Consider the following 56856-nt stretch of genomic DNA (forward strand, 5'->3'; position numbering starts at 1 on the left):
ATCCGCGCGCGCTTTCGGTCAGCGCGCGCATGATGTCCTCGCGCGCGATGATCCCGACCAGCCGCCGCTCGGCATCCAGCACGGGGAGGCTCTTCATCCGGTGGTCCACTATCAGCTGCAGGACCCGGGTCAGTTTCGTTGCCGGATCGACATAGATGAATTCCGGCGTCATCACATCCACCACCATCCGCGACAACAAATCGTCATAGGCCGGAACCATGCGGCCGGGGTTGAACGCAAAGCATTTTAGGAAATCGAAGTTGCTCACGACGCCGACGATGTCATCGCCTTCGCGCACCGGATAGCAGTTGAAATCATCGGCCTCGAACATCTTGTGCAGCTCGCGCATGGTGGTGTCGCGGGCGACCGTCTTCACCGTGCGCGTCATGTATTGCCCCGCGGTCGCTTCAAGAAATCTATGCACGGGGGTTCCTCGCCAGTGTAAATCGTCAAGCGGACAAGAACGCGCAGCGGCGTGATTCAGTTGCAAGGTGGCCGTGAGGTCCGCCACGCGTCAAGAATCCCGCCCGACTCCTCCAGTATCTGGAATCGAGCATTCCGCAGAAATCCGAGCCGACAAGCCGGAAAATTCTCATTTTTATCAATTAGATATTCGCTGTTTGTAATTTCGTTTCGCCGGCATTTCGCACGCTCGTTTAGTGCGGCATCTGATAAGCGGGGGCAGCCTGGAAGGCGAAGCATGATCGATCCCGACCGCCCCTTTCGACATCAAGATCCGCTCGACCAGAACGCGCGCAGCGGCGCCGAGGGTCGTCCATAACCTCTGGCTATGACCGCAAGCGACCTCCGGCACGCCGAAGACCACATGTCGCTTCTGCGGCGCAAGACCGCGATGGAAAGTGGCGACTTTCCTGCTGGAAATGGACCGTTGGCTCGCCAAGACCGGTATGACGGCCCTGCCGATGTGTCGCCGCGACATCGGCGACTATCTCGGCTTGACGCTGGAAACCCTTTCGCGGGCGCTTTCACAGCTCAGCGATCAGGGTATTCTGGTGTTTTCGAACGCTCGTCAAATTGTGTTGCGTAACCGCCAACGGCTGGCAGACATGGACGCTTGAGAGTAAGCTAAGCGACAAGGGTGCCGCAAGGACGGGAGGGCAAGATGAACAATTATCGCGTCTCCTTCTACAAGGATCTCTGTAACTCCGACGGCCACAGCTTCAAGTGCCTGCAGCGCCAGATCGAGGTCCAATCGGTCGGACCCTCCCAGGCGCTGGTGTTGGCGGAGCGATTGGTCGACAACGAACGCCTGAATGCCGATTGCGTCGAAGTCACGCATTTGGCGGGCCATGACGAGTTCGAACATCCAGTGTGCTATACACCCGCCCCCGGCAAGCACGCATGGAACCGCATCGCGTGATGAACTGACCGCGACCTGAATCGAATCCTCGCGGACCGCGCGCCCGCGCGGTCGGCTGTTTCGCTGCGCGCGTTTTCAGGACAGGCGTGACGGTAGCTTGATCCAGGTCAAATGCGAACATCACCGAGAGAGTGGAATTTCGATCCACATGATGCCCGACGATGATGTCCGCATCATTTGGCGATCTCGCTGTTTTCTCCCAAGACTGCCCCGCCATCGCTGGTCGTGAAGACCGCGTTGCGGGGCATTTTTATGGATGCCCGCAAGTACCAAACCGGCTCCCGGTCCCCCCGCGCCTTATCGATTGGATCTCGCTTCCAGCTTGAGGACGGTCTTGAAGCCATGCGAAGCCGCCTGCAACGCTTCGTCGATATCGGCTGGGCTATGCGCCAAGGAAAGGAACATATTGTGCTGTGGATGAAAGAACGCGCCGTGGCGTAGCGCGGCCGAGCAGAACGCCCGGCCCTTTCTTACATCGGCGTCATCGTCGAACAGCATCAGCGGCATCTGCGGCGGGCCGCTCTGGCGGATCGCGATGCCATGTTGTTTCGCCAGCGACGCCAGTCCCTCGCGCAACCGCAGGCCCATCGCGCAGATATGCCCGGCCACGTCGGTCTCGCGCGCGATCTGCAACGTCGCCCGCGCCGCCGCCATCGCCACCGTGCCGCACCAGAACGACCCCGTGACGAAGACCCTGGTGGCGGCTTCGCGAAAGCGATCGTTGCCAGTGACGGCAGCCAGCGCATAGCCGTTGGCGATCGCTTTGCTCCAGGCGCACAGGTCCGGACGCACGCCAAGCACTTCCCAGCTCCCCCTGATATCGAGGCGCAGGCCGGCCCGCACTTCATCGATAATCAAGGCAGCATCGGCCGCGTCGCATGCCGCACGCGCGGCTGCCGCGAATTCCTTCGTTGGCAATTCGAGATCGCGTCCCATGTCGTGGCGGAAAGCTGTCACCAGAATCGCGGCGAGATCCTTGCCCGCCTCTTCGACAGCCGCCCGCAGGCTCTGCACGTCGTTGTACTCGAAGTGCAGGAGATGCGCGCGGTCCTCGGCCGTCACCCCGGCAACACTTGGCGAACACCACGGCAGCGCGCCGTGATAGCTGCCACGTGCGACCAGCACCTTGCGGCGACCAGTGCCGGCGCGCGCGATTGTCACGCAGCACGTGGTCGCGTCACCGCCGTTCTTTTGAAACATCGCCCAGTCGGCATGCGGCAGCATGGCGACGAGATCTTCGGCGAGTTCCACCATGACCTCCCCCGGGCCGTTGAAGCAATCTCCTTTGGCAGCCTGCGCCTCAGCTGCCGCCTGAACCTCGGGATGCCGATGGCCAAGCAGGATCGGTCCCCAACTGCACATGAAATCTATGTATTCGCGCCCATCGACGTCGCGGACGCGGCAGCCCTCCGCGGAGGCGAAGAATTGCGGATAGCCTTCCGGGAGCCGCGCAGCGTTGAGATGGCCCCACATGCCGCCTGGAACCACCAGCCGCGCCCTTGCTCGTAACATGGCATCCGCTGTCTGCGTTTCGCTCAACAGCGCCGTGTGCTGGGTCATGACGTTCTCTTGTCTGGTTGCAGAGTTTGCCTGGCGCTTTCTGTCGCCGCCTATGATTGGATCGCCAACAATTCACGGTCAACTCCGATCGCAGCCGGGTCAGGTGGCTTTTGGTTCGCAAAACCGGTAGAATTGTCGACATGCTGCGGCCTTGTCGGCTCGCCCTCGCCAGTTCGTTTCGGAGTAACCGTTGAACGTTCGTTACCGCATCGCCTTCGCCGTCCTCCTCGCTTTCGCATCGCCGGCTTTTTCAGGCGGAGCCATCGCAAAAGCGCGATTGCCGCAGCGGTCGCCAAACCGGTATCGCTGCCGGACATTGCAATCGGATCTGCGAACGCACCAATCACCATCACCGAATATTCCTCGATGAGTTGTCCGCATTGCGCAGCCTTCGGCCAGAATGTGTTCCCGATGTTGCGGTCGAAATATATCGATACCGGCAAGGTACGTTTCGTGTTCCGGGAATTTCCACTCGACATAAAAGCCGCCGCAGCTTCGATACTGGCGCGCTGCATCGCCAACGGCGATTCCGAAAAATATCTCAGAGCAGTCGAGATGTTATTCAAGCTGCAGGACCGCCTGATGGCCCAGACCAAGGAGACGCTGATCTATGTCGGGGGGCAGCACGGCATGAGCGAGCAGGACGTCAAGACCTGCGAGGAAGACCAGGCGCAGTTCGACAAGCTGAACGCAGATCAGCAATACGCGCATCGGGAAGTGAAAGTCACGTCGACGCCGACTTTCTTTCTCAACGGTGTACGACTGCAGGGCTCGATGTCGTTCGAGGAGCTGGAAGAACGGATCAAGCCGCTGCTCAAGAAATAGCGCCCGCCCGCCGTCGCAGTAGCCCCTTGCCCCGCGGGGCCGGCTCGCCGATGATGGCCCCAACAAACATATTGGGGAGAGCGCCATGGTCGCGGCTTTGCGCGTAGCGTTGGCAGCGACGTGGCTGCTGTCCGGGGTCGTGGCGTCATCGGCGCAAGGCTATCCGAGCAAGCCGGTGCGCGTCGTGGTCGGCTTTCCCGCCGGCGGACCGACCGATGCCATCGCCCGCATCGTGGCCCAGAAGCTTACTGACAATCTCGGTCATCAATTCTTCGTCGAGAACGTCGGCGGTGCGGGCGGCAACATTGCGGCCGGCCAGGTCGCGCGCGTGACGCCGGACGGCTACACCATCATGGTCATCAGCACCGGCTTCGTCGTGAATCCCAGCCTCTACGCCAAGGTGCCGTATGATCCGGTCAAGGATTTCGTCCCCGTGACGCTGGTCGCGGTCTCGCCGAATGTCGTGGTGGTCAACCCGCAAGTGCCCGCCAAGACGCTCCCGGAGCTGGTGCAGCTCATTCGGGACAACCCCGGCAAGTACGGCTTTGCCGGTCCCGGTATCGGTTCGACGCCGCATCTGGGCGGCGAGCTTTTCCGGCTGGCCTTCAAACTCGACCTGGTGCACGTGCCTTTCACAGGTGCCGGGCCGGCGATCCAGGCAACGGTCGGCGGGCACACGCCGATTGCCTTCACCGCGCTGCCGCCTGCCCTGTCGGCGGTGCAGAGCGGACAACTGCGCGCGCTGGGCGTGGCGTCAACCGAACGTGCCGCCGGGATGCCCGACGTGCCGACCTTCGCCGAACAGGGCGTGAAGGATCAGGACGCCGACACGCTCACGGGCATCGTCGCGCCTGCGGGAACACCGAAAGAGATCGTCGATCTGCTTTATCGTGAGATCGCCAAAATCGTCGCCCAGCCGGACGTCAAGGAGCGTCTCACGGTGCTCGGCTTCAAGCCGGTCGCCAATACGCCGGATCAGTTCGGCGCGCGTATCAGGCTGGAGATGGACAAGTGGGGCAAGGTGGTGCGCGATGCAAAGCTGCGGATCGAGTAACGGGCTCAGCGCCCGCGCTACGTTGGCGGCGGTTCCGCGGCCGCATCCGCGATCTTCATGAAGGTCAGGCCGATACGGTTCTTCTGGATCCAGGTGACCCGGCACTCGTGCACGATCGAGGGGTCCTTTGCCATCACCAGGCGAAAGTGCTGCGGGACGAAGGCCGGGTTGTCGACATCGATCGCCGCTCCCTCGCGCGAGATATTCCGCACCACGCAGGGCATGACGGAACCGCCCGACGAAACATAGGCAGGCTCGTCAATCTCCGTTCGCGGATATTTTCGCTTCTCTTCCATGCCGTCCGTCCCGTCCCGATCGATTCCAACCAAACCGCAAGGCTAGCGCAAAACCCTAAACAAGTCGGCGCGTGCGCCCGGAAAACCCGGAATAGGCGCGGCCCCCGCCGATGCGATTGCCGTCGGGCTTCATTGTGCAGAGCGGCACGAAATCCCAATCGCTTATTCGCAGATGTGCTCCGCATCACCATGGACTTGCCGATCGCGGCGATGGCACGATAGCTTTTCCACCAATGACTGGCGCACCGACGCGATGGAATGGCAGGCATGGTCTTGAATACACCGATCGCAAACTCTGCCGATCTTGCCGGCGACCAGGCGGTGATCGCCCGGGCCGAGGCCATACGCCTTGATGTCGCGACAGCTTCCGACGACATCGAGACCGCGCGCCGGCTGCCGCCCGCGCTGCTCGACAAGCTGCACGACGCGCAATTGTTCCGGCTGTTGCTGCCCCGCTCGACCAACGGGATCGAAACCGATCCCGTAACTTTTTTCCACGTCATCGAAACCATCGCCAAAGCCGATGCTTCCACCGCCTGGTGCCTCAGCCAGGCCGGCGGTTGCGCGATGTCGGCGGCCTATCTCGACCTGCCGGTGGCCCAGGCAATCTTCGGCGATCCGCGCGCGGTGCTGGCGTGGGGGCCCGGCCCCAGGGTTCGCGCGGTCGAATGTGAAGGCGGCTACAGGGTGACCGGCGTGTGGTCCTTTGCATCCGGCGGCCGGCATGCGACCTGGCTCGGGGCGCACTGCCCGATTCATGCAGCCGATGGTTCGCCCAAATACGACGCCAACGGCGTGCCGCTCGAGCGGACCATGCTGGTACGCTCCGAGGACGTCGAGTGGACGGATATCTGGAACACCGTTGGCTTGCGCGGCACTGCCAGCGACCAGTTCGCGCTCAACGATTTTTTCGTGCGCGCGGATCATTCGATTACCCGCGAGTTCGACCGGGAATGCCGCGAGAACGGCCCGCTCTACCGCATGAGCAACCACACCTGTTATCAGGTCGGCTTTGCCGGCGTCGCCTGCGGGATCGCCCGCACCGCGCTCGACAATTTCGTCGAGACGATGCGCAACAAGGTGCCGCGTGGCGCGAGGGCGTCGTTGCGGGACAATGCCGTGGTTCAGTGCAACCTCGCCCAGGCGGAAGTCAACCTCCGCGCCGCGCGCGGCTACGTGTTGCAGTCGATGGCCGATACCTGGAAAGATCTTGCCGCGGGCGCGACCATCACGCTGGCGCAGCGCATGAACATCCGCATGGCCTCTACGAACGCCATTCACAAGGCACGCGAGGCGGTCGACTTTGCCTACAACGCCGCAGGCGCCACCGCGATCTTCGAGAACCATCCGCTGGAGCGCCGCTTCCGCGACATCCATACCGTGACCCAGCAGCTGCAAGGCCAGCTCAGGCATTTTGAAACCGTCGGCGCCTGGATGATGGGCGTCGATACCGACCTCAGCTTTGTTTAGGGAGACCAATCATGGGACTTGGCGGATTGCAGCACTACACCATCGAACCATCTGACCTTGAGCGGACCAAGGATTTCTACTGCGACGTGCTGGGCCTGGAGAACGGCGACCGCCCTCCGCTCGACTTCCCCGGCTACTGGCTCTATTCCGGCGGCGCCGCCACGGTGCATCTGATGGGTACGCGCAAGCCGCGCGAGGGCATCGTGGTGCGCGGCACCGAGAAGAAGTACGACGATACCGGACGGCTTGACCACATCGCCTTTGCGGCGACCGATGTCGATGGCATGCGCAAGCGCCTGCAGTCGAAAGGCGTCAAATTCCGCGAGAGCATTGTGCCGCGGACCGGCGATACGCAGTTCTTCCTCTACGATCCCGACGGCGTCGGCGTCGAACTGAACTTTCCGAAAACCTGAGCCCGCCGCAGACCGAGCCCATTCGTCCGCATCTATGAAGCCCGAATTGGTTTTCGGCGCGCTGTGGGTGCCACGCACCTGATGTTGAGGTGCAACACTACCCGTCAAACAATGAAGTTCCCGACAACGCCGCAAGTCAGCCATGATCAAGGCGCGAGTCCGTCAGGGTTTCTTCATCATTGCAATGAGATTGGAGAAGCCGCGCCGCTGCGGCAGAGTAGCCGGGTGCCGCGCCTTTTTCACCCTACCCCAGGGCATGCGTACCCGGCTATTCGTCCCAGTGGAGCCAGCTAATCGAGCCCGCGCTCGTGGCTCAGATTGACCATTTCCCGAATGAAGACCGCCTTTTGCTTGTCGTTCAGACTCGCAAATAGAGGCTCGGCCGCATCGGCCACATTGCGCTGATCGACGGCACGGTCGTTGAGGAACTGAGCCTCGTTGCGCATCTGCTCGATAATGTCATCGGGGGGATCGCGCTTGGCGCGCGCCACACGCAGATTGAGGCGATCGGCACCATTATGGCCGAGATAGTGCATCGCACTGTTGAACCCGGCCCAATGCTTCTCCTGTTCGGGCGTGAGGTCTAGCTCCTTCTTGATCCGCTCGATATTGGCGTCGCTGCTGGCGACGATCTGTTCGGCCGTCAGTTGCGGCGCGGCGGCCTGGGTAGCGGCTACCTGCTGTTTGGCCGCTTCCTTCTTGCCACCCTTGGCTCCCTTCGCCGGCTTCGCGGCGTCGCCCTGTTTACTTTCTCCCTGTTTGCTTTCTTTTGCCGCCGGCGCTGGACCAGACTTGCTACCGGTTGCGCCGGTCAGCACACCGGTGACTCCGGTGACGACGCCAACGACGCCGCCGATCGCCCCGCCAAGCACGCCGCCGACCGGTCCGGCCGCCCTGTTACCTTCGCGGGCGCCCTTCTCGACCCCCTGAACCACCTGCGCATCCGCGAGCCGCGGCGCGTTGAGAAGCACGATAGCGGCCAACCCCATAGCCGCGCACACTTTCCATCGCGTGCGCAGTTTGGATGTCGGGCTAGTCATTATTGGTCTCCGTAATCGTTGGCCTGGACTTGCGTCCTCGAATCCGAATCTTATCGTCTCAGCGACGCGCAAGTCCAGCCGGGGTCCTGACCGCTATCGCTGGCGCCACAGTGCCAAATCCGTTGCAAGGGAACCCTCGCGGTACGAGCTCAATCCCTAAACTGCCTTGCGTTCATGATGCCGTGTGCAACGCAATATGCCGAGCAAAGAGGCTCGCAGAATTCCGACCGCTGGAAATTTCTACGCAACGTTAGTTCTAGAATGTCGCACATGTCATTTCTCGACAGACGCGTTTAATTCTGTTCTGATTGCGCAACCAAATTCCGCGGGGCGCTCGCTATCCCAGATCGGCGCGATCGCGTGAATGCCGAGAAGAACAAAAAGAGGAACGACAAGACGACAACAAAAAAGCAAGCAAAGAGGAAACACCATGTCACGCAAGAAGCTTTCTCGCCGACAATTCATTGCTGCTACTGCGCTGTCATCCGCAGCCCTTGTCACCGCGCCTTATGTGCGTGGCGCCCACGCTGCAGGTAAGCTTTCGATCGGCTTCTGGGACCATTGGGTTCCCGGCGCCAACAAGGCGTCCACCGATATCGTCAATGCCTGGGCCGAGAAGGAGAAGGTCGAGGTTCAGATCGACTACATCCCGAGCCAGGGCAACAAGAACCTACTGACCATTGCCGCCGAAGCGCAGGCGAAGTCAGGCCATGACATTCTGGCCATGCCGACCTGGTGGCCGCATGCGCAGTCCGAACTGCTGGAACCCATGAATGACGTCATGGAAGGTCTCATCAAGCAGAACGGTGAACCCAACGGCACGGTGAAATATCTCGGTCAATTAAAGGGCAAATGGCTTGCGGTACCCGCGAGCGTCGGCAGCCAGATCAAGGGTCCCTGCTCGCGCATCGACCTGATGAAGCAACATGCCGGCATCGACGTCCAGGCGCTGTATCCCGCCGGCGCTCCGCCAAAGGCCGACAGCTGGAATCTGGACACCTTCCTGAAGGCTGCGGAAGCTTGCCAGAAGGGCGGCGTTCCCTTCGGCATCGGGCTTGGCGAGACCAGCGACAACGTCGATACGGCCGGCGCGATCTTCCAGTCGTTCGGGGCAGCCCTTGTCGATGAGAAGGGCAACGTCACCGTGAAGACCGACCCGGTGCGCCAGGCGCTGGAATTCTACAAGAAACTGATCTCCTTCCTGCCACCGGACGTCGGCGCTTGGGACGACGCCTCCAACAACAAGTGGCTGGTTTCCGGCAGGGGCGCCATGATCATGAACCCACCGAGCGCTTGGGCTGTGGCCAAGCGCGACGCCCCGCAGGTAGCCGAGCAGTGCTGGAGTCATGGCTTCCCGATGGGACCGAAGGGCCGCTACGCGCCCTACCTCTCCTACTTCTGGGGCACCTGGTCGTTCTCCAAGAACAAGGAAGCGGCCAAGAGCGTGCTCAAGGTGCTTTCGCAGCCGGATGCGATCGAGAAGATGTGCGTGGCGAGCGGCGGCTACGACCTTCCCTGCTACGAAAAGCTTACGACCCTGAAGGTCTGGCAAGAGGAAGGGCCGCCGAAGGGTACGCTCTACCACTATCCGAACCCGCACAACCACCAGACGCTTTCGATCGCCGCGGCACCCGCCCCGCCGAAGATCGCCCAGCAGATCTATACGCAGGCGACCCTGACCAAGATGTGCCTGCGTTATCACAAGGGCGAAGCGATGGAAAAGGTGCTCGCCTGGGCTGAAGGCGAGTGCGAAGGTTTCATGCGGAGCTGACGGACGCGATACATGGCGGCCCGCCTGATCGCGGGCCGCCATTCCCTATCCTTCTTCAATCGCGAGCCCGGCGAACCGTTACAGGGATGAAAACACACCATGGCTGACGTCGCATTGCAGTCGAACCGGGCCGCCGCGCAAGCCGCGCGCAAACGCTCGAGCCTGCACAAAATGCTCAGGCGCAAATCGACTGTGGCGTTCCTGATGACGCTGCCGCTGATCCTCCTGATCGCGACCCTCGTGATCTATCCGGCATTCTACGCGCTGCATCTGGCGACGTTGAACAAGTCGATGCAGCGCTTCGTCGGGCTCAGCAATTTCGAATTCCTGTTCAAGCGCGAGACGTTCTGGCTCGTCGTGAAGCAATCCTGCATCTTCGCGATCACAGCCGTCATCTTCAAGGCGCTGCTGGGCTTTATCATTGCGCATTTCGTTCACAACATTCCGGCCAAGGGCCAGCGCAAATGGCGCGGCATGCTGCTGGTACCATGGGTAATCCCCCCGGCGATGAGCACGCTCGCCTGGTTGTGGCTGTTCGACCCCTCCTACAGCGCGTTCAACTACACGCTCGCCTTCTTCGGCATCGGACCGATCTCCTGGACCGGTGATGCCAATTGGGCGCGCTTCTCGGTGATCCTCGTCAACATCTGGGTCGGCGCGCCGTTCTTCATGATCATGTATCTGGCAGCACTGAAATCGGTGCCGGAACAGCTCTACGAGGCCGCCGCCATCGACGGCGCCAATTGGTGGCAGCGCATCTGGTACGTCACGCTGCCGATGATGCGAAACATCATCGCGATTACGACGCTGTTCTCGCTGATCGTGACGTTCGCCAATTTTGACATTGTGCGCATCCTTACCGCGGGCGGCCCGCTCGACCACACCCATATCTTCGCGACGTGGGCGTTCCGCATCGGAATTGAGGGCAGCGATATACCGCTGGGCGCCAGCGTATCCCTCTTCATGGTGCCGATCCTGGCGGTCGCGGCGATCTTCATTCTACGGGACGTCAACAAACGCGGGAATGAAGCCTGATGACAACGGTGACAATCGACAAGACGGCGCCGACCCGCAAGGTCAAGTACGGCAGCATGAGCCGCGACCGGACCTGGGCGCTGCGCTGGTCGTATTTCTTCCTGGCGATCTTCGCGATCTTCTCCCTGACGCCGCCGATCTACATGCTCATCACCTCATTGAAGAGCAGCGCGGAGATTTCGGCGGCGACCAATCCGTGGTGGGTGTTCCACCCAACGCTCGAGAACTATGTCGGTCTGCTGACCTCGAACCAGTTTCTGCGCTTCTTCTGGAACTCAGCGATCGTCTCGATCTTCGTCGTTACGATCACCATGCTGATCTCGGTGCCGGCTGCATTCGCATTGGCGCGGATGCGGTTCTGGGGTTCTACGGTTCTCGCCACCGGCGTCTTCCTGACTTATCTCATTCCCGAGACACTGCTCTTCATTCCGCTTTTCAAGATGTTCGCGGTGATCGGCGATTGGAGCGGCATACAGCTCATCAACAGATGGTATGTGCTGCTGATCCTCTATCCGACGCTGACGGTGCCGTTCTGCACCTGGATCATGATCGGCTACTTCGCTTCGATCCCGAAAGAACTCGATGAGGCCGCCATCATCGATGGCGCGTCGTGGTTTCAGACCCTGACCCGCATCTTCATTCCGGTTGCCTTTCCCGGCATTATTGCCGCGACGATCTTCGCCTTCACGGTGTCATGGGCGCAGTTCCTCTATCCCCTCGTGTTCACGACTTCGACCGATCAGTTGGTCATGCCGGTTGGCATCATCACGACGCTGATCAAGGGCGACGTTTTCAACTGGGGACAGATCATGACCGGCGCCCTGCTCGGCGCAGCACCTCCGCTCATCATCTACGCGTTCCTGATGGACTATTACATTGCCGGCCTGACCGCCGGTGCGACGAAGGGTTGATCTCATGGCTGACGTGACGTTGCGTAAGGTTGTCAAGCGTTATGACGAGGTCGAGGCGGTGCGCGGCATCGATCTCGACATCGCCGACCATGAGTTTGTCGTGCTGGTGGGACCGTCGGGCTGCGGCAAGTCGACCACGCTGCGGATGATCGCGGGGCTGGAGAACATCACCGACGGCGACATTATGATCGGCGGTGATGTCGTCAATGACGTGCCGCCCAAGGATCGCGATATCGCGATGGTGTTCCAGAACTACGCGCTCTACCCGCATATGACGGTTGCCGAAAACATGTCGTTCGGCTTGCGCCTGAAGCGATATCCGAAAGCCGAGATCAAGACGCGGATCGACGAGGCCGCGCGCATGCTCGACATCGTCGAACTCGTCGACCGCAAGCCGAAGCAATTGTCCGGCGGCCAGCGTCAGCGCGTCGCCATGGGCCGCGCCATCGTGCGCAACCCGAAGGTGTTTCTGTTCGACGAGCCGCTGTCCAACCTCGACGCTAAGCTGCGCGTGCAGATGCGGATCGAGATCAAGAAGGTGCACCAGAAAGTCCGCACCACGACGGTTTATGTGACCCACGACCAGGTGGAGGCGATGACGCTGGCCGACCGCGTCGTGGTGATGAACCATGGCCGGATCGAGCAGATCGGCACGCCGAACGAGCTTTATCACAAGCCGGCGACGAAATTCGTCGCCAGCTTCATCGGCTCGCCAGCGATGAATTTCATTCCCTGCCGGCTGGAGGATCTCGCCGGCAAGTTGCACATTCGGCTTACCGATCGCGTCGTCTTCCCACTGCCGCCGGCCCGCGCTGCCCGTTATCAGGGCGTCCCGCGCACCGACAAATTGGTGCTGGGGCTGCGGCCCGAACACATCACCGAGGCAAAGCCGCATTCCGAGCCGGGCGTGGAGACCTTCGACACGGTGCTCGATGTCACCGAGCCGATGGGAATGGAGACGCTGATCTATTTTACACTGGAAGGCGCGCAGGTCTGCGGCCGGGTCAATCCCAATGCCGGCGCGCGCGATGGCGGCCCGCTTCGATTGGCTGTGGACCTCAACAATATGCACCTGCTAAACGAGGTGACCGGCGTCGTCCTTTGACGGCGCAATTGCGAGACCCAAGGGCAGGAAATGGCTACCAACAAGAAGAAAATCTTCGTCACGGAATCGATGTCACGGCAGGGAAGAGCGCTGCTGCACGCGCGAGACGATATCGAACTCGTCGAATTTCCCAACATGATTTCGCAAGAGGATTTCAATATCAAGCTGAAGGCGCATGCGCCGGTCCACGGCGTTGCCCTCGGCGGCACCCGCTTCGGCGAGCCCGAGCTCGAAGCCTCGCAAGACATGCTGGTGGTGACCCGGATCGGCGTCGGCTTCGACGCCGTTGACGTTCCGGCACTCAGCCGCCGCAAGGTCCCGCTGATGGTGGCGGGCACCGCCAATTCGCCGTCCGTTGCCGAGCACGCCCTGTTCATGATGCTGACGCTCGCCAAGCGCGCGACGGAAATGCATTCGCTGGTCAGGGACGACAAATGGGCTGATAGGCTGGGGATGCTGCCCTACGACCTCTTCGGCAAGACGGCGCTGATCATAGGTTTTGGCCGCATCGGCACGCGCACCGCCAAGCGCTGCCTGGCGATGGAAATGAATGTCCTGGTTTTCGATCCCTACAAGCCTGCCGCCGACATCAAGGCCGCCGGCTGCGAACCGGTTGCCGACCTCAACGCCGCACTGCCGCGTGCCGACTTCATCAGCATCCATTGCCCGAAGAATCCGGAGACGGTTGGCATGTTCAATGCTGACAGGCTGAAGCGGATGAAGCCATCAGCCTATCTGATCAACACGGCACGCGGCGGCATCGTCGACGAGGCTGCCCTGCACGCCGCGCTGGTGTCCGGCCAGCTTGCTGGCGCGGGCCTCGACGTTTTCGCGCAGGAGCCCCCGCCGGCCGGTCAGGCATTGCTCGCCCTGCCGAACGTCATCATGGCGCCGCATGTCGCGGGAGTCACGGTGGAAGCCGTGGACCGGATGAGCGAGCAGACCGCCCGCAACATTCTGAGCGTGCTGGATGGCGATCCCTTGCGCCAGAACGTGATCAACCAGGACGTGCTCGGCTAAATCGTCCGCAATAAATGAGCCTGGGCCCAGTCGGTCCACCGACCGGCCGGCGAGTGAGGTACGCGCATGGCCTTCAAGGAATACGGCAATTACGACGCGGTCGGCCTTGCCGAATTGGTTCGGAAGAAACATGTCTCGGCCAAGGAATTGCTCGACGAGGCCATCGGCCGCACAGCAGAGGTCGATCCGCAGATCAATGCCGTCGTCGTCAAGCATTACGACTATGCCGAACGCCAGGTCGAACGCGGCCTGCCCGACGGCCCGTTTACCGGCGTACCGTTCCTCCTGAAGGACCTTGACCCGCTGGAGGGCACGCGCACGACCTCCGGCGCCACGGTCCTGAAGGATTTTGTGGCCGACCACAACGGCACGCTGGCGCAGCGCTTCCTCGATACCGGCGTCTCGATCTTCGGCAAGAGCTCCAGTCCCGAATTCGGCCTGATGCCGACGACGGAGTCGCGCCTGCACGGGCCGCCGCGCAATCCGTGGAATCTCGAGCATTCTTCCGGCGGGTCATCGGGCGGCGCGGCGGCGGCGGTTGCCGCCCGCATCCTGCCCGTCGCACATGCCAGCGATGGCGGCGGCTCGATCCGGATCCCCGCCTCTGCCTCCGGCGTATTCGGCTTGAAGCCGACCCGGGCGCGCAATCCGCTCGGTCCCGATCGCGGTGAAGGCTGGGGTGGATTCGCCTGCGGCCATGTCGTGAGCATCAGCGTGCGCGACAGCGCGGTCATGATGGACGCGATCCATGGTCCCGAGCCGTCGAGCCCCTACGTGGCGCCGCCGCCGGAGCGGCCGTTTTCGCAGGAAGTCGGCCGCGATCCCGGCCAGCTCCGCATTGCCTTCACCGACAAATCGCCATATGGCGACGCCATCGATCCGGAAATCGCAGCAGCCGTGCGCGAGATTGCGGGCCTGCTGGCGGGGCTCGGCCATCATGTCGAGGAACGGGCGCCGGTGCTTCCCGCTGATCCGGCCGCAGCCATAACCACCATCGTCGGCGGCAATACCGCCCTGACGGTGCGGCTGATCGAGCAAAGACTCGGACGTGCCGCTACGGAAAACGATTTCGAGATATTGACGCTGGCGCACGCGCACAACGCGCAAAAGACCACTGCGACCGACTACGTCGCCGCCCAGCTAGCGGCCTTCCAGATTTCGCGCTCGCTGGCGGCTTTCTTTAAGAGCTGCGACGTCTTCCTGTGTCCGACGTTGTGCGCCCCGCCGCTCCGCATCGGTGAACTCAACACCATGTCGAAGGATCTGTCGCATATTGCCCCGATCCTGCGCCGCTACATGCCGGGGACCGCTATGTTCAATATGTCCGGGCAGCCGGCGATGTCGGTGCCGTTGGCTTGGAACAAGGCCGGATTGCCGCTCGGCATGATGTTCTCGGCCAGGTTCGGCGATGAGGCGACCCTGTTCCGGCTGGCCGGGCAGCTCGAACAGGTGCGGCCCTGGAAGAACAGATTACCGCCGGTATGCGCCTAAGCTCCGCCCCAAAAACGCCACGGATGGACAAGGCTCAGCCTTTTTCGGTAACGAGGAAAGACACGGGGCGACAACCGGGACATTGATTCTGCTCACGGCGCCCCGATCCGGAGGCTGAATCGTGACTCAAGGCGACCCGACCGACAACGCGCTGGCGGCAATTGCCAGCATTCTCGACCGCCCGGAGAACCATCGCGAGCCCGAAAAGCCCGCGGTCGCGGAGCATGCGTCCGTGGTCCCTCCGCCGATCCCCGTGTCCCCTGCGCCGATCGAGGCTCACGGCTACTCCAAGCACGGCCCCGGGCCGATGGCCTCGATCCGCTTCAAGTGGACGGTCCGCCTCGAGAATGGCGACTACTATGTCGACGAGACCATCGGGGAGAATTCCGCTCCGATCGTCAACGGCCCGATGTCGAGGCAAGCCGCGATCCAGATGGTGGACGATCGCGAAAGCGACGCACGCCGGCGCTTCGAGCAATTGAAGAGCGAGATGACCGGACGCGACGCCGCCGCCAATCTGCCTCGCACGGACAGCGGCGAAGCGTAACCTGCAAGACGTAAAGCGGAACTGTCCCACCGTCATGCCCGGGCTTGTCCCGGGCATCCACGTCTTCACTCGGGCCCAAAGACGTGGATGGCCGGGACATCTAGCGCGAAGACGCGCTTCGCGCTTTAGCCCGGCCATGACGAACTCTTTGAGACGGCGCTGCTCTAACAGTTCGCAGGAAATTGACCGTCACTTGGGGGCTATTTAGACTGCCCATAGACCGCTCAAGTCGAATTTGAACCAAAGCCGCTAGTACACGACTTATATTTTGAAAGTGATCTGGATCACGTTGGGAGAAGCTATCGCTGAGTAATAGCTTCGGGGGATGGGGTTCCCTGCTCAGGAGGTCGCAACAATGAAGAAGTGTCTCGCTATCGCCGTGCTTTTGCTGGCGAGCAGCCTCACCACCGCGCAGGCCCAGTACAGCTTCGAGTATGGCGGCCGCACCATCACCATAGATCCCGATCGAGGCACCGTTTCCATTCCGGGCGTCTACGACAATACCGGCAAGAAGGCCAAGCGCTCGCGTGGCGAGGAAGGCGACCTTGATCGTCCGGGCAAGAAGGCCCCGCAGCAGGCAAAAACCGCTCCGCAGGCCGCACCTGAGACGGCGCCACCGCCGGCCGCACCAGCACCGGCTGAGCAGGCCGCCCCTGCGGCAGCTCCGGCCGCTCCCTCCGCTGCAACAGCCACGCCGTCGACCGCCACAGCGGGTGTTGCACCCACCGATACGCCTGCGCCTGCAGCAGCGCCCGCTGCGCCTCAAGCCGCTCCGGCTGCGCCGCCGGCGCCCGCTCCCGTTGCCGCGCAACCGCCGCCGCAACAGAAACAGGCAGCCGCCCCGGCAGCTTCAACACTTCCGTCCGCGAACTCACCGCTCGGCGTGTGGCTGACGGAGGAGAAGGAAGGCAAGGTGCGCATCGAACCGTGCGGTCCCAATATCTGCGGCTATTCCGTCGACAAGAAGTCGAACCAGAACGGCGAGCAGGTTCTGATCAACATGAAGCCAGGCAAGGACAAGTGGAGCGGCCGGATTTTCGATCCGAATACCGGCAGCACCTACGATTCGACGATCGCCCTCAAGGGCACCGACGCTCTGCGCGTTCAGGGTTGCGCCTTCGGCGGCATGTTCTGTGGCGGCCAGACCTGGACGCGCGTCAACTGATCCACGGAAAAGGCTGCGCATTCGACAAAAGCCCCGCCGCTGCGCGGGGCTTTTTCATGGAGTTTTGACCCGTGATGACAGTCACAGTCGTCATGGAACCGATGTGAGATCGTGATCGTGTCCAAACCAAAGGGGCACGTCATGGTAAAGTCTCGGAAATCCGTAGTAGCCGCTTCGCTGCTTGCTGCACTGGGCTTTGCGACACCATCCGCAGCCGCGACATTCGACGGCGCCTGGAATGTGCAGATCTCCTCCTCGAACGCCGCCTGCAGCAGCGGCGCGTCGGTCTCGATCGGAATCAGCAACGGCCAGGTCGCCTCGAACAGCGCGACTGTAACGGCATCCGGCCGCGTCGCCGAGGCCGGCAACATCAGCGTGACATTGTCGACCGGCCTGAAGCGCGCGGTCGGCACCGGTCGCCTTTCGGGCACGTCGGGTTCGGGTACATGGCGCGCCGCGCTTTGCTCGGGCACCTGGACGGCACAGCGAAATTAACCGAGCTTCGCCGAGTATTCCGCGTCCGTCACATGCTCCATCCAGTTGACGTAGCTGCCGTCGGCCGCTTCCTGCATGGCGATGTGAGTCATGGCGTTGGTCGGCGAAGCGCCATGCCAGTGCTTTTCACCGGGCGGAATCCAGACGACGTCACCGGGGCGAATTTCCCTGATCGGTCCGCCTTTGGCCTGCACCCGTCCGACCCCTGAGATGACATAGAGCGTCTGGCCCAGCGGATGCGTGTGCCAGGCCGTGCGCGCACCCGGCTCAAAGGAGACGCGCGTCGAGGCCAGCCGGGCCGGCGCCTCGGTCTGGATGATCGGATCCTGCAGCACCGTGCCGGTGAAATATTCAGCCGGCGCCCGGCGCGTCGGCCGGGAGCCCGCGAGATGGATATCCATGGAGTTTTCTCCCTTTCCTTTTCTCAGGTTATTTCTTGCTGGCCGCGTAGCGCACCTTGGTCTCGGCGTTCATCGGATAGAGGCCGGGCAGCGCCGCGCCGTTGTTCACCTCGTTGACAATCCAGGCTTCCATCCGCTCCTGCTCCGGCCCTTCGGCCAGCACATGGTCGAGCAATGCCTGCGGGATCAGCACCGCGCCGTCCTGGTCGGCGACGACGATGTCGTTGGGAAATACCGCAACCCCACCACATCCGATCGGCTCACCCCAGCCGACGAAGGTCAGCCCCGCCACCGAAGGCGGCGCTGCGAAGCCATCGCACCAGACCGGAAGGTTGGTGCCGAGCACGCCTTCTATGTCGCGCACAACACCGTCCGTGATCAGTGCCGCAACCCCGCGCTTCACCATGCGCGCGCACAGAATGTCGCCGAAGATGCCCGCGTCGGTCTCGCCCATGGCGTCGACCACAGCAATGCAGCCTTTCGGCATGGCTTCAATCGCGGTGCGGGTCGAGATCGGCGACGACCACGACTCAGGTGTTGCCAGATCTTCGCGTGCCGGCACGAAACGCAACGTAAACGCCGGTCCGACCAGCCGAGGCTGCCCTGGCCGCAGCGGCTTGGTGCCGCGCATCCAGATGTTTCGCAGGCCCTTCTTGAGCAGAACGGTGGTGATGGTGGCGGTGGACACGCCGGACAGGGTTGCGAGGGCTTCGGGGGACAGGGACATCTGGAATGCGGGCTCCGGAGGATGGGTAAAAGGTAGCGCATCTTGCGAAGCGCGGATGTCACGTCAAGGGCTCGCGGAAAGAAGCGCGATCACAACATCTTATCGTCGACATGCAGATTAATTTATTGAACTTACTGGCTGATTTCGCGTGAAGCGAATTCCACTCGCGCCCAAAACACGCTACAGCTTAGGGCGAGCACAGAAGCTGTGAGACAGTAACAGAGGCCATGGCCGCGACGCTTCCCCCGCCCCGCCTTTTGCCGAGTGGCGACAGCGCCATCACGGTGGAATTCAGCCGCAACATCGACGATGCCGCCAACCGGCGGGTGCTGGCGCTCGACCGTGCCATGGCCGCCGAGCCGATCACGGGCGTTACCGAGACCGTGCCGACCTATCGCTCGCTGCTGGTGCATTACGATCCCGTGTTGATCGATTTCGAAAAGCTTGGCGAAACAATTCTCGCCCTCGCGCAGCGGCCGGTACCGGCAACGACAAAGACCCGGCGCTGGCGCATTCCGGTGGTCTATGGCGGCGAGCACGGCATCGACCTCGAGGATGTCGCAAAAACCCTCAACACCACGCCTGACGATATCGTGGCGCGGCATGTCGCCGGCGACTACCGGGTCGCCATGATCGGCTTTACGCCCGGCTGGTCCTATCTCAGCGGGCTTACGGATACCCTGCATATGCCGCGGCGGCAGAATCCACGCTTGCTGACGCCGGCCGGCACCATCTCGATCGGCGGCGTGCAGACCGGCGTGCAGTGCCTCGCCGGCCCGAGCGGCTGGCACCTTCTGGGACAGACAGCCGTCCGCACCTACCAGCTCCATCGCGATCCGACCTTCCTGCTGGAGCCGGGCGACAACGTCACTTTTGCACCGGTCGATGCCAAGACCTTTGCGGAGCAGGATCGCGCCGCCGAGGCCGGCGAATTCATTGCCGAGCAGATCGCCACATGAGCAAGCTCGTCATTGCATCGATCGGCCCGGCAAGTTCGGTACAGGACGGCGGACGTCCCGGCGCCCAGCGTTACGGCCTGGTGCCGAGCGGCGCGATGGATCGGCTGGCTTTGGCGGCTGCTAATACGCTGGCCGGCAATGAACCGTTCACGGCAGTTGTCGAGATCGGTCCGTTCGGGGCAAAGTTCACCGCACGCGGCAGCGCAGTGCGCGTTGCACTGGCGGGAGCCCCGCGCAATGCCGATATCGCCGGCCGCGCCGTGGCGTCGGACACTTCCGCAACGCTTGCCGATGGCGAGACGCTGACGCTCGGCTTTGCCCGCGGCGGCTCGTTCAGCTATCTCGCGATCGAAGGCGGCATTGCCGGCGAGCCGATGTTCGGCAGCCTCGCGGTCAACGCACGCGCGGGCCTCGGCAGCCCCTATCCCCGCCCCCTGCAGGCCGGCGACGAACTGCAGACGAAGGCCGCAAGCGGCGCGCCTGAACAGCGGATCGAACTGCCAGCGGTCACCGATGCGCCGATCCGCGTGGTCTGGGGTCCGCAGGATGACGAATTCGCCGATGACACCAAAAAACAGTTTCTCGACAGCGAATGGAAGATATCGGCAACCAGCGACCGCATGGGCTACCGGCTCGAAGGCCCCGTGCTCAAGCACCTCCACGGCCACAACATCGTTTCCGACGGTACCGTCAACGGCAGCCTGCAGGTGCCCGGCAATGGCCAGCCGATCGTGCTGATGCCCGACCGCGGCACCAGCGGCGGCTATCCCAAGATCGCAACCGTGATTTCGGCCGATCTCGGGCGGTTCGCGCAGATCCCCGCCGGGCGCGCCTTTCGCTTCAGGGCCGTCAGCATGCCGGAAGCCCAAGTGGAAGCGCGCAAATTTGCGGCGTTGTTGCGCACCCTGCCCGAGCGGCTGCGAGCGATCGAAAGCGTTGATCTCAACATCGATGCGCTGCACGATGCCAATGTCGCGGGCCACGCCGTCAACGCCGTCGATGCCGGAACCTGGCACGCAGTCACTCTGGCCGACATAGCGGGCCCGGACTGATCAACCAATCCACTCACAAGAAGCGGACCAGCAACATGACAACCATCGACCTCAATTGCGATCTCGGCGAAGGATTTGGCGCGTGGGAAATGGGCAACGACGCCGCAATGATCGAGCTGGCGACGTCGGTGAACGTCGCCTGCGGTTTTCATGCCGGCGACGCCGACATCATGCGCCGCACGGTCGAGCTGGCGAAAGCGCGCGGCGTCAGCGTCGGCGCACACCCTGGATATCGCGACCTGCACGGCTTCGGACGGCGGCCGATCCCCGGTTTGAAGTCGTCGGAGATCGAGAACCTGATCGCCTACCAGATCGGCGCGTTGCAGGCGATTGCGACCGCGGCCGGCCACAAGGTCACGCATGTGAAGGCGCATGGCGCGCTCTCCAACGTCGCCTGTGAGGACGACATGACCGCCAAAGCCATCGCCAACGGCATCAAGGCCGTCGACCCCAACCTGATTTTCGTGGTGCTCGCTAACTCGAAGCTGGTGCAGGCCGGCGAAGCCGCCAACCTGCCGATGGTGCACGAAGTGTTTGCCGACCGCGCCTATGAAGACAATGGCTCGCTGGTGTCGCGCAAGAAACCGGGCGCGGTATTACATGATGCGAAGGCAATTGCCGACCGCGTAGTACGGATGGTGCAGGACGGCGCAGTGGTGTCGGTCACCGGCAAGGTCATCAAGATGCGCACCGATACCGTGTGCATTCACGGCGATACGCCGGGCGCGGTCGATATCGCGCGCGGGGTGCGTCAGGCGTTGAAGAATGCCGGGATCGACGTCGCGCCGTTCAAAGTGAACCAGGGCGTGAATACATAAGTCCAAAGGCCCGGTCGGACGTCCGCTTCGGCGCCTTATGGACTCATTTTGGAATCGCAAAAGATGCGAAAAGTCGCCGATATGCGACATGTCGCGGAGCCAAGTCCTCCAATAGCGTGTTGGCGCAACCAAAGAGAGAAGATATCATTATCTGCTCCCTTGGACTTCAGGCTTCCTTGGAGGATCAAATGGTCTCCATGTATCTCCGCCGTTTGGTATCGGCGACACCGGTCTGCGCGCTAATTTTTTCAACGAGTGCGGCGCAAGCCCAGCAAGCCAGCGGCGCGATAACGCTGTTCAACGATGTCAGGGTATTCGACGGCAGGGGCACTTCGCTCTCCGAACCAACCAACGTCCTGGTTCGAGGTAACCTGATCGAAACAATTTCCCGGACGCCGGTTTCGGTCGATCGAAGCGCGACCACCACGATCGTCGATGGCGGCGGCCGCACGCTGATGCCCGGCCTGATCGACAATCATTGGCACGCGATGCTGGCGCGTACGACCCCGGCACAGGCGTTCGGTGACGTCGGTTTCAACAATCTCAATGCTGGCGACGAAGCGACGGACACTCTTATGCGCGGCTTCACCACCGTTCGCGACGTAGGCGGTCCGGTGTTCGGTCTCAAGCGCGCCATTGACGAGGGCATCGTCAAAGGACCGCGTATCTATCCGTCCGGCGCCATGATCACCATCACGAGCGGGCACGGGGATTTTCGCCAGTTAACCGATCTGCCGCGGACAATCGGCGGCATGCTCACCCGCATGGAGCAGGTCGGTGGCGCCATAGTTGCTGATAGCCCTGACGAGGTGCGCGTGCGCGCGCGCGAACAGCTCATGCAGGGCGCCTCCCAGGTCAAGTTGACGGCAGGCGGCGGAGTGTCGTCACCCTTCAGTCCGATCGACGTGACCACCTTCACCGAGGCCGAACTGCGCGCCGCGGTTGAAGCGGCCGAGAATTGGGGCACCTACGTCGTCGCGCATGCCTTTACCACGGCTGCGATCCGTGGGGCCATTGCGGCCGGCGTGAAGTGTATCGAACACGGCTTCCTGATGGACGACGCAACCGCCAAACTGATCGCCGAGAAGGGCGTTTGGCTGAGCCTGCAGCCGCTCCCCGAGGGCTTGAGGCTGGGGTTTCCGGTGGGTTCCGTCCAGCGCGCCAAGGCGGATGAGGTCTGGCCCGGCATAGCCAGGTCCTACGAGTTGGCGAAGAGATACAAGATCAAGACGGCGTGGGGCACCGATGTGCTGTTCTCCCGCGAACTGGCGCAGCAACAAGGGGCAATTCTGGCCTCGCTTACCCGTTGGTACACCCCCGCTGAAGCGCTGGTCATGGCGACATCGACAAACGCCGAACTGCTGGCGCTGTCCGGGAAGCGCAATCCCTATCCGGGAAAACTCGGCGTTGTGGAACAGGGCGCGCTCGCAGATTTGCTGCTTGTCGACGGAAATCCGTTGAACGACATCGGCCTGATTGCCGACTCCGCCAGGAACTTCAAGATCATCATGAAGGACGGCAAAATCTACAAAAACACTCTGACCAAGTGAGGGCCAGTCCTTGCCGCTAATGGCCCTGCCGTGAATTGGTGCGCACCGCAGGAGTCGAACCAACGACCCTTGCGGTTGCGCCTGACGTGCAATTTCAGAACGGGTGAACCGAGAGCGTGCCGAACACGATGGCGGCAATGAGCGCGAACGCGCTGTAGAGCGCGGCGGTATGGAAGCCGGTGCCGGAACGGCGGGACACCGAGCGTGCGTAAAGGTGCAGGCGGGCTTCCGCCGATAGTTCGCGCATGGTCGATCTCCAACGCAGCATGGACTGCATATGGAATATCGATCGCGCTCCGATGCAAGATGTCAGCCGAAATAGCGATATGGGCGCTCCGGCGCACTCCATTTCGAGGGGAAAATTCCCCACCTCCCGACCAGAGCGAGAATTTTATTCGGGCCGATTTGAGCCAGTTGGAACCCGGATTAGTAAACGTCCTGCTGGAATCGGTTCTTGTCAGTTCCCGAACGCCTCAGCCGACCGAGCTTAAGGCTTCCAGCGCCCGATCCCGAAGGCAGCCAGATGGCCGGCGATGTCGCCGGGGTTAAACGCGGGGCCGGCAAAGGCGCCGATGGCGTCGGAAGCGCCGGGGGACTTGCCCTGATGCCCCATGGCGCCGTCGTAGAGGTCCGGCCTGAAGACCCCCATGGCGGTCCGGAGCGCGTCCGGCCGCATCGCCGTCTGCCCCCAGCGCACCATTTGCGCATAAAGCCAGGCGGCCTGCGCGGGATCGGGGCGGCCCGCGCCCTCGCGCCCGACCAGGAGATAGCGGCCGCTCTCGCGCCGCTGGCCGTCGGGTGAAATCTTCAGTCGGCCGTCGAGGGTACGCTGGATCACCTCGGCGCCGACGCCGATCCGGTCGGGTCGCGCCAGGACATCCGCGGTCTCGGCGCGGTTTCCGGGATCCTCGATGTATTCGGCGGCGTGGGAAGCCGCCCGGACCAGGGCAGCCAGCACGTCCGCATTCTTTTCCGCCCAGCTTTGCCTGACCGCCAGAACCTTTTCTGCCGCGCGCACCAGGATATCAGAGACGAAGTGCAGGATGTGGCCAACCCCGAGATCGACCGCGACTGAGTTCCAGGGCGCGCCGACGCAGAACGCATCGACATGCCCATTGGCGAGGCTGTCCACCATGTAGGGCGGCGGCAGCACTACCAGGCGAACGTCCTCGTCGGGATCGACCCCGCCTGCCGCCATCCAGAACCGAAGCTGGTAATTGTGGGTGGAGAACGGAAACGTCATGCCGAAAGTCAGCGGTTCCGCGCCGCTCTTGCGCCTGCTTGCCACGACGCGCGCGAGCGCCAGCGCAGTGGCCATGGGATCGACGGCATCGCCCTCGATCTCGCCCATGATCGCAGCGTGCAGCGCCGGCGATACCGTGATCGCGTTGCCATTGAGGCCCAGATTGAATGGCGCCACAATTGGCACCTTGACGTGTCCAAGCCCGAGACTCGACGCAATCGCTACTGGCGCCAGCAAATGCGCGGCGTCGAACAGGCCGATATTCAGCTTGTCGCGGACATTGGACCACGACACTTCCCGCACCAGCTTGACGTCAAGCCCTTCGGCGGCCGTAAAGCCCTTGTCGACGGCGATGATCAGCGCGGCGGCGTCGACCAGCGGAATGAAGCCGATATGCAGCGGTGTCGTCATTTCAACAGCTCCGAGGCGGTCAGGATCGACTGCGCGATCTCTCCGATCTTCTTTTTCTCGCGCATCGCCGTGGAGCGCATGAGTACGTAGGCCTCGTCTTCGGTGAGGCCCTTCACCTTCATCAGGATTCCCTTGGCACGGTCAATCACCTTGCGTTCCTCGAGCGCGGATTTGGTGCGGTCGAGTTCGTCCTGCAGCTTCGAGAAGGCGTTGAAGCGGGAGATGCAGAGGTCGAGGATCGGCTTGATCCGCTCCTTTTTCAGGCCATCGACGATATAGGCGGAAACACCGGCGTCGACGGAAGCCTGGATCGAGGCCGCATCGCTCTGGTCGACGAACATGGCGATCGGCCGCCGCACCGCGCGGCTGACCTGGAACATCTGTTCCAGAACGTCGCGGCTGGGGTTCTCCAGGTCGATCAGGATGACGTCGGGATCGAGCGCATAGATCCGCGCCAGCAGGCTCTGCATTTCGCTGATATGCACGACACCGGTAAAGCCCGCCTCCCGCAATCCCTCTTCCAGGATTGCGGCCCGGATCGGGCTTTCGTCGACAATGACGATTTTCGGCGACGACTCAGCGCTCATCGATCAACTCTTAACCCGGCAGGGCATCCATAGCACGTAAGAAGCGCGCGCAAAGCCTTGTAATTATGGGCAATTGGGACTAGCTCGTGCATATCAATCAGGCAGATTAAATATGCAACAGGCCGCCGCGCCCAAAGTCAGCTTTGTTTCGCTTGGGTGCCCCAAGGCGCTGGTCGATTCCGAGCGCATCATCACCCGGCTGCGGGCCGAAGGCTATGAGCTGGCGCGCAAGCATGACGGCGCCGACATCGTCATCGTCAACACCTGCGGCTTCCTCGACAGCGCCAAGCAGGAATCGCTCAGCGCCATCGGCGAGGCGATGGCCGAGAATGGCAAGGTCATCGTCACCGGCTGCATGGGCGCCGAACCCGAACAGATCGAAGCGGCTTATCCCGGCGTGCTGTCAATCACGGGTCCGCAACAATATGAGAGCGTGCTGGAGGCCGTGCATCGGGCGCTGCCGCCGGTGCATAACCCGCACCTCGATCTGGTGCCGCCGCAGGGCGTCAAGCTGACCCCGCGACACTACGCTTACCTGAAGATTTCCGAAGGCTGCAACAACCGCTGCAGCTTCTGCATCATTCCAAAGCTGCGCGGCGACCTCGTGTCACGCCCGGCCAATGACGTGCTGCGCGAGGCGGAAAAGCTGGTCGCCGCCGGCGTCAAAGAATTGCTTGTTATCTCGCAGGACACGTCGGCCTACGGCGTCGATATCAAATATGCCGACAGCCCGTGGAAGGATCGACAGGTCCGCGCCAAATTCTTCGACCTTGCCAAGGAACTCGGCGATCTCGGCGCCTGGGTACGGCTGCAGTATGTGTACCCCTACCCGCATGTCGACGAAGTCATCGGTCTGATGGCCGAGGGCAAGGTTCTGCCCTATCTCGACATTCCGTTTCAGCATGCAAGCCCCGACGTGCTGCGGGCCATGAAGCGTCCCGCGGCGCAGGAAAAAACACTGGCGCGGATCCAGAAGTGGCGCGAGCAATGTCCTGACCTGACGCTGCGCTCGACCTTCATCGTGGGCTTCCCCGGCGAGACCGATTCCGATTTCGCCTATCTGCTCGACTGGCTCGAAGAGGCCGAGATCGATCGGCTCGGCTGCTTCAAATACGAGCCGGTGGCGGGTGCGGCTTCCAACGCCATCGGCAACGCCGTATCAGACGAAATCAAGCAGGAGCGTTGGAACGCCCTGATGGCCCGGCAGCAGAAAATCTCTGCCCGCCGCCTCAAGCGCAAGGTCGGCACCAGGCAGCAGATCATCATCGACGAAGTCGGGCCGACGGTCGCAAAGGGTCGTTCAAAGGCCGACGCGCCGCAGATCGACGGCGCGGTCTATCTCTCCAGCCGCCGCCCGCTGAAAGTCGGCGAGATCGTCACCGCGAAGATCGAACGAGCGGATCAGTATGATCTCCATGGCAGCGTCGCGGGATTCTGAATCAAACGACGCCGCTTGACACCGTCCCCCATTCGGCTGTATGGCCCTGCGCCATGAAACTGAACCGGACCAACCGCCGCGCCTGCCTGCGTCGTCGCTCCAGCGACGATGGGTTGCGCCGTGTCCGACGACAACGCTGATTAACTAGTTCAGCTACGTTTTCGAGAAGGCCGCACCCTCAAAAGTGCGGCCTTCTTGCGTTTCGGCCAGCCCCTTCCCCAAAAACCCTGAGGAGATCGACATGACCAATGCTGCCCATCCGTTCGACGCGCTGATGAACATCACCGCCCGCCCGCAGGCCGTGTTCGTTCGCGGCGAAGGCGCGTATCTGTGGGATGACGCCGGCAAGCGCTATCTCGATTTCATGCAGGGTTGGGCCGTCAACTCCCTCGGCCATTCGCCGGCCGTCATTGCCGACGCGCTTGCGGCGCAAGCCAAACTGCTGCTGACGCCAAGCCCAGCCTTCTACAACGGTCCCAGCCTGAAGCTGGCGCAAGCGCTGGTCGAGAAGAGCTGCTTCGATCAGGTTTTCTTCGCCAATTCAGGCGCGGAGGCCAATGAGGGCGCCATCAAGCTCGCGCGGAAATACGGCGCGAAATACAAGAACGGCGCGTTCGAAATCATCACCTTTGAAGGCGGATTTCACGGCCGCACGCTCGCCACCATGTCGGCATCGGGCAAGAAGGCGTTCGAGCCGCTGTTCGAGCCGAAAGTATCGGGCTTCCGCAAGGCCAAGCTCAACAACCTCGATTCAGTGAAGGCGCTGATCTCGGACAACACGGTCGCCGTCATGCTGGAGCCGATCCAGGGCGAAGCCGGCGTGTGGCCGGCGACCGATCAATTCCTGAAGGAGCTGCGCGCGCTCACCAAGGAACACGGGTTGCTGCTGATCTTCGACGAGATCCAGACCGGCATGGGCCGGACCGGAAAACTGTTCCACTACGAGCATGCCGGCATCGAGCCTGACATCATGACGCTCGGCAAGGGCATCGGCGGCGGCGTGCCGCTGGCCGCCCTGCTCGCCACCGAGCACGCCTCCTGCTTCGAGCACGGCGACCAGGGTGGCACGTTCAACGGCAATCCGTTGATGTGCGCCGCGGGGCTTGCGGTGCTCGAACACGTCGCCGAGCCGGAATTCCTGAAAGCTGCGGCGGACGCCGGCCTTTTCCTGGAAAGCGAGTTGCAGAAATTGTCGGCGCGGCATGGTCTCGGCGAGGTGCGCGGCCGGGGTCTGTTGCTCGCGCTCGATCTCAAATTGCCGATCGGCGCCGCGATCGTGGCCGAGGCGCTTGCGGACGGCGTGCTCATCAACTCGCCGCAGCCCGATGCGCTCCGCTTCATGCCGGCGCTCAACGTCACCCGCGAGGAGATATCGCTAATGATCGAGTGCCTTGATGCGATTTTGGTCAAGGCTGGTGCGGCGCGACGGGTGGCGTAGCCCCAATCGTCATTGCGAGCGAAGCGAAGCAATCCATCTCTGCGCAAACGGAGGTATGGATTGCTTCGTCGCTTTGCTCCCTTGCGCAAACGCTTCGCGTTTGTCGCAGGCAATGACGTTACTCACGGCCGCAGGATCGCCGCCCCCGTGGTCGCCCTGCTCTCAAGCTCGGTATGCGCCTTCGCCGCGTCCTTCAGCGCATAGGCGTGATTGATCGGCACATGGAGCTTGCCGTTGATGACAGCGGCGAACAGCGTGTCGGCGCCTTCGAGCAATTCCTTGCGGGTAGAGACGTAGTCGTTGAGCTTCGGCCGCGTCGCGAACAGCGAGCCGTGGTTGTTGAGCTCGGTGAGCGGGAACGGCGGTACCGGGCCGGAGGCGTTGCCAAAACTCACGAACAGGCCGCGTGGCCGCAGGCACGACAGCGAGCCCGGGAACGTGGTCTTGCCGACGCCGTCATACACGACGTCGCAGAGCTCGTTGCGGCTGATCTGCTTCACCCGTGCCACGAAGTCTTCCTCGTTGTAGAGGATGACGTGGTCGCAGCCATTGGAGAGCGCGAGATCGGCTTTCGCCTTGGTGCCCACGGTGCCGATCACATGCGCGCCGAGCGCCTTTGCCCATTGGCAGGCCAAGAGGCCGATGCCGCCGGCGGCGGCGTGGATCAGCACGCGGTGGCCGGGTTCGACCTTGAACGTCTTGTGCAGCAGGTACCAGACCGTCAGCCCCTTGAGCATCAGGACGGCGCCCTGCTCGTAGGTGATGTGGTCGGGCAGCTTGACCAGCTTGTCCGCCGGGATCACCCGCTCGCTGGCGTAGCCGCCGAGCGTGAAATAGTAGGCGACGCGGTCGCCGGGGTGAAAATTGGTGACGCCCGGGCCGACCGCCACGACCTCGCCGGCGGCTTCGTTTCCGGCGATGAACGGCAATCCCGGGGCCTTGTAGAGGCCGGTGCGGAAGTAGACGTCGATGAAGTTCAGGCCGACGGCATGCTGACGGATGCGGACCTCGCCCGGTCCGGGCGCCGGCACGTCCACGTCCTCATACACCAGGGCTTCCGGACCCCCTACCTTGTGCACGCGCACGGCCTTGGTCATGACGATCTCTCCCTCGGTATTTCCTGAAGCGAAACGAAAGCCATCCCCGCCGGGTTGTCAACTCGCCTGGCCGAAACCGGCTATCTGGCGACCTTCCTGCGGTTGCGCCGGGCGAGCACATTGAACAGTTCGACGGCCGCCGCAAACAACATGGCAAAGTAGATATAGCCGCGCGGGATGTGGAATTTGAATCCGTCAGCGACCAGCGCCACCCCGATCAGCACCAGGAACGCCAGCGCCAGCATCTTGGTAGTCGGATGATCGGCAACGAATTTGGAGACCGGCCCTGACGACACGTACATCACGAAACAGGCGATCACGACCGCTGCGACCATGATCTCGATATCCTCCGCCATGCCGATCGCGGTGATGATCGAATCCAGCGAGAACACCAGGTCGACGACGATGATCTGCACGATCACCCAGAAAAAAGCACTGGCCTTCGGCTTATCGTCATTTTCGGCCTCGCGCGCTTCCACCTCGGCATGAATTTCGTGGGTCGCCTTGGCGATCAGGAACATGCCGCCGCCGATCAGGATGATATCGCGCCACGAAAATGCGAGGTCCTTCACCGTGATCACGGGCTGGGTCAGGCCGATCAGCCACACGAGCACGCTGAGAAGCAGGATGCGAAATACCAGCGCCAGTGCGAGCCCGATCTGTCGAGCCTGCTTCGCCTGCCGCTCAGGGATGCGCGAGACGATCACCGATATGAAAATGACGTTGTCAATGCCGAGCACGATTTCCAGTGCCGTCAACGTCAACAGCGCCGCCCAGGCTTCCGGGCTCGACAATAATTCCATCATGCCTTGAACGACTTTATTCGCCGGATCACTGCGTCACTTCCTATTATGTAGGCCGCGATAGCGCACAGCCCGGCGACGATCGGAGCGCCCACGTCGAAATCGCGGGCGAGCGTATATAGCGCAAGCACTGCGCCGATAGCCATCAGCCACAGGGTCAGCCAGCGCAGACGTACCACCCGGATCGGGTGTAGCACATGAAACGGCGCGAATGTCAGCGCGATCAGAACTGCGATGCCGAGACTGGAAAGCACGGGCGGCAAGTGCAGCAAGAACAAATAAAACGCTGCAACGTTCCATAGCGCCGGAAAGCCGCGGAAATGATTGTCCGACGCCTTCATGCGCCGGTCGGCAAAATAGAGCGCGCCCGACACCATGATGCCGATGCCAAGCAGCGGCGCGGCGACCGGCAGCAGCATCCCGCTCGCGGTGATGGCATAGGCCGGAACGAAAACGTAGGTCACGAAATCGACGACGAGATCGAGCACCTCGCCTGACCAGTTCGGCTGCAACCGCTCGACATCCAGCTTCCGCGCCAGCGGGCCGTCGATCGCGTCGATGATCAGGGCGACGCCGAGCCAGCCGAACATGTTGGCCCAGTGTTCGCGCACGGCCTCCAGCATCGCCAGCAACGCGATGCCCGCGCCCATCGCCGTGAAGATATGCACGGCGAATGCTGCAGTCCGCGTTCGGCCGGTCGCCGGGACGGAATCTGGTTCTGTCGTTTGGTCCATTGCTCCGGCAGTGCTATCAGGAATCGCTCCGATTTGCATATCAGCACTTGCGGCGTTCCGCCGCGCGATTGGGTGGAAACATTTCGGCCAGTTGATAGCTTGAAAATGCCGCCCCGAACGTCAATTGTCCCAATATGAACGATGCATCGCAAGTTTATGACGCTGCCGTGATCGGCGGCGGTCCGGCGGGATTGACCGCGGCCATCGCGCTGGCCGCGACCGGAGCGAAAACCGCCCTGCTCGCCCGTCGCATCCCCTATGCCGACAACCGCACCACGGCGCTGCTGGGGGCTTCCACCGATCTGCTCGAACGTCTGGACGTCTGGCCCCGTTGCCGGGACAAGGCCGCCGCCTTGCGGACCATGCGCCTCGTCGACGACACCGGCCGGCTGATCCGCGCGCCGGAGGTGCGCTTCACCTCGGATGAGATCGGCCTCGAACAGTTCGGCTACAACATCGACAACCGCTCGCTGATGGTCGCCCTCGAAGAGCGTGCCGCCGGGCTTTCGAACCTGACCCGATTTGACGATGAGGCCGCAACGATCGACCCGCAGGATGCAGCCGTTGCCATCCGTACCGGCAAAGACGAGCAGCTTGCCGCGCGGCTCGTGATCGGCGCCGACGGGCGGCAATCGCCGTCCCGCGAGGCGGCCGGAATCGGCATCAGCCGGCGCGACCTGCATCAGTCGGCGCTGACGTTCAACATTTCCCATTCGCGGCCGCACAACGGCATCTCCACCGAATTTCACACCGCGCAAGGTCCGTGCGTATTCGTGCCCCTGCCCGGCAACCGCTGCAGCGTGGTGTGGGTCTCGGCGACCAGGGAAGCCGAGCGGCTGATGTCGCTTGGCGACGACGAATTGTCGGACGCCGCGGAAACGCAGTCGCACTCCATTCTCGGCCGCGTCCAGGTTGAAGCCGGCCGCAACATCTTTCCGCTGACGATCGAGCGTCCCGACCGGTTTGCCAGCCATCGTGTCGCGCTGGTCGGCGAATCCGCCCATGTGGTGCCGCCGATCGGCGCGCAGGGCCTCAACATGGGATTGCGCGATGCGGCCGATATCGCCGACATCGCAGGCAGTGCGATCTCGCTCGGGGAGGATCCGGGATCGCCGGCGGTGCTGGCGCGCTATCAGTCCGCCCGCCGCGCCGACGTCGCGAGCCGGCTGATTGCCATCGATGTCGCCAACCGCTCACTGCTCAGCGATTTCTTAGGCATGCAATCGCTGCGCGCGGCCGGCATGCACCTGCTTGGCTCGATCGGCCCGCTGCGGCGGCTCGCGATGCGCGAGGGGCTGGCGCCGACCTGGAAGCGTGTGAGCTAGGGCCGGCCGGACCGGCGTGAGGGCTGTGAACCGGGGCCCATTTCTACTTTGCATGGGGTTGTTTTCGATATTTTGTGTTTCGAGCACCCGTGCCCCTTTACGGAAACACCAGTCGTCCGCTCTGAATGAACCACATCACGCTGGTCAGCGTGACCACCGAGGCGAAGGTCCCGATCAGCACGGCGACGGATGCCGGCTCGATCCAGGTATTGTTCTGCCGCGCCATCACGAACACGTTCAGCGCCGGCGGCAGAGCCGCCATCAGGACGGCGGTCGCCGCCCAGGGCTGCGCGAACGGGCCGAACAGCAGCATCAAGCCGAACACGATCAGCGGATGAACCAGCAGCTTGATCGCGATCACGCCGGGCACTTCCCAGGGCACGCGATCGAACGGCCGCAGTGCCACGGTGACGCCGAGTACGAACAGCGCGGTCGGCGCGGCCGCGTTCTGCAGAAACAGCAGCGTTTTGTCGACCGCGACGGGCAGTTGAATATGCAGCCCCGCGGCGAGCGCGCCGGCGGCAGCCGACATGATCAGCGGGTTCAGCACGATCTGCCGCACGGCGACGCCGATCGCGTGCAGGAAGGACGGATGCTCGCGATCGGTCAGCGCCATCAACAGGGGCACGATCGAGAACAGGAAAATGCTGTCGCAGCAGAAGATCAGCGCGGTCGGCGCCGCCGCCTTGCTGCCAAGCACCGCCAGCGCCAGCCCCGGTCCCATGTAGCCGATGTTTCCGTAGGCACCGGCAAGGCCCGAGATCGTCGCCTTGCGCAGCGAGAGTTCGCCGATGATCCGCCCTGCCACCATCGCCAGCACGAAAGCGCTGACCGTACCGATCGTCGTTGCGATCAGGAATGGCGGGTTGTTCAGTTCGGCGAACGGTGTCTCCGACATGATGCGAAACAGCAACGCCGGCAGAGAAACGTACAGCAGGAAGAAGTTCATCCAGGCGAGGCCGGATTCCGGCAGGCCCCTGGTCTGTCCGCAGGCAAAGCCGATGAAGATCAACCCAAAATAGGGAAGCGCGAGGTTGAGGATATCGGCCATCTCGGAAACGTCTTTTCGTCAGTGATTTCTGCGGCATGGCACTGGATCTGGCCACCACGCGTAAAGGTTAATTCGTCCTATTGCCCCTAGCATCGGCCACAATCATGGTCTATTCGACGGGATATGATCAAAGCGCGCACCGCCAAATTTCAGATCGGGCAGATTGTCCGCCACCGGGTGTTTTCATTCCGGGGCGTGATTTTCGATATCGATCCGGAATTCAACAATACCGAGGAATGGTGGTTGTCGATCCCCGAGGAGGTTCGGCCTCACAAGGACCAGCCGTTCTATCATCTGCTCGCGGAAAATTCGGAGTCCGAATACGTCGCCTATGTCTCCGAACAAAACCTGCTGCCGGACGATTCCGGCGAGCCGATCCGGCATTCCCAGGTTGCCGAGATATTCGTGAAGGACAAGTCGGGCGGCTATCGCCCGCGCAATCCGTCGCTGAACTAGCCATCGCTATCAGCAACGAAAAAGGCGCCCTGCTCGGGCGCCTTTTTGTTTTGTCGAACGGCGCGGCGCTTACTTCGCCGCTGGATTGGCTGCTCCGCCTGCCCCTTCGAGCTTCTTGCGCTGCTCTTCAGCCCGCTTCTGCAACTCTTCCTGCAGCTTCTTCTGGTTTTCCTCGAACACCTTCGGATCGGTCGGCGGACCGTCATAGGCCTTGGCGAATTCACCCGCGAGCGGCAACGGCAGCGTCAGCGGAGCGCCGTTGGAATTGATCGCCTGAACAACGAGATTCTGGCCCTTCTTCAGGCTGGCGATCAGCTCGGGGGTTGCCTCGTAGTCGGACATGCAACCGTTCTGGAAGCAGATGACGTAGGGGCCCTGCAGCGGCGCATTGCTGTCGACGATGATCCGGGTTCCGTGCACGAGCTGCATGCCGAGCGGCAGTGTCACGCGCAGCAGCTTCTTCGGCTCGCCTTCCGGCTCGATGATGACGGCGGCGATGACGGGTTGGCCGGACTCGATGCGGCCGTCCTTGCCGGTGAAGCAAACCTGCTTGGCGCCGGCTTCCTGGCCCTTGAGGCAGAACTTGGTCCAGGGCGCGTAGATCAGCTGGACCTGCTGTTCCTGCGGCTGGGGCGCGGCGCCAGGAGCGCCGGCCGGAGGGGCCTGCGCGGCCGGTGCGGGAGCCTTAGGAGCAGCCTTCGGAGGCGCTTTCGGCGCCGCTGGAGCCGGCGCGGGCTGCTGGGCCTGCGCGCCCGAAGCGATCAGCGTTGCCGACAATGCCGAGGCCGCCAACAGGGCCAAGATCTGCCCACGCGGCCGGATCGACCCGGCCAAGATACGGAAATTCATTGCGGAAAACCCTTTCTGAACCGCAGCGCCCGAAACCGCTACAGGCACCGACACCTAGCCGCGCTGAGGCGGCTGTCTCGTTGGCAATTGAGGCGGATACGTGACAGGTGTTCCCGCCGTCATCAATTGCCCGCCTTCAATACAGCGGCAGACGAAAAGATCAATGCCGACAGGCATCTTTGGCATTCGCCGAAGGTCTGGGCCGAAGCCTATGGTAAAGCTTTCGGGTGCGCATTTTCGAATCAAATCCCTGCCCGCCTATGACCGTCTGCGGGCGTATACGTCTGCGTGTGTTGGCGTGTATCGCCCTCGCGCTGGGTGTAACGCCGCTCGCGGCGGTCGGCGAAGCGAGGGCGGCCGAAAGCAACGCGCTGGCGATGCACGGCGCACCGGCCCTTCCCCCCGACTTCAAGCATATGCCTTACGCCAACCCCGATGCGCCGAAGGGCGGGCGGCTGGTCTGGGGCCTCCTCGGAACCTTCGACAGCCTCAATCCCCTGATCGTGCGCGGCATCGCCGTTCAGCAGGTCAGGGGCTTTGTGGTCGAGAGCCTGATGGCGCGCGGCAATGACGAGGCTTTCACGCTCTATGGCCTGCTGGCCAAAAGCGTCGAGACCGACGACGCGCGCAGCTATGTCACCTTCCACCTCGACCCCAAAGCGCGCTTCGCCGATGGCAAGCCGGTCACGGCAGAGGACGTGCTGTTTTCGTGGGAGCTGCTGCGCGACAGGGGCCGCCCCAATCACCGCCAGTATTATTCCAAGGTCGCAAAGGCCGAGGCGGTCGACCCGCTCACCGTGCGGTTCGATTTCGGCGGCACCAATGACCGCGAGCTGCCGCTGATCCTCGGCCTGATGCCGGTCCTGCCGCGGCACGCGGTGGATCCCGCAACGTTCGAGGAAACCACAATGACCGGACCGGTCGGGTCCGGCCCCTATCGCGTCACCGCCGTCAAGCCGGGGGCCAGCGTCACGCTGACCCGCAATCCCGATTACTGGGGCCGCGACCTTCCGGTCAATCGCGGCTTGTGGAATTTCGACGAGATCAGGCTCGACTTTTATCGCGAATCCAACGGCCAGTTCGAAGCGTTCAAGCGCAGCCTCTACGATTTTCGCGTCGAGCACGAACCGCTGCGCTGGCACGACGGCTACGATTTTCCGGCGGCCCGCAACGGCGAGGTGATCCGTGATACCATCAAGACCGGGATGCCGCAGCCGTCGGAATTCCTGGTGTTCAACACCCGGCGTCCGGTGTTTTCAGACATCCGCGTGCGGCAGGCGCTGACACTGCTGTTCGATTTCGAGTGGACCAACCGCAATTACTTTTTCGGACTCTACGCGCGCGCCGCGGGCTTCTTTGCAGGGTCCGAACTGTCAGCCTACACCCGTCCCGCCGACGATCGCGAGCGCGAGCTTTTGAAGCCGTTCACTGAGCGCATCCCACCGGATATTCTCGACGGCAGCTACCGCCTGCCCGTCACCGACGGATCGGGGCGCGATCGCACGACGCTGCGCAGCGCGCTCAAATTGCTGTCGGAAGCCGGTTACGATCTCGATGGAGCCGTGTTGCGGCAGCGTTCGACCAGAACGCCGCTCACCTTCGAAATCCTGGTGACGACGCGCGACCAGGAGCGGATCGCGCTGGCCTATCAGCGCGACCTCAAGCGCGCCGGCATCGAAGCCAGCGTTCGCGCGGTCGATCCCGTGCAGTTCGACCAGCGCCGGCTCGCCTACGACTTCGATATGCTGCAGAACCGCTGGGATCAATCGCTGTCCCCCGGGAACGAGCAGTCCTTCTACTTTGGTAGCCAGGCTGCCGACATTCCCGGCACGCGGAATTACATGGGGGCCAAGGAGCCCGCCATCGACGCCCTGATTGCGGCGCTGCTCGAGGCGCACGAGCGCCCGGCTTTCGTCTCCGCGGTGCGGGCGCTCGACCGCGCCCTGATGTCGGGCTTCTACGCTATCCCCGTCTTTAACGTGCGGGAGCAATGGATCGCGCGCTGGAATCGGGTAGAACAGCCTGTAGCGACCTCGCTAACAGGCTATCTGCCGGAAACCTGGTGGCAGAAGCCGGAAGCGAAATGAGTCGCCAACTGTGCAACCCTCATGACAGAGCCGAAGTAACGCCGTGACCCAGCCCACCGCTTCGCCAACGCTCGATACGTTGTTCAAACGGAACCTGGCGCGGCAGCCGGATGCGCTGGCGCTGGTCGATCCCCCGAACAAGCAGCGCATCACCGGCCAGCCGCCGAAGCGTCTTACCTTCGCGCAGGCCGACCGCATGATCTCGTCGCTGGCCGCGCACTTCATCGAGTCCGGCTTGCCGTCCAATTCGGTGATCGCGGTTCAACTGCCCAACACCATCGAATTCGCGCTCACCGTGCTCGCCGCCTTCCGCGCCGGCCTCGTCGTCGCCGTGCTGCCGCTGCTCTGGCGGCAGTCGGAATTGACCATGGCGCTCAACCGCACCGCCGCGCGGGGGATCGTGACCTCGGGCAAGGTCGACGGCGTGGTCTATTCGGACATCGCCATGAACGCCGCCGCCGAAGCGTTCTCGATCCGCCATGTCTGCGGCTTCGGCAGCGACCTGCCCGAAGGCATGGCCTCGCTCGACAACGCAATTTTCCGGGAATCCCTGACCACGCGCGCCGTGATCCAGGATGGCCGCAAGGCGGCGCTGATTTCCTTCGACGTCACCGCGGACGGCTTCCGGCCGGTCCCGCGCGCCCATCTCGGCCTAATTGCCGGCGGCCTTGCGATGTCGCTCGAAAGCGACGTGCCGCAGGGCTCAACCGTCCTGTCGGCCTTCTCGCCGATGTCGTTTGCCGGCCTCGCCTCATCGCTGGCGATCTGGCTCCTGTCGGGCGGAACGCTGGTGCTGCACCACCCGTTCGACGACGAGGCGCTGGAACAACAGATCATCGAACAGGCCTGCGATACGTTGATTGCACCTGCTCAACTGGCGCTGCGGCTGGACGAACTGGACCTCGCGGCGCGGATGCCAAGCCTGCGCAATGTCATCGGCCTGTGGCGCACACCGGAGCAGGTCGGCTCCAGCGCGTGCTGGGCCGCGCAACAGGCGACGCTGACGGATGTCTATCTGTTCGGCGAGGCCGGATTGTTCGGCGCGCGCCGGATCGCGGAGGATGGCTCGCCCGCCCTGATCAAGCCCGGCCTCCACGGCGCGCCGCGCGAATTGCCGGGATCGTCGATCGCGGGCGAGGTCCTGCTGACGCCGCGCGGCACGTTGGGATTGCGCGGGCCGATGGTGCCGGTCGCAGCCTACGCACCGCCTCCGCCGCCGAGCGACTCCCTGATCGCCTCGCCGCCGCGGGACTACGTCGACACGGATTACGCGGCACGGCTCGACCGCGTGACCGGCGCGATCAACATCACTGCGCCGCCGTCCGGCGTCATGGCCGTCGGCGGCTACCGCTTCCTGGCGCAGGACCTGCAGGAATGGGCGCGGCGGCTCGGCCAGGGCGCGCTCTTGACCGCATTGCCGGACCGCCTCAGCGGCCATCGCCTAGCCGGCCGCGCGCTCGACAACGCCCGCGCCCGGGACGCGCTGACAGAACTCGGCCTTAACCCATTGATGGTGGAAGCGTTTCGCGATCGGAACAGCGCGGTCTGAGAGCTTGCGGCAGGGGCGGCGTTGACGCCGCATTAAGCGGGGCGAACTAGACTCGCCGGTTCCAGATGCGCACCTGACCCGAGTTCTAAAGATGTCCCAGCAAGGTCCGATTCTCGTCGTATCGACCGCGAGACGGCCGTCCTTTGCCGCCACGCTCGACATCGGCAGGCTGTTTCCGGTGGTCGAGACCGAGTGGGCGGACGCGGTGCGCGCCGTCGAACAGGTGCAACCGGCCGCCGTGCTGGCTGCAACCGCCGACATCGATGCAGCCGGACTGGCGGAGCTGGCAGCGCGGGTTGCTGCACGCCAGCCTTATCTGCCGCTGATCGCGGTCGACCCGCGGGTCGCACATCCAGACAACGTCATTCCCTTCTTTCAGAGCCAGATCCCACAAACCCAGACCTCGCCAACCCAAACCTTGCAAACTCAAGGCGGCTCCGACCGTCTGGTGGCTCGCTTGCGTGCCGCGCTGCGCGTGCGGTCATTGCATGCGACCGTGATGCGCCGGCTGGAGCCGGCAACGCCGATGGCGCTGTCGCATATCGATCCGGCGCGCGACGCCACCGTGCTGCTGATCGGCCGCGGCGGCGCCTATCCGACGTTGTCGGTCGCGCTTGGAGAGCGCACCGGTGTGGTCGGCGCGCTCTCGATCGAGGCGGCCGCGAAGCATCTCAACGTCAGGGACATCGACGGCATCGTGCTCGGCGAAGGCTTCAGCCCGCGCGTGATCGACGCCTTCCTCACCGTGCTGACGGAGGACGCCCGTTTCCGCAACCTTCCCGTCGTCGTGACGGCAATCGATCTGGCACCTAGCTACGACCTGCCGAACCTCGAGGTCGTCTCCGACGACGCCGCCCAGGTGGTCGCGACGGCGCTGCCGCTGATCCGCCAGCATGCCTTCGAAGCGCATCTGAGCCGCACGCTGAAAGCCATCGACGCCGATGGCCTGATCGACGCGCGGACCGGCCTGCTCACCCCCGAAGCCTTCGAGCGCGATTTTGCCAGCGCCATCTACCAGACGCAGCAACGCGGCGGCGGGTTGTCGGTCGCGCGCTTTGCGTTCGATCCCGAACACTCCCGCGCGCAATTCGACGGCGCGCGGATCATCAGCCGCCTGATGCGGCAAATGGATTTTGGCGCCGCCCAGCAAGACGGCTCGGTTGTCGTGGTCTTTGCCGAAACCGATCTGAAGACGGCACACACCATCGCGCGGCGGCTGTCGAGCGTGATGCGCCATACCAGCCACGGCAACCGCGACACGCGATCGGAGCCGGCCGTCACGGTCGCAACGCTGCTGCCGAGCGATTCCGCAAAGTCGCTGCGGTCGCGGCTCCAGGAAGAGGTGCATCGCGCGGCGTCGTAGTTATTCGCTCCGCCGGCCTGTAGGGTGGGCAAAGGAGCGTTAGCGACGTGCCCACCATCTATCACCGATCGCCTTCGAAATGGTGGGCACGCTACGCTTTGCCCACCCTACGATCTGAACCAATTAGGCCGCCTTCTTGCTCTCCGCGAGATTGGCGAGTTGCCGCAAGATCTCGGTCGTGCCCATCAACCGCTCTTCCGGCGTCTTCCATGTCTGCAGGAACACCACCTTCATGTCGGGTCGCACCTTCGCGGCCTGGCCGTGCTGGCGGATGAAGAACACCAGCCGGTCCGGCTGCGCGAATTTGTTGTCGCGGAACGCGATCACCGCGCCCTTCGGTCCGGCGTCGACCTTCTCGACATTGGCTCTGCGGCAATAGGCCTTGATCGCCGCGACCTTGAAGAGATAGCGCACTTCGTCCGGCAGCACGCCGAAGCGGTCGCGCATTTCGGCGGCGAAATTGTCGATCTCCTCGTCGGTCTCGAGATCGGCCAGCCGCCGGTACAGCGACAGCCGCACCGCGAGGTCGTTGACGTAATCCTCGGGTATCAGCACCGGCATGCCGATGGTGATCTGCGGCGACCAGCGGTCGGCCGCGGGCTCCACCACGCCGGCCTTGAGGTTGAGGATCGCCTCCTCCAGCATCGATTGATAGAGCTCGAAGCCGACTTCCTTGATGTGGCCGGATTGCTCCTCGCCGAGTAGATTGCCGGCGCCGCGGATGTCGAGGTCGTGGGAGGCCAACTGAAAGCCCGCCCCCAGCGTTTCCAGCGACTGCAGCACCTTCAGCCGCCGCTCCGCCTGCGCGGTGATCTTCTGCTGCGCCGGCAACGTGAACAGCGCGTACGCCCGCAACTTGGAGCGCCCCACCCGGCCGCGCAACTGATAGAGCTGCGCCAGCCCGAACATGTCGGCGCGGTGCACGATCAGCGTGTTGGCCGTGGGAATATCGAGCCCGGACTCGATGATCGTGGTCGAAAGCAGGATGTCGTATTTGCCGTCGTAGAACGCCGACATGATGTCTTCGATCACGGTCGGCGGCATCTGGCCGTGCGCGACCGCGACCTTCATCTCCGGCACGTGCTTGTCGAGGAAGTCCTTGACGCCGGCGAGGTCCTCGATCCGCGGCACCACGTAGAACGCCTGCCCGCCGCGGTAGCGTTCGCGCAGCAGCGCCTCGCGGATCATCAGGGGATCGTGCGGCGCCACGAAGGTCCGCACCGCGAGGCGATCGACCGGGGGCGAGGCAATGATCGAGAGGTCACGCACGCCGGTCAGCGCCAGCTGCAGCGTACGCGGGATCGGCGTGGCGCTGAGTGTCAGCACATGTACCTGCGCTCGCAGCTGCTTCAGGCGCTCCTTGTGACTGACGCCAAAATGCTGTTCCTCGTCGACGATCAGAAGACCTAGATCCCTGAACTTGATCGCCTTGCCGAGCAGCGCATGGGTGCCGACCACGATGTCCACATTACCATCGGTCAACCCCTTCTTGACCTGCGTTAGTTCCTTGGCCGGGATCAGGCGCGAGGCCTGCGCGACATTGACCGGAAAGCCGCGGAAGCGTTCGGCAAAGTTCTTGCTGTGCTGCCGCGCCAGGAGCGTGGTCGGCACCACGACGGCGACCTGCTTGCCTTCGAGCGCGACCGCAAACGCCGCGCGCAGCGCCACCTCGGTCTTGCCGAAGCCAACGTCGCCGCAAATCAGCCGGTCCATCGGCCGGCCGCTTTCGAGGTCCTTCAGGGTGGACGTGATGGCCCCTAACTGGTCCTCGGTTTCCTCATACGGGAAGCGTGCGCAGAATTCGTCATAGACATGCGGCTGCACCGGCATTTTCGGCGCTTCATGCAGGTGCCGCTCGGCCGCGATCTTGATCAGTTCGCCGGCAATCTCGCGGATGCGGTTCTTCAGTTTGGCCTTGCGCGCCTGCCACCCGCCGCCGCCCAGCCTGTCCAGTTCGACATTGGCGTGGTCGGAGCCGTAGCGTGACAGCAGTTCGATGTTTTCGACCGGCAGGAACAGTTTTGTTTCGGCGGCATAATGCAGTTCGAGACAATCATGCGGCGCGCCGCCGACCTCGATGGTCTGCAATCCGACGAAGCGTCCGATGCCGTGCTCGACGTGGACCACGAGATCGCCGGTGGAAAGGCTCGTGACTTCGGAGATGAAGTTGTCGAGCTTGCGGCTCGATTTGCGCGGCCGCACCAGGCGATCGCCGAGGATGTCCTGCTCGCTGATGACGGCGAATTCATCGGTCTCGAAACCGCTCTCCATGCCGACAACCGCCAGCATGGCCTCGTTGCGCGGCGTCGCCTGCACCGTGCGCCAGGCGTTGACGCTGGTGAGATTGGCGAGCTTGTGGTCGCGCAGCATGCTGCCCATGCGGTCGCGGGAGCCTTCGCTCCAAAGCGTGATCACCACCTTCTTGCGCTGCGCCTGCAACGCCAGCACGTGCGCCACCACGGCTTCGAACACGTTGACCGAACCGTCGGCGCGCTCGGGCGTGAAGTTCCGGCCCTGCCGCGCGCCGGCGTCGAACACGTCAGCGCTGTCTTCAGGCACCGCAAATGGCGTCAGCCGAGCCAGTGCGGCCTCGCTGAGCCGTGTCGTCCACTCGGTTTCCGTCAAGTAGAGCCGGTCCGCCGGCAAAGGCTTGTAGATCGCGCCGGAGCCCGGATGTTCCAGCGCCTCGCGCCTAGCTTCGTAATAGTCCGCGATCTGCTTGAAGCGCTCGCGGGCGGCGTCTTCGCCCTGCGGCTCGATCGCGACCGGCGCGCTGTCGAGATAGTCGAACAGCGTATCCATCCGCTCCTGGAACAGCGGCAGCCAATGCTCCATGCCGGGATGGCGGCGGCCCTCGCTGACGGCTTCATAGAGCAGATCGTCACGCTGCGGCGCGCCGAAGGTCGCGACATAGCCCATGCGAAAGCGGCGGATGGTTTCGGTGACGAGCTGGAATTCCGAGACCGGAACCAGATCGAGCGCGCGCATGTCGAGCAGCGTTCGCTGGGATTCCGCATCGAAGGTACGGATCGATTCCAGGCTGTCGCCGAAGAAGTCGAACCGCACGGGTTGGTCGAGACCGGCCGGAAACAGATCGAGAATACCGCCGCGCACGGCATATTCGCCGGGCTCGCGCACGGTCGAGGAGCGGTTGTAGCCATTGTGCTCCAGCCAGGCGACGATGGAATCCATCGGCACGACATGGCCGGGCGCCACCGACAGCGCCTGCGCCGCCACCACCTCGCGCGCCGGCACGCGCTGCACGATGGCGTTGACGGTGGTGAGCACGATCAGCGGCTTGTCGCTGCCCGTAAGGCGCGACAGCCGCGCCAGCGTGGTCAGGCGCTGCGCTAGGATACCGCCATGCGGCGACACCCGGTCATAGGGCTGGCAGTCCCAGGCCGGAAACTGCATCACCGGTAAATCGGGGGCGAAAAATTCCAGCGCCCGCGCGAGCTGCTGCATCCGCGGACCGTCGCGGCAGACCACAGCAAGGCTCACCGCCGGCGGTTTTGGTCGTGCCGCCACCGCACGGGCAAGATCGGATACGACCAGCCCCTCGGCGCCTTCGGCAACGTTGGCAAAGGTCAGCGCACGGCTGGGAGCGAGCAGCGCAGCAGGCGATTTGACAGGCGACTTCATGCGTCGTGATCCACGGCGCGAAACGCCTTGATGCGGTCGAACAGCGCGGTCGCATATTCCGGATCGAGCGGCGTGTCGCCGATCACCGCGGCATAGAGATCGGGATCGGGCACCTCGATCAGGCGTTCGAGTTCGGCCAGTTCGTCATCGCGCATGCCCGATATCTCGGCATCCGCAAAGCGGCCGAGGATGAGATCCATCTCGCGGGTACCGCGATGCCAGCAGCGGAACAAAAGCCGCTTGCGGCGGTCGTCGAGGCCACCGCTCGATCGTGTCGTACCCGTCATTGTCCCATTCCATTTCGAACGCCAAAAGCCCGGACGTGCCGGGCGGGGTTGATATAGCGACAGGGATCGCCAATGTCAGCCCTTGTTGTCTGCATTGTCTGCGCAAATGCTCGTCATGGCCGGGGCATAGCCGTCCGAAGCACGGCGTCGCTTCCGCTCACCTATGCCCGGCCATCCACGTCTTGTCTCGGCATCAGACGAAAAAAGGCGTGGATGCCCGGGACAAGCCCGGGCATGACGGTTGAAAATGGATTTAGGTCTTTCTCGATGCGCCCTACCCTGCTCAATCCGCTGTTTGCACCGGTCACGACCCTTCCCGGCGTCGGGCCGAAGCAGGACAAGCTGTTGCGCTATCTGCTGGGGCGCGATGAGACGCCGCGGCTGGTCGATCTGCTGCTGCATTTGCCGGCGAGCGTGATCGACCGCCGCGCGCGACCCAAGATCAGCGAGGCGGTGCAGGGAACCGTGGTGACGCTGGAGGTCACTGTAGACCGTCACCGGCCGCCGCCGCCGCGCAATTCCCGCGCGCCGTACCTCGTCTATGCCTCAGACGATACCGGCGACGTGGTGCTGACGTTCTTCCGCGCCAAGCCCGGCTATGTCGAAAAGCTGCTGCCGGTCGGCGAGAAGCGCTACGTTTCCGGCACGCTGCAGACGTACGACGGCATCCCGCAGATCGTGCATCCCGATCGCGTCGTGGACGAGGCGGGATTTGCGAAACTCAGCGGCATCGACCCCGTTTATCCCCTGACCGAAGGTCTGGCGCTGGGTTCGCTGCGCCGCGCGATCGCGCAGGCGCTGCTAAAGCTGCCGGAATTACCCGAGTGGATCAGCCCGGAAGTCATTCGGCGCTGCAGCTTTCCGCCGATCAGCCAAGCGCTGAACCGCGTGCATGTGCCGCTCGAACTCACCGACATCCTGCCCGATGGCTCGTTCTGGTCGCGCCTTGCATTTGACGAACTCCTGGCCGGCCAACTGGCGCTGGCCCTGGTGCGCGCGCAGTTGCGGCGGCCGGCGGGCGACCGCAACGCGGGCGACGGTCACCTGCGCCACAAGATCATCGACGCCCTGCCCTATGCGCTGACGTCCTCACAACGCGAGGCGGTCGCCGCCATCGCCGAGGATCTGCGCCAGCCGGTGCGGATGCTGCGGCTGCTGCAGGGCGACGTCGGGTCCGGCAAGACGGTCGTGGCGCTGCTCGCCGCGGCTGCGGTCACGGAGGTCGGCAAGCAGGCCGCGCTGATGGCGCCGACCGAAATCCTCGCCCGCCAGCATATCAAGACCATCGCGCCGCTGGCCGAACGCGCCGGCCTGCGCGTGGCGATCCTGACCGGCCGCGAGAAGGGCAAGGAGCGCCGCGAAATTTTGGCGCGGCTGGAAGCGGGCGAGATCGATTTCCTGGTCGGCACCCACGCGCTGATCCAGGACGACGTGATCTTCAAGGCGCTGGCGCTCGCCGTGGTCGACGAGCAGCATCGCTTCGGCGTGCGCGAACGGCTCGCGCTCACCAACAAGGGCGACGCGGTCGATGTGCTGGTCCTGAGCGCGACGCCGATCCCCCGCACGCTGGTGCTCACATACTTTGGCGACATGGACGTCTCCGAGCTGCGCGAGAAGCCCGCCGGCCGCCAGCCGATCGAAACCCGCACCATATCGATGAGCCGCCTCGACGAGGTGACGGATGGCGTCGGCCGCGCGCTGCAGGCCGGCAAGCTGGTCTACTGGATCTGCCCGCTGGTGGAGGAATCGGAAGCCGAAGGTGCCGAGCATCTCACCAACGCGACAGAACGGTTTGAAAAGCTGCGGCAACGCTTCGGCGACAAGGTTGGTCTCGTCCACGGGCAGATGAAGGGTACGGACAAGGACCGCGTGATGGCGCAATTCGGCGCCCACGAGATCGGCCTCCTGGTGGCGACCACGGTGGTCGAGGTCGGCGTCGACGTCCCCGCCGCGACCATCATGGTGATCGAGAACGCCGAGCGCTTCGGGCTCGCGCAATTGCACCAGTTGCGCGGCCGGATCGGGCGCGGCTCGGAGGCGTCTACCTGCCTGCTGCTCTACAGGGAGCCGCTCGGCGAAATGTCGAAGGCGCGGCTGAAGGTGATCCGCGAGACCACCGACGGCTTTCGGATCGCCGAGGAGGACCTGAAGCTGCGCGGCGAAGGCGACGTGCTCGGCATCCGCCAGAGCGGCCTGCCCGGTTATCGCATCGCCCGCTCCGACGTGCACGCCCAACTGATCACGCAAGCGCGTGATGAGGCGCTTCGCATCATGAAGGACAATCCCAAGCTCAAGGGCGAGCGCGGCGAGGCGCTGCGCTGTTTGCTTTACCTATATGAGCGCGACGAAGCCGTGCCACTGATCGGTGCGGGATAAGTCTTGATTGCATCAACCACGGAAATGCGAAGCCGGTAGTGGTCGGTGCCATCGACGATCTTGTCCAGTAGCGCCTCCAGCGCCCAGAATTTTTCGTGGATATCGAAGGTGACGGCACGGCTGTCGGTGCAGGAAAACGTGCCGAGACGCTGGTGGTAGAGCTTTGCGAGCTTCGGATAGCCCATCGGTTCGGCCATCGCCGACAGCGCGAGGTAGACGGAAAGCTCGTCCGCCAGTGCCGGATGGCTGGCGTACTCGATCATCAGCCACTTGTAGAGATCGGGATGAAAGTTCGTGAACACGCCGGTGAACCCGCGCGAACCGGCTTTCATCGCCTCAAATGCAATCGCCGCGTTGGCATTGACGATGGCAAGCGGCGTGCCCCGGGTCAGCGCCACCCGGCGTTTCACGGTTTCGAGGTCGCAGGATACGTCCTTGAGGATGACGAAGCGGCCGGTGCCCGCGCAGAACGTCAGTTCGTCGTCGGTCAGGAGCCGCCGATAGGGCGCCGGGCACTCATAGAGGCCGAGGGGCATTTGCTTCGGCAGCCGGTCGAGGAGCCAGGTCAGATCGTCGATGAACTTGCTGCCGCCTTCCCGCCTGGCGTCGAGACGGTTGGTGACGAGCACCATGCCATCAACCCCGGTGGCGGCAATCGCGGTCAGTTCGGCAAGCTGGTCTTCCAGGCTCTCGCTGATGTGGCCGGAAGCGATGACAGGCACGCGGCCGGCGGCGGCTTGTCTGACGAAGGCGGCGAGTTCAACCCGTTCTTCCAGGCTGAGATACTGCATCTCGCTGGACTGGCAGACTGCAAACAGCGCGTCCGAACCGTTGGCGATGTACCATTCCACCAGCCGGCCGAGGCCCGGATAGTCGATCTGGCCGTTCGCAGTGAACGGCGTGATCATCACGGGAATGATGCCTTCGATTTTTTTGGTCATGTTTCGGCCTGTCTATTCGTCATTGCGAGCGCAGCGAAGCACTCCATCTTTCCGTGCATGATGTGGCAATGGATTGCTTCGCGGAGCCTGTCATCGGGCGCGCATTCGCGCGACCCGTTGGCTCGCAATTGACGGCGGAGGAGCGCCGCGCGAGCCCTACTCCACCTTCACCTTTGCCGGAGCCGGCTGCAGCGCAGCCGAATTGGCCACGCGCGCCGCGTTCGCCATGCCGGCCAGCGCGGCATTGCGTTTCTGCGGATCGGAGCCGGGCTGCACCACGCCCGCCGACATGATCAGGGTCGCGGCGTCTTCGGTGCTCATGTCGACTTCGACGATCTTGCTCTTCGGCACGTAGAAGAAGAAGCCGGTGGTCGGGTTCGGCGCGCAGGGCAGGAACACCGAGATATGCTCCTCCTGGCCCGGCAATACGGCCGCGATGTTCACGCTCGGCGACTGCGATATCAGGACGATCGACCACATCCCCGGCGAGGGAAATTCGACCAGGCCGACCTTGCGAAAGCTCGATCCCTTGCCCGAGAACAGCGTCTCGAACACCTGCTTGAGGCCGCGATAGATCGCGCGCACCACCGGCATGCGGCCGAGCAGGCGCTCGCCGAGATCGACCAGCGTCCGTCCGATCAGGTTGGCGGTGAGGAAACCGAGCAGCGTCAGCGCAACCACCGCGACGATCAGGCCCGAACCGGGCAACCCGAACGGCAGGTAGGTTTCGGGACGGTAGACCGTCGGAACGAACGGGCGGACGAGATTGTCGACCCAGTTCACGAACCACCAGGTCAAATAGAGCGTGATCGCGACCGGTCCTGCGACAATCAGTCCGGTCAGAAAATAGTTCCGGAAACGGGCCATCAGCCCGGGAGGGTGCGCGTCCGGCAGGAGTTCCTCCGGGGGCGCGGTCGGGGGCAGTTCTTCGCGGTTCATCGTGGTTCCAGGTCGGAGCAGCCGGCTTGACCCCAGCTAAGCCATCCTAGCAGGTTTTTGAAGGGCCAACGTGACAGCCGATGGTCTTGACTATTCGACTGTTACCGATTTGGCGAGATTTCGCGGCTGATCGACGTCGGTCCCCATCACCACGGCGGTATGATAGGCCAGCAGTTGCACCGGAACGGCATAGACCATCGGGGTGAACGCCGACGCCATGTCGGGCAGCACGATGGTGACCAGCGATTCGATGGTGGCTTCCGCCGCTCCCTTGGCGTCGGTCATCAGGATGATGTTGCCGCCGCGGGCCGCGACTTCCTGCATGTTGGAGACGGTCTTCTCGAACACCCGGTCGAACGGCGCAATCACCACGACCGGCATGTTCTCGTCGATCAGCGCGATCGGTCCGTGCTTGAGTTCACCAGCGGCATAGCCCTCGGCGTGAATGTAGGAAATTTCCTTCAGCTTCAGCGCGCCCTCCAGCGCCAGCGGATAGCTGGTGCCGCGGCCGAGATAGAGCACGTCCTTTGATTTCGAGATGTCGCGCGCCAGCTTCTCGATCTGCGGCTCGATAGTCAGCGCCGCCGCCATCAGGCGCGGAATCTCGACGAGGCCGTGGACGAGTTTTGTCTCGTCCTCATCCGACAATTCGCCGCGCGCCTTGCCGGCGGCGACCGCGAGCGCGGCCAGCACCATCAACTGGCAGGTGAAGGCCTTGGTCGAGGCGACGCCGATTTCGGGACCGGCCAGCGTCTGCAGCACGGTTTCGCTTTCGCGCGCAATCGTCGAGGTCGGCACGTTCACGACAGATACGGTGTGGACGCCCTCGGCCTTGGCGTAGCGCAGCGCGGCCAGCGTATCGGCGGTCTCGCCGGATTGCGAAATGAAGATCGCAAGATCGCCCTTGCGCAAGGGAGCTTCGCGGTAGCGGAATTCGGAGGCGACATCGACTTCGACCGGTAGGCGTGCGAACCGCTCGAACCAGTATTTGGCGACGTAGCCGGCGTAGCTCGCGGTGCCGCAGGCCGTGATCGCAATGCGCTGGATGTCCTTGAAGTCGAACGGCAGCTTGACCGGCAACGTGACGCGCTCGCTCGCCATGTCGACGTAGCGCGCCAGGGTGTGGCCGACCACTTCCGGCTGCTCGTGGATTTCCTTGGCCATGAAGTGGCGGTAGTTCGCCTTGTCGACCAGCGAGGTCGAGGCGCTGTGCTTGACCGCGTCGCGGCGAACGATCGCGTTGTTCTTGTCGTAGATGGTGGCGCCCTTGTGCGTCAGCACCACCCAGTCGCCGTCTTCGAGATAGCTGATCGTATCGGTGAACGGCCCGAGCGCGATCGCATCCGAACCCAGATACATTTCGCCGTCGCCATGACCGATCGCCAGCGGCGGGCCGTTGCGCGCGCCGATCATCAGATCGTCGTCGCCGGCGAAGATGAACCCGAGCGCGAACGCGCCGCGCAACTCCGACAGCGCCGCCCTCACCGCCTCGACCGGCTTGATGCCCTGCTGCAGCAGGCTGTCGACCAGGTGCAGAACGATCTCGGTATCGGTTTCGGTCTTGAAGACCGTTCCCTTTTTCTCGAGCGCCTCGCGCAACTCGCGGAAATTCTCGATGATGCCGTTGTGAACCACGGCGACGCGGTCGGTCGCATGCGGATGCGCGTTGTTCTCGGTCGGCTTGCCGTGGGTTGCCCAGCGGGTGTGCCCGATCCCGGTGTGGCCCTTGAGCGGTTCTGCAACCAGCCGCTTTTCGAGGTTCTTCAGCTTGCCCTCGGCGCGGCGGCGTTCGAGATGACCGCCTTCCAGCGTGGCGACGCCTGCGGAATCATAGCCGCGATATTCAAGCCGCTTGAGTGAATCGACCAACAGCTCCGCGACCGGAGCTTTCCCAAGAATGCCGACAATGCCGCACATGCGGTTCAATATCCCCAAATCGACGAAGCGCGTCGCAACCCGCGACACTCTTAACGAAATTCGCTGTCTTACAGATACTCAATAATTATTGCGGATTGAGACAGCCTTAAGTGAAAAGCTTAATGGGTAGCCAAACCGGGTATTAGTCTTACCGTGTCTCCAGTTCCTCATGGTGAGGAGCGCGAAGCGCGTCTCGAACCATGCGGCCCGACTGTGGCCTCCATCCTTCGAGACGCCCGCTACGCGGGCTCCTCAGGATGAGGGTTTGACAGTTATGACGCAGATAAGATTAGCCGTCACGCTCGCCAGGGCCTACGAAATGCGGGTCCGCGATCTCGCGGCATGACCTGCCCGAGCTTTGACCTTGGTTCCCCCGAAGAGAGGGAGCAGGGAATGCCGGGTGCTCGCTGCACCCGCGGTCTCGTGTGCAATGGGTAGAAGGAAACGCACACGAGCATACAGGTTCAGCGGAAGCAATCCGGCATTCCCTGCGCAATGGCTTTACGACTTACTTCGTGCTCTTCCCGGCGACGAATTCCTCTTGTCACCGTCACCAGCGGATTGAGATTTGTCTTAAGCCCGGTCGGGCCGACGCGTCTCCGCTGGCTTGACATCAGCAACGGATGCCAGAACCACACGACTTCGCCGTACGCAGCGCCCTCTACCTTCACTCCGATCGGCGAGATGCCGGCCGAAGTTCTGGCGAAGGCCTTGAAACGCCGGTCGTCTGCGCAAACGTAAGATCACTCACGGGAGAACCCGCCCTGCGACCACGATCGCGCCCGACGCCGCTGCGTCCACCGCATCCAACCCCGCGTCCGTGACGATCGCGATACGCCCCTCGTGCCGGGGTGGACGGGCGAGGTGATAGCGGTGATTTGGCCTGAGGCGAAAGCGGTTTATTTTTTCGGATGAGGCTGGACGGGTAGCATCAGATTGATCTCGTTCAACAAATCGCGCTGAACGCGCAGAGCAAATCAGTTGGCTCGCCGAGCACTGTCACCGGAATAGTCTGGTCGTGACAAGGAGCACTCGGGTGGCGATGGCGGTCGCTGGCGCGGCCCATCCAGCCAAGCCAGTCGTGGTCGATGTGAAGACTAGTTCCCGTGCACAGCGGAGTGCATTCGGGCAACCCACATCTGAATACAACCAACGCAAGTATACTCGGCGACTGACCCGTGATATGCTTCGACGCATGGGTTCATGTACAGTGAAGATGTACCCCATGACCAGCTCTCCCAACATCAACGCCGAAAGATACGTGGAAGCTGCGACTGCTTCGATTTTCGAGCATTATCTCGGAGAGTACGGAGCAAAGATTGCAAATTGCCTCGCCGATGCGAATAGAGATATGCCTCCCATCGTGCGCGCGTTGATCGGCGATAGTTCTTATCGTCCGCAGGCTGCTGATAGGCAGATTTCGTGGGGCGTCACTCGACGTGATAACAAGCTAAAGGTGGCTCTGTTGGTCGAGAAGGCACACAGCCATGCAGCAGAGATTGCCGACCGTATCGGGGCGGCATATCCAGGATCTGTTGTTCAATTGACTGCGGCCAGGGCTCACTCCTCTGCGCCGCAAGCGAAGGTGCATCGGGCATGGAGCTTGGCGCCGGGAAGCTCGATCGGACATACAGAAGGATTCCCGGGCTCGATTGGCTGCCTGGTGAGGAGTTTAGAGGACGGTGAGGATTGGCCTGGCCTAGTCAGTGCGTCTCATGTTCTCAGTAAAAGCAATCGAGCGAAATCGGGTGACGCGATTCTTGTCCCGGGCCATCCAGACGGCCCACGGATCAGCAACCACCAGTGCGGATCTCTAGCACGGTTTCTGATTCTGCCCGATTATGATCAGGATCTGCTCGAATCGAACTATCTTTGCTGTACTGACGCAGCCCTAGTCAAATTCGAGCGACAAAAAAACTGCCGGCATACGCTCCCAGAAGCCACGTACGTTCCAGACCCTAAGAATCCAGACAAGCTGATGGCCGTTTGTGAGGTCATTGGAGGTGATGTTGTCGCTGAACGATTGGGTGAGCGAGTCTACAAGATGGGAAGAACGACAGGACTGACCGATGGCATCCTGGATCTTGTAGGTGTGCAGCGACAAATCATCCTTATTTCCGGCAAGGAATATGTGTACACGAATGTGCTCGGCGTTAGGCAGGCTCCGGGCCGCGACAAACCTTTTAGCCAACCAGGCGACAGCGGGTCCCTCGTGTACACGCACGACGGAAAAGGGATCGGACTAATCATCGGTGGAAGTGAAAGCATCTCTTGGCTGTCACCGCTCGATGCTTGCCTCACCGAGCTGAACGTGAAGCTTCTGAGTTGAATATGAGAATGGGCTAAGCGCATGAGCGTGTCTTGGCTTCGTGATCGCTTGATGGCGCAAATTGCGCGGATTCTTTGGTTTCTGAATTGTCTACGTCTGGCGCAGCACGATAAGCTTGTTTGTCATTTTAGTTGACCCGAGAACTTCAAAGACGGGCTACCAGCCAACTTCGAGGGGGTGTGACGTGCTCGTCCGAGCGGTCGTCACTGTAGCTCATGTAGTGGAGGTCTGGATGCTATGCGGGAAATCGACTCATTGAACGACAATCAGGCAATTGAAGCCCTGCAGATTGTCATGCGGCGTTGGATGGAGCGCTCGGGCCTAGAGGCCCTCGTAATCTGGCAAGGGATAGAGCGTGCAAGTGCGGCGGGCCCTCCAATTGACGCCTGGGTCCTTGATCCCAATGCCGATCCGATCCAAGCGGCCGCAGCCGCCCGAAAGGTGCTAAGGACATTTGTGGAGGACGGCCACCTCCGGACGTTCGATTTCGCTGCTTTGACCAAAGACGGAATAAACGACATCTCCCTTGCGCGCGGCCAAGTCGTCGACCCGATGTCTGTTGCCGTCGTAGGTACCTTGGCAATCGCCTTGGTCCTGGCGGCGCGGATCAAGCGGATGAATGCGAGCGGAATAGAATTCTACGAGGGGCTTCCGCCGGGATTGGAGAAGATTCTGAAGGTAGTGTCCGCTAATGTGTCTTAGCAGGTAGCCCGCATGAGCGCCGCGATAGGCGCGGATGACCACAACCCCGGATATCGCTGCGCTCATCCGGCTACGCTTGCTAAGAGCTTGCAACCTCAAACGCCTGTTCACCCGGTCTTTCTTCGAGTTGAGGCTTCGGTCCCGTCGTAAGTGTTGGCTTCGACCGGCTAAGGCCCGCAGCGCGCAGAGTGGCATTGTTCCGCATCCAAGCGTCGTTGACGAGGTCTTGCCATTGAATGACTTCAATCGAACCCCGATACTGGTTCTTGAGCGGTCGAATGCGCCCCTGTCCGTTCGCAGTCGTCTCCCAATTCGACAACTGCTGGATCAAGTCGCCGCGGATATCGGCCACTACATAACAGTAAAAAATGCAATCTGGCGCAACGCGGACACGAGCTTTATCAAAGGCTTCGATCTCTCCCCCTTGTAGTTGCGCGAGATACTTCGTTATTTGGTTTTCGATTTGATCTTCCGCCTTCTTGTAAGAAGTACGACCCGGCTTTTTGAATTCGACAATCATCATGGTGCGTAGCGGCTCGGAGACATTGACCGAGTCTTGATTGTCCGACTCTGCAACCCCTAAACCGTAAGCCAAGTCCCAAACAAGAAGGTCCGGACGATCGGCTGACCCTCCATTTGCAAGTATGTCGTCGAGACGTTTGTCTGAGGAAAATGCGCGCGTGAATGCCAACCTTTCATCGACGATCCATAGCTCGTGTGCACGGCTCTTGATTTCCTTGGGATCATCTCCTCGAATTCCCATCGGGCAGATGAAGGAGTGCAGCGTCTTTTCAAGATGATGGTCGTCGTCTTTGCCCTCGCGAGCGCGAATGCGCTTTATCAGCTTCTCCAAAAGCTCGAGGGCGAGTTTGCGGCGAGCAACATGTTGCGCCAAAGCAAGCTGCTCGGATGCATGAATATTCTTTGCGGCCTCGATCACTGCATCGCTGAAATTTGCAGGAACATCCTCATGGTCGAGAGTTGCGATCAGCGCTTGTATTTCTTCCTGCCGGTCTTCTTCCCGTCGAATTTGATACTTTACCAAGCCTGCTGCAAACTCCTCCGGAGTGGTCGCGTGAAACGGCACCCTCTTGAGTTGGGTCTCATCATCGTCAAAGCCAAAGGTCGGATATCGAGAAATGAAGGATTGATAGCTCTTCTCACGATCTTTAGCGTAAGCCTTCACCTGCGCAGGCAGGAGAGACTCGCGAACCTTTTCCATGCAGCCACGGGTGATCTGATTTAGGAGCTTTTCGGGCAAATTGAACGCCGTACGCCCCTCGTTCACGCGCGCATCCAGATACTCGCCGGATACACATCCATGGAAGACCAAGTCGGGAGCAGAATCGCGTTGGAGGTTTGTGACGCCGAGCAGATTATCGACCTTCCGCGTTTCAACAGTTCGGCCGTTCGCTAGAAGGTGCAGTTGATGCTTACCATCAAGGCCAGTACTGGCTTCGGCGCGACACGTGAAACCGATGATCGACAAGTTCCCGAAGCCCTTGAGTTCGAAAGGGCCTGTCTCAAGGGGCGTCCCTATCGTGAGATCGGCGATCGCCTGCGGATAAACAACATACTCATCGTCGAGGTGGACCGTGATGCTGGGACCATTGCCCATCAAGAAATCAGCGATGAAATGTGCACTGAAATAGCGGAGGAAGGTGTCAGCCCGTTTCGGAAAGGTTTCGGCATATTCCTCCGTGCGCAGCCCGCGGAGGGTGACCGTTGTGCCGACCTGGGCACCTGTTACCGGCTCATTATCCGCACTCGGCCTGATTTGCTCGTTGTTGTCCAACACGAAGAAGAACTGGCGCCGCACTAGTTCCTTTTTGAATTCGTAGACGCTTTCGACAACGATTTCCCTGAACGCGTCCAACCAAAACAGTCGACCGACACCCTTTCCGCCTTTGGCTCTCTTGAAATCCGTGTCGATAGTGCAGAACGCGTCGTATCTCCGCGCATCGAGACCAATGCCATTATCGGCTACCACGATCTCAATCAGGTATGGGTCAGCCAGGTTTCTGACCCGTATCGAAATTCGACCGTTCTTAATGTTTTTCCCGAACCGATCCTCGACCGCATAGACCGAATTGCTGACTGCCTCAAACAGCGGCTGCAGCCCTTGGGTCGCATTCGAAGGTTTGGGGAGCTTCCGAACTCGGTTTTCAATGTTTGGAATAAGTGTGGGCACGGCAGAATCCCGAAGATATGAAAAGCTCACCATGCCTGTCACAGGTTGTATTGTAAACACCGCCTGACACGGTGGTTGCCGGCACAACAGCGGTGGCGGGACCGCACAAAGTCGATCCCCCACTGAGCAAGTCTTTCAAGCTCTGCGCCTACCCCTCTTTCTCCGCCTTCGCCCGCATCTTCATCTCGCGGTAGCGCGCCGCGCCGCCCTCGCGGTTGCTCTACGGGCTGCGTTCCACCGCCATCGCATCATCAGGCACGTCCTTGGTGATGACGTAGCCCGAGCCGATATACGCTCCGTTGCCGATTTTCACCGGCGCCACCAGCGAGGAGTTGGTGCCGACGAAAGCACCTCGCCGATCAGCGTCTTGTGCTTGGAGAAGCCGTCATAGTTGCAGGTAATGGTGCCGGCGCCGAGATTGGTGTTGGCGCCGACATGGGCGTCGCCAACATAGGAGAGATGGTTGACCTTGGCGCCCGCCTCTAACGTCGCGGCCTTAGTCTCGACAAAGCGCCCGAGCTTCGCCGTCGCCAAGCGAGGCACCCGGGCGCATGCGCGCAGCGATATGCGGGGGTAAACCACAATCCCGGAGTCGCTGCGCTCATCCAGGCTGCGCTTGCATGGATTGAGCTTCCGGCCAAGGTCCGCTTTTGGACTCACAGCGCACATTCAAGTTCCGCCTGTCTCATATCTGCCGCACTCGCTCGAACGTGACCGCCCCTGCCGCACTGTCGGCGCATTCGGACATTCATGCTCACGGCGCGGCTGAGGGGGGCGTGGCTGACTGCCCTGCTTTCTCTAACGTAAGAGGAAAACGTACTGTGAAGAAGATCGTGATTGTAGCGGGTGCGACGCTTGCCCTGGTGACTGCGGCTGGTGCTGCCGACATCCCGCGCAGAGAGCCCGTCTATCAGACGGCCCAGATCGGCAAGATGCCGATTGGCAAGACCCCAATCGGGAAGACCCCGGTCGGCAAGACGCCCGTCGCACCGCGGCCCTATGCGCGATATTGATTCAGATCCTCGTTGATTCTGAGCCTTATCGTCGACAGTTGAAGGGCGAACCGTGGCAATCAGGCCGAAGAGATCAGGACTATGCTTAGCTGCGGGACTCGCTGTCCTGCTCCAGTGCGTAATCCATCCAGCTTCGGCACGCGAGATTGACATTCTCGCTGGCCTGGAACGTCTCATTTCCCCCAAACAGGAAGTCGACAAGCGCGCCGCCAACGCGAACGCGCTTGTTTCCCGTGAGGCGTTCACTGAATCGAAACCGGCGCCACAGTCGACCCGAAAGCCGGCATCGGGATCAGCAAAGGGCCCGTACTACGTCGATTTCAGAGCCAGAACGGCGGCGAGCTGGGGACATGCTTTCGTCTGGTTCGGGAAGACAAGCGAGCGAGCCGTTGAAGTCGCGGGCCTTACCCCTGCCGGAGACAACGTACCTTATGTGCTCGGTCATCTGATCTGGGTGCCGTCCGAGACCAAGGCAAGCTATGGCGATCTGGATCCGCAGTACCTGACCGCCAGCTACCGCGTTTACTTGAGTGAGCCGGACGCAAAAAGAGTTTTCGCATACATCAAGAAATTGCAGGCGAGTTCACCGGTCTGGAACGCCGAAACAACCAACTGCACCGCGTTCATCGGCAGCATCGCAGAGTTCATGGGATTGAAAGTCCCTCATCGCTGGCAGCGTCCTGAGAACTATGTCAACAATCTCAAGGCGATGAATGACGGGCGCCAGATGATCCGCCTGTCGTCAGAGCAATAGCTCGGGTCTCCGTGCCCCGGACGCAGCGCAGCACGCAGTGATGCGCTGCAGAGCCGGGGCCTATCTCACGAGCGCAGCGTGACCCATGGGTCCCGGCACAGCGGAGCAGCGCTACGCGCCGCACCGCGTCCGGGACACGAGTTAGTCGGCCCGCCACCCGATGTGTTTCGCGAAAGCTCAACCCATCCTGCGCACTCAGCATCTGCCGTAGAGCGGCCACTTGCGATTTAAAGACCGCTTGGTCTATA

50 protein-coding genes and 2 pseudogenes (1 of these 52 running past the window's edge) are annotated in these 56856 nt (G+C 62.5%); 31 read left to right on the forward strand and 21 right to left on the reverse strand.

Going from position 1 to position 56856, the window contains the following annotated elements:
• On the reverse strand, positions 1-424 hold the 5' portion of the coding sequence (locus tag IVB22_RS33520) for an HPP family protein (protein WP_247521431.1). 2 nt of this gene lie to the left of the window's left edge; 424 of the gene's 426 nt are visible here — the first part of the coding sequence; the start codon lies at positions 422-424; its stop codon straddles the left edge of the window (only 1 of its three bases is visible, at position 1).
• A gap of 363 nt (positions 425-787) precedes the next feature.
• Between IVB22_RS33520 and IVB22_RS33525 the strand changes: the two are divergent.
• Together IVB22_RS33525 and IVB22_RS33530 are read left to right on the forward strand one after the other, a co-directional pair.
• Positions 788-1079, forward strand: a pseudogene (locus IVB22_RS33525) (helix-turn-helix domain-containing protein); the annotation flags it as partial.
• A gap of 44 nt (positions 1080-1123) precedes the next feature.
• Entirely contained in the window at positions 1124-1381 is a 258-nt protein-coding gene (locus IVB22_RS33530) for a hypothetical protein (RefSeq protein ID WP_247521432.1), read from the forward strand.
• 297 nt (positions 1382-1678) lie between these two features.
• On the opposite strand, the gene IVB22_RS33535 is transcribed toward IVB22_RS33530, so the two are convergent.
• Positions 1679-2941 (reverse strand): aminotransferase class III-fold pyridoxal phosphate-dependent enzyme, encoded by a 1263-nt coding sequence (locus IVB22_RS33535; protein WP_247521433.1) that lies wholly within the window; start codon positions 2939-2941, stop codon positions 1679-1681.
• Here IVB22_RS33535 and IVB22_RS33540 point away from each other — a divergent pair.
• Positions 2930-3766 carry a thioredoxin domain-containing protein gene (locus IVB22_RS33540; RefSeq protein WP_308200486.1) on the forward strand — a complete coding sequence of 279 codons (837 nt, stop codon included), beginning with the start codon at positions 2930-2932 and terminating at the stop codon, positions 3764-3766. The two genes, IVB22_RS33535 and IVB22_RS33540, sit on opposite strands and share 12 nt — an antisense overlap.
• Positions 3767-3851: 85 nt before the next feature.
• Positions 3852-4820, forward strand: coding sequence for a tripartite tricarboxylate transporter substrate binding protein (locus IVB22_RS33545; RefSeq protein WP_247521435.1), 969 nt, complete (start codon positions 3852-3854; stop codon positions 4818-4820).
• A 17-nt stretch (positions 4821-4837) separates the two neighbouring features.
• Here IVB22_RS33545 and IVB22_RS33550 read toward each other — a convergent pair whose 3' ends face one another.
• Positions 4838-5116, reverse strand: coding sequence for a PilZ domain-containing protein (locus tag IVB22_RS33550; RefSeq protein ID WP_247521436.1), 279 nt, complete (start codon positions 5114-5116; stop codon positions 4838-4840).
• Between the two features lie 267 nt (positions 5117-5383).
• Between IVB22_RS33550 and IVB22_RS33555 the strand changes: the two genes are divergently transcribed.
• Both IVB22_RS33555 and IVB22_RS33560 read left to right on the forward strand, forming a co-directional pair.
• Positions 5384-6586: an acyl-CoA dehydrogenase family protein gene (locus IVB22_RS33555; protein ID WP_247521437.1), complete on the forward strand. Its 1203-nt coding sequence runs from the start codon at positions 5384-5386 to the stop codon at positions 6584-6586.
• 11 nt (positions 6587-6597) lie between these two features.
• Positions 6598-6999 (forward strand): VOC family protein, encoded by a 402-nt coding sequence (locus IVB22_RS33560; protein WP_247521438.1) that lies wholly within the window; start codon positions 6598-6600, stop codon positions 6997-6999.
• Positions 7000-7289: 290 nt separating this feature from the next.
• Here IVB22_RS33560 and IVB22_RS33565 read toward each other — a convergent pair whose 3' ends face one another.
• Entirely contained in the window at positions 7290-8039 is a 750-nt protein-coding gene (locus IVB22_RS33565) for a Spy/CpxP family protein refolding chaperone (protein ID WP_374207775.1), read from the reverse strand.
• Between the two features lie 430 nt (positions 8040-8469).
• Between IVB22_RS33565 and IVB22_RS33570 the strand changes: the two genes are divergently transcribed.
• The 9 genes from IVB22_RS33570 (at position 8470) to IVB22_RS33610 (ending at position 17579) form a co-directional block, all read left to right on the forward strand.
• A complete protein-coding gene (locus IVB22_RS33570; RefSeq protein ID WP_247521439.1) occupies positions 8470-9810 on the forward strand; it encodes an ABC transporter substrate-binding protein in 1341 nt (446 codons plus the stop codon).
• 99 nt (positions 9811-9909) lie between these two features.
• Complete coding sequence (locus IVB22_RS33575) at positions 9910-10845, forward strand: carbohydrate ABC transporter permease (RefSeq protein ID WP_247521440.1); 936 nt, start codon at positions 9910-9912, stop codon at positions 10843-10845.
• Positions 10845-11756 (forward strand): carbohydrate ABC transporter permease, encoded by a 912-nt coding sequence (locus tag IVB22_RS33580; RefSeq protein ID WP_247521441.1) that lies wholly within the window; start codon positions 10845-10847, stop codon positions 11754-11756. The genes IVB22_RS33575 and IVB22_RS33580 overlap by 1 nt, the downstream gene beginning before the upstream one ends.
• Positions 11757-11760: 4 nt before the next feature.
• A complete protein-coding gene (locus IVB22_RS33585; RefSeq protein ID WP_247521442.1) occupies positions 11761-12861 on the forward strand; it encodes an ABC transporter ATP-binding protein in 1101 nt (366 codons plus the stop codon).
• 30 nt (positions 12862-12891) lie between these two features.
• A complete protein-coding gene (locus IVB22_RS33590) occupies positions 12892-13881 on the forward strand; it encodes a hydroxyacid dehydrogenase (protein ID WP_247521443.1) in 990 nt (329 codons plus the stop codon).
• Between the two features lie 66 nt (positions 13882-13947).
• Positions 13948-15372 carry an amidase gene (locus IVB22_RS33595; protein WP_247521444.1) on the forward strand — a complete coding sequence of 475 codons (1425 nt, stop codon included), beginning with the start codon at positions 13948-13950 and terminating at the stop codon, positions 15370-15372.
• Positions 15373-15493: 121 nt separating this feature from the next.
• Positions 15494-15919, forward strand: a complete 426-nt coding sequence (locus tag IVB22_RS33600; protein ID WP_247521445.1) for a hypothetical protein — start codon at positions 15494-15496, stop codon at positions 15917-15919.
• Positions 15920-16274: 355 nt separating this feature from the next.
• Positions 16275-17084 carry a DUF2147 domain-containing protein gene (locus tag IVB22_RS33605; protein ID WP_247521446.1) on the forward strand — a complete coding sequence of 270 codons (810 nt, stop codon included), beginning with the start codon at positions 16275-16277 and terminating at the stop codon, positions 17082-17084.
• A gap of 141 nt (positions 17085-17225) precedes the next feature.
• The gene (locus IVB22_RS33610) at positions 17226-17579 is read left to right on the forward strand and encodes a hypothetical protein (protein WP_247521447.1); all 354 of its coding nucleotides are present in this window, start codon (positions 17226-17228) and stop codon (positions 17577-17579) included.
• On the opposite strand, the gene IVB22_RS33615 is transcribed toward IVB22_RS33610, so the two are convergent.
• A complete protein-coding gene (locus IVB22_RS33615; RefSeq protein ID WP_247521448.1) occupies positions 17576-17980 on the reverse strand; it encodes a cupin domain-containing protein in 405 nt (134 codons plus the stop codon). The two genes, IVB22_RS33610 and IVB22_RS33615, sit on opposite strands and share 4 nt — an antisense overlap.
• A gap of 28 nt (positions 17981-18008) precedes the next feature.
• The gene (locus tag IVB22_RS33620; protein ID WP_247521449.1) at positions 18009-18707 is read right to left on the reverse strand and encodes a ribonuclease activity regulator RraA; all 699 of its coding nucleotides are present in this window, start codon (positions 18705-18707) and stop codon (positions 18009-18011) included.
• A gap of 227 nt (positions 18708-18934) precedes the next feature.
• On the opposite strand from IVB22_RS33620, the gene pxpB reads away from it, so the two are divergent.
• The 4 genes from pxpB (at position 18935) to IVB22_RS33640 (ending at position 23086) form a co-directional block, all read left to right on the forward strand.
• Positions 18935-19666: a 5-oxoprolinase subunit PxpB gene (pxpB, locus tag IVB22_RS33625; RefSeq protein ID WP_247521450.1), complete on the forward strand. Its 732-nt coding sequence runs from the start codon at positions 18935-18937 to the stop codon at positions 19664-19666.
• Positions 19663-20718: a biotin-dependent carboxyltransferase family protein gene (locus IVB22_RS33630; RefSeq protein WP_247521451.1), complete on the forward strand. Its 1056-nt coding sequence runs from the start codon at positions 19663-19665 to the stop codon at positions 20716-20718. Before pxpB ends, IVB22_RS33630 begins: the two co-directional genes overlap by 4 nt.
• A gap of 35 nt (positions 20719-20753) precedes the next feature.
• Complete coding sequence (locus tag IVB22_RS33635) at positions 20754-21536, forward strand: LamB/YcsF family protein (protein WP_247521452.1); 783 nt, start codon at positions 20754-20756, stop codon at positions 21534-21536.
• 197 nt (positions 21537-21733) lie between these two features.
• Positions 21734-23086, forward strand: a complete 1353-nt coding sequence (locus IVB22_RS33640; protein ID WP_374207785.1) for an amidohydrolase family protein — start codon at positions 21734-21736, stop codon at positions 23084-23086.
• Between the two features lie 94 nt (positions 23087-23180).
• Here IVB22_RS33640 and IVB22_RS33645 read toward each other — a convergent pair whose 3' ends face one another.
• From IVB22_RS33645 to IVB22_RS33655, 3 genes are all read right to left on the reverse strand, one after another.
• Positions 23181-23333 carry a hypothetical protein gene (locus IVB22_RS33645; protein ID WP_176721835.1) on the reverse strand — a complete coding sequence of 51 codons (153 nt, stop codon included), beginning with the start codon at positions 23331-23333 and terminating at the stop codon, positions 23181-23183.
• A 240-nt stretch (positions 23334-23573) separates the two neighbouring features.
• Positions 23574-24740 (reverse strand): CmpA/NrtA family ABC transporter substrate-binding protein, encoded by a 1167-nt coding sequence (locus tag IVB22_RS33650; RefSeq protein ID WP_247521454.1) that lies wholly within the window; start codon positions 24738-24740, stop codon positions 23574-23576.
• Positions 24737-25327: an ANTAR domain-containing response regulator gene (locus IVB22_RS33655; protein ID WP_057852587.1), complete on the reverse strand. Its 591-nt coding sequence runs from the start codon at positions 25325-25327 to the stop codon at positions 24737-24739. Before IVB22_RS33655 ends, IVB22_RS33650 begins: the two co-directional genes overlap by 4 nt.
• Positions 25328-25439: 112 nt before the next feature.
• Here IVB22_RS33655 and rimO point away from each other — a divergent pair, with 112 nt between their 5' ends.
• Together rimO and IVB22_RS33665 are read left to right on the forward strand one after the other, a co-directional pair.
• Positions 25440-26765 carry a 30S ribosomal protein S12 methylthiotransferase RimO gene (gene rimO, locus IVB22_RS33660; RefSeq protein WP_247521455.1) on the forward strand — a complete coding sequence of 442 codons (1326 nt, stop codon included), beginning with the start codon at positions 25440-25442 and terminating at the stop codon, positions 26763-26765.
• Between the two features lie 241 nt (positions 26766-27006).
• Positions 27007-28203 (forward strand): acetylornithine transaminase, encoded by a 1197-nt coding sequence (locus tag IVB22_RS33665; protein WP_247521456.1) that lies wholly within the window; start codon positions 27007-27009, stop codon positions 28201-28203.
• Positions 28204-28325: 122 nt separating this feature from the next.
• On the opposite strand, the gene IVB22_RS33670 is transcribed toward IVB22_RS33665, so the two are convergent.
• The 3 genes from IVB22_RS33670 to pcsA form a co-directional block, all read right to left on the reverse strand.
• Complete coding sequence (locus IVB22_RS33670) at positions 28326-29300, reverse strand: quinone oxidoreductase (protein WP_247521457.1); 975 nt, start codon at positions 29298-29300, stop codon at positions 28326-28328.
• An 80-nt stretch (positions 29301-29380) separates the two neighbouring features.
• On the reverse strand, positions 29381-30106 hold the full coding sequence (locus tag IVB22_RS33675; protein ID WP_247521458.1) for a TerC family protein: 726 nt from the start codon (positions 30104-30106) through the stop codon (positions 29381-29383).
• Positions 30103-30837, reverse strand: coding sequence for a phosphatidylcholine synthase (pcsA, locus tag IVB22_RS33680; protein ID WP_247521459.1), 735 nt, complete (start codon positions 30835-30837; stop codon positions 30103-30105). The genes IVB22_RS33675 and pcsA overlap by 4 nt, the downstream gene beginning before the upstream one ends.
• A 134-nt stretch (positions 30838-30971) precedes the next feature.
• Between pcsA and IVB22_RS33685 the strand changes: the two genes are divergently transcribed.
• Positions 30972-32162: a UbiH/UbiF family hydroxylase gene (locus tag IVB22_RS33685; RefSeq protein ID WP_247521460.1), complete on the forward strand. Its 1191-nt coding sequence runs from the start codon at positions 30972-30974 to the stop codon at positions 32160-32162.
• Positions 32163-32259: 97 nt separating this feature from the next.
• Here IVB22_RS33685 and IVB22_RS33690 read toward each other — a convergent pair whose 3' ends face one another.
• Positions 32260-33213 carry an AEC family transporter gene (locus IVB22_RS33690; RefSeq protein WP_247521461.1) on the reverse strand — a complete coding sequence of 318 codons (954 nt, stop codon included), beginning with the start codon at positions 33211-33213 and terminating at the stop codon, positions 32260-32262.
• 123 nt (positions 33214-33336) lie between these two features.
• Here IVB22_RS33690 and hspQ point away from each other — a divergent pair, with 123 nt between their 5' ends.
• Complete coding sequence (gene hspQ, locus IVB22_RS33695) at positions 33337-33669, forward strand: heat shock protein HspQ (protein WP_027537766.1); 333 nt, start codon at positions 33337-33339, stop codon at positions 33667-33669.
• Positions 33670-33738: 69 nt separating this feature from the next.
• Here the strand turns inward: hspQ and IVB22_RS33700 are convergent, their stop codons facing one another.
• Complete coding sequence (locus IVB22_RS33700; protein ID WP_247521462.1) at positions 33739-34518, reverse strand: invasion associated locus B family protein; 780 nt, start codon at positions 34516-34518, stop codon at positions 33739-33741.
• Positions 34519-34778: 260 nt separating this feature from the next.
• Here IVB22_RS33700 and IVB22_RS33705 point away from each other — a divergent pair, with 260 nt between their 5' ends.
• The 3 genes from IVB22_RS33705 (at position 34779) to IVB22_RS33715 (ending at position 39517) form a co-directional block, all read left to right on the forward strand.
• Complete coding sequence (locus IVB22_RS33705) at positions 34779-36605, forward strand: extracellular solute-binding protein (protein WP_247521584.1); 1827 nt, start codon at positions 34779-34781, stop codon at positions 36603-36605.
• Positions 36606-36648: 43 nt separating this feature from the next.
• Entirely contained in the window at positions 36649-38154 is a 1506-nt protein-coding gene (locus tag IVB22_RS33710; protein ID WP_247521463.1) for a class I adenylate-forming enzyme family protein, read from the forward strand.
• A 91-nt stretch (positions 38155-38245) separates the two neighbouring features.
• Positions 38246-39517, forward strand: a complete 1272-nt coding sequence (locus IVB22_RS33715; RefSeq protein WP_247521464.1) for a GGDEF domain-containing protein — start codon at positions 38246-38248, stop codon at positions 39515-39517.
• Positions 39518-39640: 123 nt separating this feature from the next.
• Here the strand turns inward: IVB22_RS33715 and mfd are convergent, their stop codons facing one another.
• Positions 39641-43159 (reverse strand): transcription-repair coupling factor, encoded by a 3519-nt coding sequence (gene mfd, locus IVB22_RS33720; RefSeq protein ID WP_247521465.1) that lies wholly within the window; start codon positions 43157-43159, stop codon positions 39641-39643.
• Positions 43156-43446, reverse strand: a complete 291-nt coding sequence (locus IVB22_RS33725; RefSeq protein ID WP_108515769.1) for a succinate dehydrogenase assembly factor 2 — start codon at positions 43444-43446, stop codon at positions 43156-43158. Before IVB22_RS33725 ends, mfd begins: the two co-directional genes overlap by 4 nt.
• A gap of 267 nt (positions 43447-43713) precedes the next feature.
• On the opposite strand from IVB22_RS33725, the gene recG reads away from it, so the two are divergent.
• Positions 43714-45822, forward strand: coding sequence for an ATP-dependent DNA helicase RecG (recG, locus tag IVB22_RS33730; protein WP_247521466.1), 2109 nt, complete (start codon positions 43714-43716; stop codon positions 45820-45822).
• Here recG and IVB22_RS33735 read toward each other — a convergent pair.
• From IVB22_RS33735 to glmS, 3 genes are all read right to left on the reverse strand, one after another.
• The gene (locus IVB22_RS33735; protein ID WP_247521467.1) at positions 45774-46763 is read right to left on the reverse strand and encodes a dihydrodipicolinate synthase family protein; all 990 of its coding nucleotides are present in this window, start codon (positions 46761-46763) and stop codon (positions 45774-45776) included. The two genes, recG and IVB22_RS33735, sit on opposite strands and share 49 nt — an antisense overlap.
• Positions 46764-46919: 156 nt before the next feature.
• Complete coding sequence (locus tag IVB22_RS33740; RefSeq protein WP_247521468.1) at positions 46920-47702, reverse strand: DUF502 domain-containing protein; 783 nt, start codon at positions 47700-47702, stop codon at positions 46920-46922.
• Between the two features lie 90 nt (positions 47703-47792).
• A complete protein-coding gene (gene glmS / locus IVB22_RS33745; RefSeq protein WP_247521469.1) occupies positions 47793-49619 on the reverse strand; it encodes a glutamine--fructose-6-phosphate transaminase (isomerizing) in 1827 nt (608 codons plus the stop codon).
• A 1225-nt stretch (positions 49620-50844) separates the two neighbouring features.
• Between glmS and IVB22_RS33750 the strand changes: the two genes are divergently transcribed.
• Entirely contained in the window at positions 50845-51948 is a 1104-nt protein-coding gene (locus IVB22_RS33750; RefSeq protein ID WP_247521470.1) for a hypothetical protein, read from the forward strand.
• 255 nt (positions 51949-52203) lie between these two features.
• Positions 52204-52650 (forward strand): hypothetical protein, encoded by a 447-nt coding sequence (locus tag IVB22_RS33755; RefSeq protein WP_247521471.1) that lies wholly within the window; start codon positions 52204-52206, stop codon positions 52648-52650.
• A gap of 79 nt (positions 52651-52729) precedes the next feature.
• Here IVB22_RS33755 and IVB22_RS33760 read toward each other — a convergent pair whose 3' ends face one another.
• Positions 52730-54841 (reverse strand): ATP-binding protein, encoded by a 2112-nt coding sequence (locus tag IVB22_RS33760; protein ID WP_247521472.1) that lies wholly within the window; start codon positions 54839-54841, stop codon positions 52730-52732.
• Between the two features lie 148 nt (positions 54842-54989).
• A pseudogene (locus tag IVB22_RS33765) lies at positions 54990-55400 on the reverse strand (DapH/DapD/GlmU-related protein); the annotation flags it as partial.
• 262 nt (positions 55401-55662) lie between these two features.
• On the opposite strand from IVB22_RS33765, the gene IVB22_RS33770 reads away from it, so the two are divergent.
• Positions 55663-55854 (forward strand): hypothetical protein, encoded by a 192-nt coding sequence (locus tag IVB22_RS33770; protein WP_247521473.1) that lies wholly within the window; start codon positions 55663-55665, stop codon positions 55852-55854.
• A gap of 52 nt (positions 55855-55906) precedes the next feature.
• Positions 55907-56608, forward strand: a complete 702-nt coding sequence (locus IVB22_RS33775) for a hypothetical protein (RefSeq protein WP_247521474.1) — start codon at positions 55907-55909, stop codon at positions 56606-56608.
• The last annotated feature ends 248 nt before the right edge of the window (positions 56609-56856 follow it).

The organism is Bradyrhizobium sp. 190, from assembly GCF_023073415.1.
Lineage (GTDB): Bacteria > Pseudomonadota > Alphaproteobacteria > Rhizobiales > Xanthobacteraceae > Bradyrhizobium.

Coding starts and splice junctions, on each gene's coding strand:
- IVB22_RS33640 (WP_374207785.1), top strand. CDS start 21,734: ATGTATCTCCGCCGTTTGGTATCGGCGACACCGGTCTGCGCGCTAATT.
- IVB22_RS33635 (WP_247521452.1), top strand. CDS start 20,754: ATGACAACCATCGACCTCAATTGCGATCTCGGCGAAGGATTTGGCGCG.
- recG (WP_247521466.1), top strand. CDS start 43,714: ATGCGCCCTACCCTGCTCAATCCGCTGTTTGCACCGGTCACGACCCTT.
- IVB22_RS33575 (WP_247521440.1), top strand. CDS start 9,910: ATGGCTGACGTCGCATTGCAGTCGAACCGGGCCGCCGCGCAAGCCGCG.
- IVB22_RS33530 (WP_247521432.1), top strand. CDS start 1,124: ATGAACAATTATCGCGTCTCCTTCTACAAGGATCTCTGTAACTCCGAC.
- IVB22_RS33675 (WP_247521458.1), bottom strand. CDS start 30,106: ATGATGGAATTATTGTCGAGCCCGGAAGCCTGGGCGGCGCTGTTGACG.
- IVB22_RS33580 (WP_247521441.1), top strand. CDS start 10,845: ATGACAACGGTGACAATCGACAAGACGGCGCCGACCCGCAAGGTCAAG.
- IVB22_RS33750 (WP_247521470.1), top strand. CDS start 50,845: ATGACCAGCTCTCCCAACATCAACGCCGAAAGATACGTGGAAGCTGCG.
- IVB22_RS33630 (WP_247521451.1), top strand. CDS start 19,663: ATGAGCAAGCTCGTCATTGCATCGATCGGCCCGGCAAGTTCGGTACAG.
- IVB22_RS33555 (WP_247521437.1), top strand. CDS start 5,384: ATGGTCTTGAATACACCGATCGCAAACTCTGCCGATCTTGCCGGCGAC.
- IVB22_RS33590 (WP_247521443.1), top strand. CDS start 12,892: ATGGCTACCAACAAGAAGAAAATCTTCGTCACGGAATCGATGTCACGG.
- rimO (WP_247521455.1), top strand. CDS start 25,440: ATGCAACAGGCCGCCGCGCCCAAAGTCAGCTTTGTTTCGCTTGGGTGC.
- IVB22_RS33565 (WP_374207775.1), bottom strand. CDS start 8,039: ATGACTAGCCCGACATCCAAACTGCGCACGCGATGGAAAGTGTGCGCG.
- IVB22_RS33585 (WP_247521442.1), top strand. CDS start 11,761: ATGGCTGACGTGACGTTGCGTAAGGTTGTCAAGCGTTATGACGAGGTC.
- IVB22_RS33715 (WP_247521464.1), top strand. CDS start 38,246: ATGTCCCAGCAAGGTCCGATTCTCGTCGTATCGACCGCGAGACGGCCG.
- IVB22_RS33595 (WP_247521444.1), top strand. CDS start 13,948: ATGGCCTTCAAGGAATACGGCAATTACGACGCGGTCGGCCTTGCCGAA.
- IVB22_RS33725 (WP_108515769.1), bottom strand. CDS start 43,446: ATGACGGGTACGACACGATCGAGCGGTGGCCTCGACGACCGCCGCAAG.
- pcsA (WP_247521459.1), bottom strand. CDS start 30,837: ATGGACCAAACGACAGAACCAGATTCCGTCCCGGCGACCGGCCGAACG.
- IVB22_RS33645 (WP_176721835.1), bottom strand. CDS start 23,333: ATGCGCGAACTATCGGCGGAAGCCCGCCTGCACCTTTACGCACGCTCG.
- hspQ (WP_027537766.1), top strand. CDS start 33,337: ATGATCAAAGCGCGCACCGCCAAATTTCAGATCGGGCAGATTGTCCGC.
- IVB22_RS33615 (WP_247521448.1), bottom strand. CDS start 17,980: ATGGATATCCATCTCGCGGGCTCCCGGCCGACGCGCCGGGCGCCGGCT.
- IVB22_RS33650 (WP_247521454.1), bottom strand. CDS start 24,740: ATGACGACACCGCTGCATATCGGCTTCATTCCGCTGGTCGACGCCGCC.
- pxpB (WP_247521450.1), top strand. CDS start 18,935: ATGGCCGCGACGCTTCCCCCGCCCCGCCTTTTGCCGAGTGGCGACAGC.
- mfd (WP_247521465.1), bottom strand. CDS start 43,159: ATGAAGTCGCCTGTCAAATCGCCTGCTGCGCTGCTCGCTCCCAGCCGT.
- IVB22_RS33735 (WP_247521467.1), bottom strand. CDS start 46,763: ATGACCAAAAAAATCGAAGGCATCATTCCCGTGATGATCACGCCGTTC.
- IVB22_RS33685 (WP_247521460.1), top strand. CDS start 30,972: ATGAACGATGCATCGCAAGTTTATGACGCTGCCGTGATCGGCGGCGGT.
- IVB22_RS33700 (WP_247521462.1), bottom strand. CDS start 34,518: ATGAATTTCCGTATCTTGGCCGGGTCGATCCGGCCGCGTGGGCAGATC.
- IVB22_RS33740 (WP_247521468.1), bottom strand. CDS start 47,702: ATGAACCGCGAAGAACTGCCCCCGACCGCGCCCCCGGAGGAACTCCTG.
- IVB22_RS33670 (WP_247521457.1), bottom strand. CDS start 29,300: ATGACCAAGGCCGTGCGCGTGCACAAGGTAGGGGGTCCGGAAGCCCTG.
- IVB22_RS33665 (WP_247521456.1), top strand. CDS start 27,007: ATGACCAATGCTGCCCATCCGTTCGACGCGCTGATGAACATCACCGCC.
- IVB22_RS33560 (WP_247521438.1), top strand. CDS start 6,598: ATGGGACTTGGCGGATTGCAGCACTACACCATCGAACCATCTGACCTT.
- IVB22_RS33535 (WP_247521433.1), bottom strand. CDS start 2,941: ATGACCCAGCACACGGCGCTGTTGAGCGAAACGCAGACAGCGGATGCC.
- IVB22_RS33605 (WP_247521446.1), top strand. CDS start 16,275: ATGAAGAAGTGTCTCGCTATCGCCGTGCTTTTGCTGGCGAGCAGCCTC.
- IVB22_RS33545 (WP_247521435.1), top strand. CDS start 3,852: ATGGTCGCGGCTTTGCGCGTAGCGTTGGCAGCGACGTGGCTGCTGTCC.
- IVB22_RS33620 (WP_247521449.1), bottom strand. CDS start 18,707: ATGTCCCTGTCCCCCGAAGCCCTCGCAACCCTGTCCGGCGTGTCCACC.
- IVB22_RS33570 (WP_247521439.1), top strand. CDS start 8,470: ATGTCACGCAAGAAGCTTTCTCGCCGACAATTCATTGCTGCTACTGCG.
- IVB22_RS33705 (WP_247521584.1), top strand. CDS start 34,779: ATGACCGTCTGCGGGCGTATACGTCTGCGTGTGTTGGCGTGTATCGCC.
- glmS (WP_247521469.1), bottom strand. CDS start 49,619: ATGTGCGGCATTGTCGGCATTCTTGGGAAAGCTCCGGTCGCGGAGCTG.
- IVB22_RS33610 (WP_247521447.1), top strand. CDS start 17,226: ATGGTAAAGTCTCGGAAATCCGTAGTAGCCGCTTCGCTGCTTGCTGCA.
- IVB22_RS33550 (WP_247521436.1), bottom strand. CDS start 5,116: ATGGAAGAGAAGCGAAAATATCCGCGAACGGAGATTGACGAGCCTGCC.
- IVB22_RS33690 (WP_247521461.1), bottom strand. CDS start 33,213: ATGGCCGATATCCTCAACCTCGCGCTTCCCTATTTTGGGTTGATCTTC.
- IVB22_RS33655 (WP_057852587.1), bottom strand. CDS start 25,327: ATGAGCGCTGAGTCGTCGCCGAAAATCGTCATTGTCGACGAAAGCCCG.